This window comes from Streptomyces sp. NPDC058653, from assembly GCF_042716895.1.
GTDB lineage: Bacteria > Actinomycetota > Actinomycetes > Streptomycetales > Streptomycetaceae > Streptomyces.
The window spans coordinates 169,708-226,174 of sequence record NZ_JBHXRM010000003.1; the positions used below are offsets into that span (position 1 = coordinate 169,708).

General features: G+C 70.1%; 54 protein-coding genes (2 of these 54 running past the window's edge). 34 read left to right on the top strand and 20 right to left on the bottom strand.

Annotation, left to right across the window (positions count from 1 at the left end; translation table 11 throughout):
- Positions 1 to 437 carry the 5' portion of a helix-turn-helix domain-containing protein gene (locus ACFWU9_RS04095; protein WP_384314730.1) on the bottom strand. The gene continues 424 nt to the left of window position 1, outside the view, so only the first 437 of its 861 coding nucleotides appear in the window; its start codon is at positions 435 to 437; its stop codon lies off the left edge, out of view.
- A 169-nt stretch (positions 438 to 606) separates the two neighbouring features.
- On the opposite strand from ACFWU9_RS04095, the gene ACFWU9_RS04100 reads away from it, so the two are divergent.
- Positions 607 to 954, top strand: coding sequence for a DoxX family protein (locus ACFWU9_RS04100; protein ID WP_384314732.1), 348 nt, complete (start codon positions 607 to 609; stop codon positions 952 to 954).
- 53 nt (positions 955 to 1,007) lie between these two features.
- Here the strand turns inward: ACFWU9_RS04100 and ACFWU9_RS04105 are convergent, their stop codons facing one another.
- Positions 1,008 to 2,666, bottom strand: a complete 1,659-nt coding sequence (locus tag ACFWU9_RS04105; protein WP_384314734.1) for an amidohydrolase family protein — start codon at positions 2,664 to 2,666, stop codon at positions 1,008 to 1,010.
- 12 nt (positions 2,667 to 2,678) lie between these two features.
- Positions 2,679 to 3,968 (bottom strand): amino acid deaminase, encoded by a 1,290-nt coding sequence (locus ACFWU9_RS04110; RefSeq protein WP_384314736.1) that lies wholly within the window; start codon positions 3,966 to 3,968, stop codon positions 2,679 to 2,681.
- A gap of 141 nt (positions 3,969 to 4,109) precedes the next feature.
- Between ACFWU9_RS04110 and ACFWU9_RS04115 the strand changes: the two genes are divergently transcribed.
- The 5 genes from ACFWU9_RS04115 to ACFWU9_RS04135 all read left to right on the top strand — a co-directional run bounded on the left by ACFWU9_RS04115 (position 4,110) and on the right by ACFWU9_RS04135 (position 9,432).
- The gene (locus tag ACFWU9_RS04115; protein ID WP_384314738.1) at positions 4,110 to 5,192 is read left to right on the top strand and encodes a sugar kinase; all 1,083 of its coding nucleotides are present in this window, start codon (positions 4,110 to 4,112) and stop codon (positions 5,190 to 5,192) included.
- Positions 5,189 to 5,977 carry an IclR family transcriptional regulator gene (locus tag ACFWU9_RS04120; RefSeq protein WP_384314740.1) on the top strand — a complete coding sequence of 263 codons (789 nt, stop codon included), beginning with the start codon at positions 5,189 to 5,191 and terminating at the stop codon, positions 5,975 to 5,977. Before ACFWU9_RS04115 ends, ACFWU9_RS04120 begins: the two co-directional genes overlap by 4 nt.
- A complete protein-coding gene (locus ACFWU9_RS04125) occupies positions 5,974 to 6,393 on the top strand; it encodes a RidA family protein (protein WP_384314741.1) in 420 nt (139 codons plus the stop codon). The genes ACFWU9_RS04120 and ACFWU9_RS04125 overlap by 4 nt, the downstream gene beginning before the upstream one ends.
- A gap of 126 nt (positions 6,394 to 6,519) precedes the next feature.
- Entirely contained in the window at positions 6,520 to 7,998 is a 1,479-nt protein-coding gene (locus ACFWU9_RS04130; protein ID WP_384314743.1) for a GntP family permease, read from the top strand.
- Between the two features lie 123 nt (positions 7,999 to 8,121).
- Positions 8,122 to 9,432, top strand: coding sequence for an Nramp family divalent metal transporter (locus ACFWU9_RS04135; protein ID WP_384314745.1), 1,311 nt, complete (start codon positions 8,122 to 8,124; stop codon positions 9,430 to 9,432).
- Positions 9,433 to 9,518: 86 nt separating this feature from the next.
- On the opposite strand, the gene ACFWU9_RS04140 is transcribed toward ACFWU9_RS04135, so the two are convergent.
- From ACFWU9_RS04140 to ACFWU9_RS04165, 6 genes are all read right to left on the bottom strand, one after another.
- Complete coding sequence (locus tag ACFWU9_RS04140) at positions 9,519 to 10,619, bottom strand: chitinase (protein ID WP_384314746.1); 1,101 nt, start codon at positions 10,617 to 10,619, stop codon at positions 9,519 to 9,521.
- 139 nt (positions 10,620 to 10,758) lie between these two features.
- The gene (locus ACFWU9_RS04145; protein WP_384314748.1) at positions 10,759 to 12,516 is read right to left on the bottom strand and encodes a chitinase; all 1,758 of its coding nucleotides are present in this window, start codon (positions 12,514 to 12,516) and stop codon (positions 10,759 to 10,761) included.
- A 107-nt stretch (positions 12,517 to 12,623) separates the two neighbouring features.
- On the bottom strand, positions 12,624 to 13,067 hold the full coding sequence (locus tag ACFWU9_RS04150; RefSeq protein WP_384314750.1) for a hypothetical protein: 444 nt from the start codon (positions 13,065 to 13,067) through the stop codon (positions 12,624 to 12,626).
- Positions 13,068 to 13,132: 65 nt separating this feature from the next.
- Entirely contained in the window at positions 13,133 to 13,516 is a 384-nt protein-coding gene (locus ACFWU9_RS04155; protein ID WP_384314752.1) for a DUF3592 domain-containing protein, read from the bottom strand.
- Between the two features lie 49 nt (positions 13,517 to 13,565).
- On the bottom strand, positions 13,566 to 14,222 hold the full coding sequence (locus tag ACFWU9_RS04160; protein WP_384314753.1) for a hypothetical protein: 657 nt from the start codon (positions 14,220 to 14,222) through the stop codon (positions 13,566 to 13,568).
- A 25-nt stretch (positions 14,223 to 14,247) separates the two neighbouring features.
- Positions 14,248 to 15,780, bottom strand: a complete 1,533-nt coding sequence (locus ACFWU9_RS04165) for a hypothetical protein (RefSeq protein WP_384314755.1) — start codon at positions 15,778 to 15,780, stop codon at positions 14,248 to 14,250.
- 430 nt (positions 15,781 to 16,210) lie between these two features.
- Here ACFWU9_RS04165 and ACFWU9_RS04170 point away from each other — a divergent pair, with 430 nt between their 5' ends.
- The 18 genes from ACFWU9_RS04170 (at position 16,211) to ACFWU9_RS04255 (ending at position 32,213) form a co-directional block, all read left to right on the top strand.
- A complete protein-coding gene (locus ACFWU9_RS04170) occupies positions 16,211 to 17,089 on the top strand; it encodes a hypothetical protein (protein WP_384314757.1) in 879 nt (292 codons plus the stop codon).
- Between the two features lie 130 nt (positions 17,090 to 17,219).
- On the top strand, positions 17,220 to 17,930 hold the full coding sequence (gene cpaB / locus ACFWU9_RS04175; protein WP_384314759.1) for a Flp pilus assembly protein CpaB: 711 nt from the start codon (positions 17,220 to 17,222) through the stop codon (positions 17,928 to 17,930).
- A 7-nt stretch (positions 17,931 to 17,937) separates the two neighbouring features.
- Positions 17,938 to 19,188 carry a CpaE family protein gene (locus tag ACFWU9_RS04180; protein WP_384314761.1) on the top strand — a complete coding sequence of 417 codons (1,251 nt, stop codon included), beginning with the start codon at positions 17,938 to 17,940 and terminating at the stop codon, positions 19,186 to 19,188.
- A 69-nt stretch (positions 19,189 to 19,257) separates the two neighbouring features.
- Positions 19,258 to 19,677: a TadE/TadG family type IV pilus assembly protein gene (locus ACFWU9_RS04185; RefSeq protein WP_384314763.1), complete on the top strand. Its 420-nt coding sequence runs from the start codon at positions 19,258 to 19,260 to the stop codon at positions 19,675 to 19,677.
- 1 nt (position 19,678) lies between these two features.
- Positions 19,679 to 20,065, top strand: coding sequence for a TadE family protein (locus tag ACFWU9_RS04190; protein WP_384314765.1), 387 nt, complete (start codon positions 19,679 to 19,681; stop codon positions 20,063 to 20,065).
- A gap of 73 nt (positions 20,066 to 20,138) precedes the next feature.
- Positions 20,139 to 21,479 (top strand): CpaF family protein, encoded by a 1,341-nt coding sequence (locus ACFWU9_RS04195; RefSeq protein WP_384314767.1) that lies wholly within the window; start codon positions 20,139 to 20,141, stop codon positions 21,477 to 21,479.
- 69 nt (positions 21,480 to 21,548) lie between these two features.
- Entirely contained in the window at positions 21,549 to 22,490 is a 942-nt protein-coding gene (locus ACFWU9_RS04200) for a type II secretion system F family protein (RefSeq protein WP_384314768.1), read from the top strand.
- Positions 22,491 to 22,510: 20 nt separating this feature from the next.
- The gene (locus tag ACFWU9_RS04205) at positions 22,511 to 23,401 is read left to right on the top strand and encodes a DUF5936 domain-containing protein (RefSeq protein ID WP_384314770.1); all 891 of its coding nucleotides are present in this window, start codon (positions 22,511 to 22,513) and stop codon (positions 23,399 to 23,401) included.
- Positions 23,402 to 23,462: 61 nt separating this feature from the next.
- The gene (locus tag ACFWU9_RS04210; protein ID WP_384314772.1) at positions 23,463 to 24,794 is read left to right on the top strand and encodes a sensor histidine kinase; all 1,332 of its coding nucleotides are present in this window, start codon (positions 23,463 to 23,465) and stop codon (positions 24,792 to 24,794) included.
- A gap of 88 nt (positions 24,795 to 24,882) precedes the next feature.
- Positions 24,883 to 25,989 (top strand): response regulator, encoded by a 1,107-nt coding sequence (locus ACFWU9_RS04215; protein ID WP_384314774.1) that lies wholly within the window; start codon positions 24,883 to 24,885, stop codon positions 25,987 to 25,989.
- A 227-nt stretch (positions 25,990 to 26,216) separates the two neighbouring features.
- A complete protein-coding gene (locus ACFWU9_RS04220) occupies positions 26,217 to 26,456 on the top strand; it encodes a hypothetical protein (RefSeq protein WP_384314776.1) in 240 nt (79 codons plus the stop codon).
- Complete coding sequence (locus ACFWU9_RS04225) at positions 26,453 to 27,130, top strand: pilus assembly protein TadG-related protein (RefSeq protein WP_384314777.1); 678 nt, start codon at positions 26,453 to 26,455, stop codon at positions 27,128 to 27,130. Before ACFWU9_RS04220 ends, ACFWU9_RS04225 begins: the two co-directional genes overlap by 4 nt.
- Before the next feature lie 30 nt (positions 27,131 to 27,160).
- A complete protein-coding gene (locus ACFWU9_RS04230; protein ID WP_384314779.1) occupies positions 27,161 to 27,751 on the top strand; it encodes a hypothetical protein in 591 nt (196 codons plus the stop codon).
- A complete protein-coding gene (locus ACFWU9_RS04235; RefSeq protein ID WP_384314781.1) occupies positions 27,751 to 28,422 on the top strand; it encodes an OmpA family protein in 672 nt (223 codons plus the stop codon). Before ACFWU9_RS04230 ends, ACFWU9_RS04235 begins: the two co-directional genes overlap by 1 nt.
- 283 nt (positions 28,423 to 28,705) lie before the next feature.
- Complete coding sequence (locus tag ACFWU9_RS04240) at positions 28,706 to 28,945, top strand: hypothetical protein (protein WP_384314783.1); 240 nt, start codon at positions 28,706 to 28,708, stop codon at positions 28,943 to 28,945.
- Between the two features lie 341 nt (positions 28,946 to 29,286).
- Positions 29,287 to 30,705, top strand: a complete 1,419-nt coding sequence (locus tag ACFWU9_RS04245) for a polymorphic toxin-type HINT domain-containing protein (RefSeq protein ID WP_384314785.1) — start codon at positions 29,287 to 29,289, stop codon at positions 30,703 to 30,705.
- Positions 30,702 to 31,271, top strand: coding sequence for a hypothetical protein (locus ACFWU9_RS04250; RefSeq protein WP_384314787.1), 570 nt, complete (start codon positions 30,702 to 30,704; stop codon positions 31,269 to 31,271). The genes ACFWU9_RS04245 and ACFWU9_RS04250 overlap by 4 nt, the downstream gene beginning before the upstream one ends.
- A 129-nt stretch (positions 31,272 to 31,400) precedes the next feature.
- The gene (locus tag ACFWU9_RS04255) at positions 31,401 to 32,213 is read left to right on the top strand and encodes a hypothetical protein (protein WP_384314789.1); all 813 of its coding nucleotides are present in this window, start codon (positions 31,401 to 31,403) and stop codon (positions 32,211 to 32,213) included.
- 40 nt (positions 32,214 to 32,253) lie between these two features.
- Here ACFWU9_RS04255 and ACFWU9_RS04260 read toward each other — a convergent pair whose 3' ends face one another.
- Positions 32,254 to 32,625, bottom strand: coding sequence for a DUF192 domain-containing protein (locus ACFWU9_RS04260; protein WP_384314791.1), 372 nt, complete (start codon positions 32,623 to 32,625; stop codon positions 32,254 to 32,256).
- Between the two features lie 126 nt (positions 32,626 to 32,751).
- Between ACFWU9_RS04260 and ACFWU9_RS04265 the strand changes: the two genes are divergently transcribed.
- Positions 32,752 to 33,702, top strand: coding sequence for a prepilin peptidase (locus ACFWU9_RS04265; RefSeq protein WP_384314793.1), 951 nt, complete (start codon positions 32,752 to 32,754; stop codon positions 33,700 to 33,702).
- 39 nt (positions 33,703 to 33,741) lie between these two features.
- On the opposite strand, the gene ACFWU9_RS04270 is transcribed toward ACFWU9_RS04265, so the two are convergent.
- Positions 33,742 to 34,224 carry a hypothetical protein gene (locus tag ACFWU9_RS04270; RefSeq protein ID WP_384314795.1) on the bottom strand — a complete coding sequence of 161 codons (483 nt, stop codon included), beginning with the start codon at positions 34,222 to 34,224 and terminating at the stop codon, positions 33,742 to 33,744.
- Positions 34,225 to 34,423: 199 nt separating this feature from the next.
- On the opposite strand from ACFWU9_RS04270, the gene ACFWU9_RS04275 reads away from it, so the two are divergent.
- Complete coding sequence (locus tag ACFWU9_RS04275; protein ID WP_384314796.1) at positions 34,424 to 35,230, top strand: class I SAM-dependent methyltransferase; 807 nt, start codon at positions 34,424 to 34,426, stop codon at positions 35,228 to 35,230.
- A 17-nt stretch (positions 35,231 to 35,247) separates the two neighbouring features.
- On the opposite strand, the gene ACFWU9_RS04280 is transcribed toward ACFWU9_RS04275, so the two are convergent.
- Positions 35,248 to 36,459, bottom strand: a complete 1,212-nt coding sequence (locus tag ACFWU9_RS04280) for a winged helix DNA-binding domain-containing protein (protein WP_384314798.1) — start codon at positions 36,457 to 36,459, stop codon at positions 35,248 to 35,250.
- Between the two features lie 133 nt (positions 36,460 to 36,592).
- On the opposite strand from ACFWU9_RS04280, the gene ACFWU9_RS04285 reads away from it, so the two are divergent.
- A complete protein-coding gene (locus ACFWU9_RS04285; protein ID WP_384314800.1) occupies positions 36,593 to 36,964 on the top strand; it encodes a winged helix-turn-helix transcriptional regulator in 372 nt (123 codons plus the stop codon).
- A 395-nt stretch (positions 36,965 to 37,359) separates the two neighbouring features.
- On the opposite strand, the gene mgrA is transcribed toward ACFWU9_RS04285, so the two are convergent.
- Entirely contained in the window at positions 37,360 to 38,397 is a 1,038-nt protein-coding gene (gene mgrA / locus ACFWU9_RS04290; RefSeq protein WP_384314802.1) for an L-glyceraldehyde 3-phosphate reductase, read from the bottom strand.
- Between the two features lie 184 nt (positions 38,398 to 38,581).
- Here mgrA and ACFWU9_RS04295 point away from each other — a divergent pair, with 184 nt between their 5' ends.
- From ACFWU9_RS04295 to ACFWU9_RS04315, 5 genes are all read left to right on the top strand, one after another.
- Entirely contained in the window at positions 38,582 to 39,346 is a 765-nt protein-coding gene (locus ACFWU9_RS04295; RefSeq protein ID WP_384314804.1) for an isoprenyl transferase, read from the top strand.
- Positions 39,347 to 39,757: 411 nt separating this feature from the next.
- Positions 39,758 to 41,074, top strand: a complete 1,317-nt coding sequence (locus tag ACFWU9_RS04300) for a PhoH family protein (protein WP_384314806.1) — start codon at positions 39,758 to 39,760, stop codon at positions 41,072 to 41,074.
- A gap of 390 nt (positions 41,075 to 41,464) precedes the next feature.
- Positions 41,465 to 42,166, top strand: coding sequence for a transglycosylase SLT domain-containing protein (locus ACFWU9_RS04305; RefSeq protein WP_384314808.1), 702 nt, complete (start codon positions 41,465 to 41,467; stop codon positions 42,164 to 42,166).
- A 139-nt stretch (positions 42,167 to 42,305) separates the two neighbouring features.
- Positions 42,306 to 43,691, top strand: coding sequence for an AI-2E family transporter (locus tag ACFWU9_RS04310; RefSeq protein WP_384314810.1), 1,386 nt, complete (start codon positions 42,306 to 42,308; stop codon positions 43,689 to 43,691).
- Positions 43,688 to 44,518 carry a hypothetical protein gene (locus ACFWU9_RS04315; protein WP_384314812.1) on the top strand — a complete coding sequence of 277 codons (831 nt, stop codon included), beginning with the start codon at positions 43,688 to 43,690 and terminating at the stop codon, positions 44,516 to 44,518. The genes ACFWU9_RS04310 and ACFWU9_RS04315 overlap by 4 nt, the downstream gene beginning before the upstream one ends.
- Before the next feature lie 12 nt (positions 44,519 to 44,530).
- Here ACFWU9_RS04315 and ACFWU9_RS04320 read toward each other — a convergent pair whose 3' ends face one another.
- Genes ACFWU9_RS04320 through ACFWU9_RS04330 form a run of 3 tightly spaced genes read right to left on the bottom strand, consistent with a single transcriptional unit; the run spans position 44,531 to position 46,335 of the window.
- Positions 44,531 to 45,076 carry a carboxymuconolactone decarboxylase family protein gene (locus ACFWU9_RS04320; protein ID WP_384314813.1) on the bottom strand — a complete coding sequence of 182 codons (546 nt, stop codon included), beginning with the start codon at positions 45,074 to 45,076 and terminating at the stop codon, positions 44,531 to 44,533.
- A 21-nt stretch (positions 45,077 to 45,097) separates the two neighbouring features.
- Positions 45,098 to 45,403 (bottom strand): hypothetical protein, encoded by a 306-nt coding sequence (locus ACFWU9_RS04325; protein WP_384314815.1) that lies wholly within the window; start codon positions 45,401 to 45,403, stop codon positions 45,098 to 45,100.
- Positions 45,400 to 46,335: an SPFH domain-containing protein gene (locus tag ACFWU9_RS04330; protein WP_384314817.1), complete on the bottom strand. Its 936-nt coding sequence runs from the start codon at positions 46,333 to 46,335 to the stop codon at positions 45,400 to 45,402. Before ACFWU9_RS04330 ends, ACFWU9_RS04325 begins: the two co-directional genes overlap by 4 nt.
- Before the next feature lie 265 nt (positions 46,336 to 46,600).
- Here ACFWU9_RS04330 and ACFWU9_RS04335 point away from each other — a divergent pair, with 265 nt between their 5' ends.
- Positions 46,601 to 48,877: a transglycosylase domain-containing protein gene (locus ACFWU9_RS04335; RefSeq protein ID WP_384314819.1), complete on the top strand. Its 2,277-nt coding sequence runs from the start codon at positions 46,601 to 46,603 to the stop codon at positions 48,875 to 48,877.
- Positions 48,878 to 48,949: 72 nt separating this feature from the next.
- On the opposite strand, the gene ACFWU9_RS04340 is transcribed toward ACFWU9_RS04335, so the two are convergent.
- The 4 genes from ACFWU9_RS04340 to ACFWU9_RS04355 form a co-directional block, all read right to left on the bottom strand.
- Complete coding sequence (locus ACFWU9_RS04340; RefSeq protein ID WP_384314919.1) at positions 48,950 to 50,401, bottom strand: catalase; 1,452 nt, start codon at positions 50,399 to 50,401, stop codon at positions 48,950 to 48,952.
- Positions 50,402 to 50,627: 226 nt separating this feature from the next.
- Positions 50,628 to 52,562 (bottom strand): SpoIIE family protein phosphatase, encoded by a 1,935-nt coding sequence (locus ACFWU9_RS04345; protein WP_384314821.1) that lies wholly within the window; start codon positions 52,560 to 52,562, stop codon positions 50,628 to 50,630.
- Between the two features lie 498 nt (positions 52,563 to 53,060).
- The gene (locus tag ACFWU9_RS04350) at positions 53,061 to 53,735 is read right to left on the bottom strand and encodes a DUF402 domain-containing protein (RefSeq protein ID WP_384314823.1); all 675 of its coding nucleotides are present in this window, start codon (positions 53,733 to 53,735) and stop codon (positions 53,061 to 53,063) included.
- 116 nt (positions 53,736 to 53,851) lie between these two features.
- Entirely contained in the window at positions 53,852 to 55,282 is a 1,431-nt protein-coding gene (locus ACFWU9_RS04355) for a class II fumarate hydratase (RefSeq protein ID WP_384314824.1), read from the bottom strand.
- 106 nt (positions 55,283 to 55,388) lie between these two features.
- Between ACFWU9_RS04355 and ACFWU9_RS04360 the strand changes: the two genes are divergently transcribed.
- On the top strand, positions 55,389 to 56,467 hold the 5' portion of the coding sequence (locus ACFWU9_RS04360; RefSeq protein ID WP_384314825.1) for a ricin-type beta-trefoil lectin domain protein. 472 nt of this gene lie beyond the right edge of the window; only the first 1,079 of its 1,551 coding nucleotides appear in the window; the start codon lies at positions 55,389 to 55,391; its stop codon lies off the right edge, out of view.

Genomic DNA, 56,467 nt, shown 5'->3' on the forward strand with positions numbered 1-56,467 from the left:
CCGAAGAGCCGCTCGTAACCGGCGGTGCGGGCCACCACCTCGCCCAGCCGGTTCAGCAGCGCGGCCGGCGCGGGCTCCAGCAGGTCGAGCAGGGCCCGCAGCGAGGGCCGCACCTCGCGGTCCGGCGGACGGACCGTGCCGAGGCAGAGCTTGCGGGTGCCCATCGTCACCTTAACGACCTGCAACAGCTCGCCGCGCGCCTCGACGGACAGCCGCAGCGCGTCCGCGAGCGCCGCCAGGATCTCCGGGGAGGGATGGCGGTCCCGGCCCTGCTCCAGCCGGGCCAGGTACTCGACGCTGATCCCGGCGAGCATCGCCAGTTCGGACCGGCGCAGGCCGGGCGTACGCCGCCGGCTGCCGGCGGTCAGCCCCACGTCGGCGGGGGTCACACTCTCGCGTCGCGCCCGCAGGAAACGCCCAAGCTCACTGTCGCTCACCCGGGCAATGTACGCCCGCGCGCGCGGCGGATCGTAGCCCTGGCACTACCAGCCTCGGCCCGGCCTTCCTCCCGGCGGCCGGCGCGCACAGGGTGGGGCCCGACACCGGACACGACACCGCGGCCGTTGTCCGGCACGCCCACCCCGTACGTCCTCCGAGAGGCCCTCCGTGTTCATCGCCCATGCCGTCGTCGGCATCCTGCTCGCCGTCGCGCTCAGCGCCTCGGCAGTCGCCATGGCGACCCGCAACGCCACGATCGCCGCCAACATGACGAAGCTCGGCGTACCGGACTCCTGGCTCCCGCGGCTCGCCTCGCTCAAGGCGGCGGGCGCCGTGGGGCTGGTCGTCGGTCTCTGGATCCCGTTCATCGGAGCGGCGGCGGCGATCGGCGTCGTCCTGTACTTCCTCGGCGCGGTCTACTACCACGTCAAGGCGAAGGACTACGTGATCGCGCCGCCGGCGGTCTTCGTCGTCCTGGCCGTCGCCGCGCTCATCACCCGGCTCGCCACCGCGTAGCCGGACGGGGCCCGCGCCTCACTCGCCACCGCGTGGCCGGCCCGGCCCGCGCCTCAGGCCGTACGCCGTACCGATCGCCCGGCCAGGACGTCCGTACGCCGTACCGATCGCCCGGCCAGGACGTCCGTACGCCGTCCGTCCTCGATCACGGAGCGGCCGTCGATCAGTACGTGCGGGATGCCCACCGGAAGGACGCGCGGCTCGGCGAAGGTCGAGCCCGCCGCCACCGTCTCCGGGTCGAAGAGCACCAGGTCCGCGCGGTGACCCTCGCGGACCAGGCCGCGGTCCCGCAGGCGCAGTCGGGCGGCCGGGCGCGAGGTCAGGTGGGCCACGCACTCCTCCAGCGACAGGACGCCCAACTCCCGTACGTACCGGCCGAGATACCGCGGGAACGTGCCGTAGGCGCGCGGGTGCGGCTTCGCGCCCTGGAGGATGCCGTCACTGCCGCCCGTGTGCACCCGGTGGCGCATGATCTCCCGCACGTTCTCCTCGTGCCCGACGTGCTGGAGGATCGTCGAGCCGAGCCGGTCGTCGATGAGCAGCCTGCGGGCGGTCAGCCAGCCGCTCTCGCCGCGCAGCCGCGCCGTCTCGGCGATCGTCCGGCCGACATGCGCGGTGAGGGCCGGGTCGGACACCCCGGAGATCTCGATGGTGTCCCACTCGATGGGCACGCCGTGGCAGCCGTCCGCGCCGATCTCCTCCATGTGGTGGCGGATCCTCTCCGCCGTCGACGCGTCCCGCAGCCGCTCCAGGATCGCGTCCTGGCCGCCCGCGCTCGCCCAACTGGGCAGCATCGCCACGAGCGTCGTACAGCCCGGGGTGTAGGGATAGGTGTCGAGGGAGATGTCGGCCCCCTCGTCCAGCGCCTTGTCCAGCAGGGCGATCAGATCGGGGGCCCTGCCCTTGTTCACACCGAAGTTCATGGTGGCGTGGGCGAGATGGAGCGCGCAGCCGGCGCCGCGCGAGAGGTCCACCATCTCCTCGTACGCGCGCAGGGCGCCCGCCCCGTAACTGCGGTGGTGCGGGCAGTAGTAGCCGTCGTAGCGGGCCACCACCCGGCACAGCTCGGTGAGTTCGGCGTCGTCCGCGTACATGCCCGGGGTGTACGTCAGCCCCGACGACATGCCGACCGCGCCCTGCTCCAGGGACTCGGCCACCAGCCGCCGCATATGGTCCAGCTCGGCCGGGGTCGCGGGGCGGTCGTCCTGGCCGACCGCGTACATCCGGACCGTGCCCTGCGGCACGAGATAGGCCGCGTTGACCGCGATGCCGTGGCCGTCGAAGCCGTGGTCGAGCCGGTCCAGGTACTCGCCGACCGAGCGCCAGTCGAAGTCGACCGAGGTGTCCCCGGGCGCGCCGCCGTTCCAGCCGGTGATCGCCCTGCGGACCTCGGTGAGCGTGGCGTCGTCGACGGGGGCGTACGACAGCCCGTCCTGACCGATCACCTCAAGGGTGACGCCCTGCGCGGCCTTGGCCGAGTGGTCGGGGTCGCGCAGCAGCGCGAGGTCGCTGTGCGCGTGCATGTCGATGAAGCCGGGGGCGAGGGCGAGGCCCCCGGCGTCCAGGACCCGCGCGCCGGAGAGCCGGGGCGCGGCGCCGGGGGCGGCCCGCCGGATCTCGGCGATCCGGCCGTCGGTGACCCCGACGTCCGCCCGGTAGGAGTCCTGGCCCGTGCCGTCGACGACGGTCGCGTCCCGTATGACGAGGTCCATGGCGAGCGGCTCCTAGAAGAACGTACGGATGAGGTCGGTGACCGTGCCGTCCGCGTCGGCCAGCGGGATCAGCTGCCACTTGTCGAACGACGTGCACGGGTGGGAGAGGCCGAAGCCCACCCAGTCGCCGACCTCGATCACCGCGTCGGGAGAGGTGTGCAGCTTGCCGTGCTGGTCGGACAGACCGGTGACCGTGATGCCGCGCGCGGGACGGATCTCGCCGGTGCGCGCCGAGCGCACCACCTGCGCCTCCGGCAGGTCGAGGTCGTACGCCGCGTCCCGCTTGCCCGCGTTGACGAACGCCTGCTCGGGCGACGGGCGGGAGATCACCTGGGCCCAGAGCCGGAAGGCCGGCTGGAGCGCGCCCTCGGCCGGGATCCGGTTGAACGGGGTCAGCCGCTTGTAGTGGCCGTCGTCGTGCGAGACGTACGCGCCGGAGCGCAGCAGTTTCAGTACGGGCCGCGAGAGCGTCGGGATCTCGGCGAAGACATCGGCGACCGCGTCGAACCACGCGCTGCCGCCCGCGCTGACCACCACCTCGTCGACGGTCCCCGAGAACCGGCCCGCCGCGTCGAACTCGGCGGCCAGCGCCGTCAGCCGGCGCAGCCAGGCGCGCACGGTGTCGTTGTCGGCGTGCGGCACCTCGCCCTCGTAACCGGCGACGCCCACCAGCCGCAGCGTGCCGGTGGCGGCCACGGCGTCGGCGACCAGAGCGCACTCCGCCTCCTTGCGGACGCCGGTCCGCGCGCCCTCGCCCGCGCCCAGCTCCACGACGACGTCCACGGGGCGTGAGCCGCCCGCCGCGCGCAGCGCCTCGTCCATCAGCTCCACGCCGCGCACGGAGTCGACGTAGCAGATGAAGCGGAAGCCCGGGTCGCCGTCCAGCTCCGCCGAGAGCCAGCGCAGCGCGACCGCGTCGACGACCTCGTTGGCGAGGAAGATCCGCTGGATGCCGAACGCCCGGTACACACGCACCTGGTGGGGGAGCGCGGCGGTGATCCCCCAGGCGCCGTAGTCGAGTTGGCGCGCGAAGAGCTGGGGGGACATGGACGTCTTGCCGTGCGGGGCGAACGCGAGGCCGTGGCGCTCGGAGTACGTCTCCAGCAGCGCGAGGTTATGGGTGAGGGACTCGGCGGAGAGGGCGAGCACCGGGGTGGTGAAGCCGCCGGTGAAGAGGTTGCGGTGCTCGGCCGCCAGCTCGGCGACCGTGAGGCCGTCGGCGTCGGGCGGCAGTCCCTTGAAGCGGTGGTCGACACGTTCGTCCCTCAGGTGTTCCTCGCTGAGTCGTCCGCCGACCGCCATAGGGCTCTCCTCCACCGATCTCGTTGCAACATGTGCAACGCCCATTGCGTATAACGCTTGACGCTGTCTAACATCCGAGCCGTCGCCGGGTCAATGATGAGCCCCGGCGGCCCCGGCCGACAGATGAACGAGGAGCCCCGAGTGCCCGCACCGGTAGCAGCGGACCCGATCAGGCCCGGTGGGCCCGAGGCCACCGAGGTCGTCTGCCTCGGCGAGTCCATGGTCACCTTCCTGCCCTCGCGCCCCGGCCGCCTCGCGGACGTCCCCGCCTTCACCCGCACGATCGGCGGCGCCGAGTCCAACGTCGCCTGCGCGCTCGCCGCCGCGGGACACCGGGTGAAGTGGATCAGCCGCGTCGGCCGGGACGGCTTCGGCGACCATCTCGTGGAGGCGATCGGCGCGTACGGCGTCGACACCTCCGGCGTACGCCGCGACGCCGACGGCCGCCCGACCGGCATCTACTTCCGTACGGCCACCGACCGTTCCACCACCGCCCACGAGGTCGCCTACTACCGGGCGGGGTCGGCCGCGTCCGCCATGTCCCCGGCGACCATGGACCGCGGGGACCTCTGGTCCGGCCGTGTCCTGCATCTGTCCGGCATCACCGCCGCGCTCTCCGACGACTGCCTCGCCCTGATGCGCGAGCTGGCCGAGCCCCGGGCGGGCCGCCCGCTGCTCTCCTTCGACGTCAACCACCGGCCAGCGCTCTGGCGCGACGGCTCGGGTCCGCGCGCGCTGCTCGACCTCGCGCGCGGCGCCGACCTCGTCTTCGTCGGCGACGACGAGGCGGCGCAGCTCTGGGACCTGCGCGGCCCGGCCGCGATACGGGCGGCACTGCCCGAACCGGCGGTGCTGGTGGTGAAGGCGGGCGCGGACGGCGCGACCGCCTTCGTACGGGACGGGGAGAGCGACACCGTCACCTCCGTACCCGCGCTGGCCGTCGACGTCGTGGCACCCGTCGGCGCGGGCGACGCCTTCGCCGCCGGCTTCCTCTCCGCGACCCTGCGGGAGCTGCCGACCGGGGCCCGGCTGCGCCACGGCCATCTGATGGCCGCCGCCGTACTCACCGACGCGGGCGACGTCTGCGTCCCGCCCGCCCGCGCGCACGCCGACCGCCTCGCCGCACTGGACGACGCCGGATGGGGGACCCTGCGCCTCGGCCCCGGCTGGACCGCCCCGGGTGCCGACAGCGCCACCGGCCGGGAAGCGGTGGGCACCTCATGAGCCGGACCGTCGACCGCGCGCTGAGCATCCTGCCGCTCCTCGCCCAGGGCCCGGCCGATCTCGGACAGGTCGCCGAGCGGCTCGACGTGCACAAGTCCACCGCCCTGCGGCTGCTGCGCACCCTGCACGAGCACGGGCTCGTCTACCGCCAGCAGGACCAGCGCTACCGCCTGGGCGCCCGGCTCTTCGCCCTCGCGCAGGAGGCCGTCGAGAGCCTGGACGTACGCGAGATCGCCCACCCGCACCTGGTGGCGCTGGGCGAACAGTGCGGCCACACCGTCCATCTGGCCGTCATAGAGGACAGCGAGGTCCTCTACATCGACAAGGTCGAGAGCCGCTACCCCGTCAGGATGTACTCCCGGATCGGCAAACCGGTCGCCGTCACCGTGGCCGCCGTCGCCAAGCTGCTCATCGCCGACCTGTCCGAAGCCGAGCGCCGCGCACTCGCCGAGCGGCTCGACTTCCCCATGTACACCCCCCGTTCGACACCGAACGCCGCCGCCTTCCTCAAGGAGCTGGCGACCGTACGCGAACAGGGGTGGGCCACCGACCTCGGTGGCCACGAGGAGTCCATCAACTGCATCGGGGCCCCCGTCCGCGGTGCGGACGGCCGGGTCGTCGCCGCCATGTCGGTCTCCGCGCCGAACGTGGTCGTGACCTCCGACGAACTCCTCGCCCTGCTCCCGCTGTTGCGCCGTACCGCCGACGCGATCAGCCGCGAGTACTCCGGAAACGCGCACCATCCGGTACCCGCGCCCCCCGCTCTCCAGAAAGAGATCCCATGAGCGACCAGACCGCGAAGACCGCAGTCGTCCCCGCCACGCACGCCGCGCCGCCGGCCAAGTTCTCCCACGGCGTCCGCAAGGGCAACATCCTCCAGGTGGCCGGGCAGGTCGGCTTCCTGCCGGCCGTCCCGGGCGAGGCCCCGACCGTGGCCGGACCGACACTGCGCGAGCAGACCCTCCAGACCCTCGCCAACGTCAAGTCGGTCCTGGAGGCGGGCGACGCGAGCTGGGACGACGTGATGATGCTGCGCGTCTACCTCACGGACGTCGCGCACTTCGCCGAGATGAACGAGATCTACAACACCTACTTCGAGGAGCAGAACCTCAAGGACGCGCCGGCCGCCCGTACCACCGTGTACGTCGGTCTGCCCGCCGGACTGCTCATCGAGATCGACGCGCTGGCCGTACTGGGCTGACCCAGCCCCCGTACTTCCGCCGTCCCCCCGCCCCACCGCACGGCAGGGCGCCCGTTCCCCGGAACCCCACGGGCGCCCTGCCGCGATCCCCCCTGCTCTGATGCACGGAACAAGAGGTCCCCCCTCATGCTGCTCACCGCCGACGCACCCCCCGCCCCCGAGGCTCCGCCGCACACCGGTGGACTGCTCCTTCTCATAGACGGGACGGCCGGTCTGCTGACCGTCGCCGTCCTCGGCATCGTCCTTCTCCTCGTCCTGATCATCAAGGTCAGGCTCCAGCCGTTCGTCGCCCTCCTCGGTGTCTCCATAGCCGTCGGCCTCGCCGCCGGACTCTCCGTGACCGAACTCTTCGGCACGGTCCAGAAATCGGCCGCCGTCTCGATGATCGAGTCGGGCATGGGCGGCATCCTCGGCCATGTCGCGATCATCATCGGCCTCGGCACGATGCTCGGCGCGATCCTCGAAGTGTCGGGCGGCGCCGAGGTGTTGAGCACCCGGCTGCTCAACCTCTTCGGCGAGAAGCGCGCCCCGCTCGCCATGGGCGTCACCGGTGTCGTCTTCGGTATCCCCGTCTTCTTCGACGTCGGCATCTTCGTCCTCGCGCCGATCGTGTACGCGGCGGCCAGGCGCTCCGGCAAATCGATCGTGCTGTACGCGATGCCCCTGCTCGCCGGTCTCTCCATGACCCACGCGTTCCTGCCCCCGCACCCGGGCCCCGTCGCCGCCGCCGGTCTCTTCGACGTCGACCTCGGCTGGGTCATCCTGATGGGCGCCGTCGTCGGAGTCCCGGCGGTGCTCGCCGCCTGGGTCTACGCGGCGTGGATCGGAAAGCGCCTCTTCGTCGACGTACCGCAGGACATGGTCGAGGCCGCGGCCGAGGCCAAGGAGGCCGTCGCCGCCGAGCAGCGGGCCTCGGGCGTCGCCCCGCCCGAGAAGCCGGTCGCGCTGGCCACCGTGCTCGCGATCATCGGGACCCCGCTGCTCCTGATCCTGCTGGCGACGTTCTCCTCCATCGCGCTCGACCCGAGCACGCTCCGCTCGGTCGTCGAGTTCTTCGGCCACCCCTTCGTGGCGCTGACGATCGCGCTGTTCCTCGCGTACTACCTGCTCGGCATCCGGCGCGGCTGGTCGCGTCGGTCGCTGGAGACCGTCTCGACCGCGTCCCTCAAGCCGGTCGGCAACATCCTGCTGGTGGTCGGCGCGGGCGGGGTCTTCGGAGCCGTGCTGAAGGGCAGCGGCATCGCCGACGCGCTCGCCGACACCTTCAACGACGTCGGTCTGCCGGTCATCGTGCTGGCGTGGCTGATCTCGGTCGTGCTGCGTGTCGCCCAGGGCTCGGCGACGGTCGCGATCGTCACCACGGCGGGCATCGTCGTACCGCTGGTGGAGGGCCAGTCGATGTCGCAGGCGCATCTCGCGCTGATCATCATGGCGATCTCGGCGGGTTCGATCTTCGCCTCGCACGTCAACGACGGCGGCTTCTGGATGGTGGCCAAGTACTTCGGCATCTCCGAGCGCGACACCCTCAAGTCGTGGACGGTGCTGGAGACGGTCCTCTCGGTGGCCGGATTCGTCGTCGCCGCCCTGCTCAGCCTGGTCATCTAGGTACGGAACCACCTGTTCCGGGCGGCCGGAGGGGAACCGAGACCGACCGCCCTCTTGCGCGATCTTCCACCCCCCGCTTTGGTGACCCAAGTCACTTACGGGGACGAGTGTGGAGGTCGACGCATGGCAGAAATCACCGACAGGGGTACGGCCGCGGACAAGTCCGGTCCGCGCAAGTCGAGTTGGAGGTACATCGGTCCCGGCATCGTCGTCGCGGCGACCGGTGTCGGCGCCGGTGACCTGGTCGCGACCCTCATCGCGGGCAGCAAGTTCGGCTACACGCTGCTCTGGGCGGCCGTCATCGGCTGCGTCGTCAAGATCTCGCTCGCCGAGGCGGCCGGCCGCTGGCATCTCGCCACCGGCCGCACCCTCTTCGAGGGCTGGCGCAGCCTCGGCCAGTGGACCACCGTCTACTTCGCGGTGTACGTGGTCGTCTGGGGCTTCGTCTACGGCGCGACCGCCATGTCGTCGAGCGCCCTGCCGATCGTCGCGCTCTTCCCGGACGGTCCCGGCCTGAAGACCTGGGCGATCGTCTTCGGTCTCCTCGGGCTGTTCTTCGTCTGGTTCAACCGCTATCTGGTCTTCGAGAAGTTCATGACCGTCGTCATCGGCATGAAGTTCCTGGTCGTGGTGTACGTCGCGATACGCGTCGCGCCCGACCTCGGGGCGGCCTTCGCCGGGCTCGCCCCGGTCCTCCCCGACGGCTCGCTGCTGTACACGCTCGGCCTGATCGGCGGTGTCGGCGGCACGATCACGATGGCCGCGTACGGCTACTGGGTCAACGCCAAGGGCTGGACCAACACCAACTGGATGAAGGTGATGCGGATCGACAACCGCGTCGCCTACGTCACCACCGGCGTCTTCGTCGTCGCCATGCTGATCATCGGCGCCGAGCTGCTGCACTCCTCGCACATCGCGCTCACCACCGGCGACCGCGGTCTCATCGACCTCGGCAAGATCCTGGAGGACCGCTTCGGCGCGGTGACGGCCAAGCTCTTCCTGATCGGCTTCTTCGCCACGTCGTTCGGCGCGCTGGTCGGGGTGTGGCACGGCGTGAGCCTGATGTTCGCGGACTTCGTGGAGCGCTTCCAGCGCGAGCGGAGGACCGGCACGGCGGTCGGCGAGGGGACGGTCGAGGAGGTCGCGTCGGGTGCGCGCGAGCGGTCGGTGCCCTTCCGGGCGTATCTGCTCTGGCTGACCTTCCCGCCGATCGGACTGCTCTTCCTGGACCAGCCGTTCGGTCTGGTCGTCGTCTACGGCGTGCTGGGCGCGTTCTTCATGCCGTTCCTGGCGCTGACGCTGCTGTGGCTGCTCAACTCCTCGCGTACGCCCGCCGAGTGGCGCAACGGCATCGTGAGCAACGTGATGCTGGCGGCGGGCGGGCTGCTGTTCGTCGTCCTGTGCGTGCAGCAGGTGCGGGACCTGCCCTGGTGAGCCGCGGGTGAGAACACACGGTGGCGCCGTCGGGGTCCGACGGCGCCACCGGTCTGTGGGGGGTGGTTCGGGGGTGCGGGGTGGGGTTACGGGAGGCCGTGGACGTGCGGGCCGACCGCCTTGGACCAGGCGTTGCCGGCCGTCGCGTCCCAGTTGGTGGACCAGGTCATCGCGCCGCGCAGGCCCGGGTAGGTTGTGGACGGCTTGAAGTTCCCGCAGCCGGTGCCCTTGGTCAGACAGTCCAGGGCGTTGTTGACGACGCCCGGGTCGACATAGCCGCCGCCCGCCGCGCTCGGCGAGGCCGGCAGGCCGAGCCCGACCTGGGAGGGGTCGAGTCCGCCTTCGAGCTGGACGCAGGCGAGGGCGGTGAGGAAGTCGACCGTGCCCTGTGAGTAGACCTGGCCGTCGCAGCCGAGCATCGAACCGCTGTTGTAGTACTGCATGTTGACGACGGTCAGGATGTCCTTCACGGCCAGCGCCGTCTTGAAGTACTCGTTGGACGTCGACTGCATGTCGATCGTCTGCGGCGCCATCGTCAGGACGAAGCCGGAGCCGGCCCGACCGGCGATCGACTTCAACGCCTGGGTCATGTACGTGGAGTTGAGGCCGTTCTCCAGGTCGATGTCGACACCGTCGAAGCCGTACTCGTCCATCAGCGCGGACACCGAGTCGGCGAAGGCGTTCGCCGAGGCCTCGTCGTTGACCGAGACGGTCCCCTTCTCGCCGCCGATGGAGATGACGACCGACTTGCCCGCCGCCTGCTTGGCGGCGACGTCCGCCTTGAACTGCTCGTCGGTGTAGCCGCCGAGGCCCGCCGAGTCGAGGGTGAAGTCGACCTGTCCCGGCGTGCCGGTGGCGTCCGCGAACGCGACGGCGATGATGTCGTACTCGTCCTGGACCTCGGCCAGCGTCTGGACGGTCGCTCCGTTGTCGAAGTTCTGCCAGTACCCGGTCACGGCGTGCGCGGGTACGGCGGCGGGGGCGGCGACAGCGGTCGGCGCGGGCTCGTCGGCGGCGTTGGCCGCGGGTACGGCCAGCCCGGCGACGGCGAGAACGCCTGCCACGGCAAGGGTCTTGAGCGTGCGGGGTCGCGCTTTCCTGGGCACTGCATGGCCTCCGTGGGGGGAGATGTGGGGGGCGGTACGGAACGGTGGCCACCGTTGGACGTACAAACTGGTCCAGACCATTGGCCTTGTCAAGGGTCTCGACGGGATGGGCCGTATCCGGCCCGGAGGCCGGCCGGCGGGGCGTCGTGCCGGTGCCCCGCAGCAGCGCCGCCGGGGGAGCGGCGGCGCTGCTGGTCTGTCCGGGACTCCGCAGCTCCTGCTAGGGCAGGGCGTGGACGTGCGGGCCCACCGCGTTCGACCAGGCGTTGCCGGCCGTCGCGTCCCAGTTGGTGGACCAGGTCATCGCGCCGCGCAGAGAGGGGTAGGTCTTGGACGGCTTGAAGTTCCCGCAGTTGGTGCCGCGCGTCAAGCAGTTGAGCGCGTTGTTCACGATGGTCGGGGAGACGTAACCGCTGCCGGCGCCACGGGACGAGGCCGGGACACCGAGCCCGACCTGGGAGGCGTCGAGTCCGCCTTCGAGCTGGATGCAGGCGAGGGCGGTGAGGAAGTCGACGGAGCCCTGTGAGTAGACCTGGCCGTCGCAGCCGAGCATCGAGCCGCTGTTGTAGTACTGCATGTTGACGACGGTCAGGATGTCCTTCACGGCGAGCGCGGTCTTGAAGTACTCCGTGCCGGTGTTCTGCATGTCGATGGTCTGCGGCGCCATGGTGAGAACGAGCTTGGAGCCCGCCTTGGCCGACAGCTGGCGCAGCGCCTTCGTCAGATAGGTGGAGTTGATGCCGTGTTCGAGGTCGATGTCGACACCGCTGAAGCCGTACTCCTGCATCAGGGTGTAGGCGCTGTTGGCGAACGCGGTCGCGGAGGCGTCACTGTTGATCGTGACGTTGCCCTTCTCGCCGCCCACCGAGATGATCACGGACTTGCCGGCGGCCTTCTTCGCGGCGACGTCGGACTTGAACTCGGCGACTCCCGAGTAGCCGACGGCCGGGTCGAGGTTGAAGACGATCTGGCCGGGCGTGGTCGTCGAGTCGGCGAACGAGACGGCGATGATGTCGTACTGCGACTGGACGTCCCGGAGCTTCTGGACGGCCGCGCCGTTGTTGAAGTTCTGCCAGTACCCGGTCAGCGCGTGCCTCGGCACGGCGGGCCCGCCCGGGTCGCCGCCGCCGGGTGAGGTCCGGCCGCTGACGGCGGCCGACTTCGCGGACTCACCGACCGCGTTGGTCGCGGAGACCTGGAACTGGTACGAGGTGGCCGCCGCGAGCCCGGTCACGGTCGCGGACGTGCCGGTCGCCGACTGGACCTTCGCGCCGTCGCGGTAGATGTTGTACCCGGTCGCGCCGGAGACCGCGTTCCAGCTCAGCGCCACCGAGGACGAGGTCACGGCTCCGACGCCGAGCCCGGCGGGGGTGGCCGGCGCCTGCGGGTCGGGGTCCGGGTCGCTGCCCCCGCCGCCGTCGGGCCCGAAGACGGACACGTCGTCGACGAGGTAGGGGCTCTGCCCGTACCAGCCGTGCGTGTAGACGGTGACCGCGCGCGTCGACGCGCCGGTCCTGAAGGTCGTGGTGAGCTGCTTCCAGCCGCTCTCGCCGGGCGTCCAGGTCGACACGTCGGTGGTCCCGGTGCCGCTGGCCCCGAGGTAGGCGTAGCCGCCCTGCACCCAGGCGCTCAGCGTGTACGTCGAGTTGGGCTGCACGGCCACGGACTGCGAGCACCGGGCGTTGTCCTGCCCGGCGGGCGTCCCGCGCAGCGCGGCGGCCCCGGTCCGTACGGGAGAGCCCACGACGGCCCCGCTCCCGTTGGAACACGACCAGTTGGCGAGGCCGGACTCGAAGCCGGCGTTCTTGGCGACGTTGATGTCGGCGGCCTGGGCGACACCGGCCATCCCGCCCACACTCAGGGCCCCGGCGGCCAGCACGGCCACCACCCCGCCCAGCAGGTTCCGGGCCCGGCCACGCGGATGACGCGGCAGACCGCCGGATCCGGGTCTGCGTCCGCCGTCGGGTACACGTTCCACTTGATGCCTCCGCTGGGGGTGTCGGTATGGAGGAGCGAATCAGGAACGGTGGCCACCGCTGGCCGTTAAAATGGTCCAGACCATTCGAGTTGTCAATACCTCCGACGTCAGTCGTCCTGGAGCCGTTCCGCCGCGTAGCCCGACACCACACCCACCACCAGCACCGCGTTCGACATGAGGATGCCCTCGGCCTCCAGGTCCTGCCACTGCAGGAGCATGTTCAGCGCCTGCGCGGCGAGGGCCACCGTGAAGACCGCGACCGCGTGCTGCGGCCTGGAGTCGCGGAAGGGTTCGCGGTGGACCCGGCCCGCCGCCCAGGTGGCCAGGGCTATGCAGACCGCGTTGGGGAGGTGGATCAGCATCAGTCTGCCGTTGAAGGTCTCCAGGTTCTCCGAGGTGGCCAGATGGTCGTTGACCAGCGTGGTCTGCAAGTACTCCGTCAGGAGCAGGACCACGATGCCGGCCGCCCAGGCGCGTGCGAGCGCGAACACCGCCGCTCCGCGTCCCTCGTCCCGGGGGGCGGACGCCCCCGGGTAGCCGTACCTCGTCATCGCCAACCGCCTCCGTCAGTGCTCGTGTTCCTGGGTCCGGAGGCGGGAACCTGAATCCCGCCCGCTCAGACCACCGTGAAAAGAAGAACCGCCGCGAAACCGGCAGCCGCCATCCCGCAGCCCGCCACCAGCACCCCGTACTGGAGCACCGGCGACCAGTTGCCGCGGCCCGCCACCGTCGCGGTGCGTTCCGGGGCCGCCGGGTCGTACGCCACCGTGACCGGGTCGCCGACCCGCACCGAGCGGCCCGCCAGATCCTCGAACTCGATCCGGCGCCCGTCGGCGGTGCGGAACGCGAAGAAATGCTGCCGCGCGTCCGAACGGTTGTAGGGCTCCTGCTCGATCCGTACGCAGGTGCCCTCCGCCCGAATTCCTTTTCGCAGTGCCCGATTCACGCCCGAAAGGCGACGCGCGTAGTGCGTGGCCAACCAGCCGAAAAGCAGAATCATGCCGCCGAGGAAAAGGTAATCGCCGCCCGGAACATTCATTGTGGACCGCCTACTTGACCGTGATCGAGTCGATGATCTTCTTGAGATCGCCCTTGCCGAGCTTTCCCTTGACCGCGTCGATCCGTACGGCGTACGTCCTGTCGTCGGCGTCGAGGCCCGCGACGATCACCCCGGCGACCCGCGTACCCGCCTTCGGGTCGAGCGCCCCGCCCGGGGTCCCCGCCCCGGAGCCCTCGGCGGAGTCCTTCTGGGTGAATTCGAAGGTGACCCGCCGGGCCTCCTCGTCGCCGTCGGGACCGGCGACCCGGATCTCCTCCTGCTTCCCGAGCGTGGAGCCGAGGGCGACCCCCGCCTCCGCGCCGATCGCCGCCTCCTCCACCGAGTCGGCGTCCGTGAAGTCGAGCTGCACCGTGATCATTCCGATGGTGCCGCTCTCGTCGGAGAGCGTCGCCGCGGCGGCGTTGTACTTGCTGCGCTCACCGGCGCCCTGCACCTCGAAGGCGGGCGGGTGCGCCACCGTGACGGCCGGGGTCCTGAGCGTGCCCCACCCCTCCGGCACCTCGCCGGCGCCGGCCTTCGAGCCGCACCCCGCCGCGAGCAGGAGCGTCGCGAGCGCCGCCGAGGCGGACGCGGACGCGTAGGCCCTGCGCCCGGCCGCCGCGGACGCCCTCAGTCTCTTTGTCGTCTTCTCGTTCGTGCCGGTCATGGCGAGTGTGCTCCTGTCCCCGAGATCAGTTCGCACAGTAGCTGTACGGGACATAACTGCGGTTGTCGCCCTGTGGCGCACCCAGGAACTGCGCGTCGTCGAGGCTCTCCTCCTTCTTCTCGGTGGAGACCGAGAAGCCGAAGCTCAGACCCAGGTTCAGCTCGAACCCGTACTCCGCGGCCTCCGTCTGGCCCGTGTACGTGTTCCTGCTGGAGAGGCCCTCGTCGAAGAGGAGCCGGCCGAACGGGTCGTCCGCGCCGGGCCGCTTCGTCGGCGCGTGGTCGTCAAACATGTAGGCGAACGGTGCCCCGTTGTCGCCCGAGCCGTCGAGCCACTTCTGGGCGATCTCACGCTGGGCGGCACCCTCGGCACCCGGCTTGAGGACGATCGAGTTGGTGACGACCTCGATCCCGGTCTCGTTCCCGGTGCCCTTGGCGCTGCCGCTGCCGCCGCGCTTGTCGCCGTCCTTCTTGCCGTTGTCGCCGCCGACCGTGACACCGTCCTTCGTGGCGCCCTTCTCGACGGTGCGGGTCATGTCGATACGCAGCAGCTCACCGGTCGTCTTGTCGTGGCTGACGGTGATCGTGCCGGTCTGGGTGTTGGTCGCGCTCGACTCGCCGCTGATGGGCCCGGCCTCGTAGCCGACCTTGCCCGTGTACTCGATGGCGGCGCTGTAGGTGTACGACTTGATGTTCCGGTAGTTGTTGTCGGTCCACGTCACCTCGGGCGAGAACTTGAAGCTGCCGCCGAGCGAGGCGCCGAGCTTCTTCTCGTCGCCCGCCGAGATCTTCAGACCACCGGCGGCGCTGGCCTCCAGGCCCACCTTGCCGTAGCTGATGTGCCGGTTGCCGAGCTTCTCGTCGATGCGCTTTCGGAGCTGCTCCTCCTCGTACATCGGACCGCTCTTGAAGAGGTACGCGATGCTGTTGCCGAGCCCGCCACCACGCGAGTTGGCGTGCCGGTTGGCCAGCTCGTACGTCTTCAGGTCCTCGATGTCGTCCCGGAACTTCGCCGCCTCCTCCTCGCTGTCGAAGACCCAGGTGTCCCCGTTGGTCACCTTGATCCCGGCACCGAGCTCCACCTTGTCCGAGCCGAACTTCCCGACCTTGGCCCCCGGTTTCCAGTCCTTCTTGGCGGCGACGGACGCGGCGTCGGTGAAGGTCATCATCACCTGCTGGTCCTTGTCGTCGACCTTGCCGTCCTTGTTCACATCGGTCTTGGACTGGAAGGTCTGCTGCTGGAAGCCGTACTCCTCGCCCCACTCGATGAACAGCAACTTGCCCTTCGCGCCGGCCTTGTCGCTGATCGAGGAGATCTGGCAGAGCGGGGGCTCGTAGTCCGCGTCGGTCTTGGGCGCCGACTGGCTCTTCTTCCCGTCGCCCGGCGTGCAGGGCCCGAACGTCACCAGGCACTTCAGCTGCTCGGCGATGGTCCCGTCGACGCCCGTGCCCACCATCGCCCCCGCGACGGCGGCGACGACCACGACCATGCCCACGTACTCGGTGGCAGAGGTGCCGCGGTCGCCACGTGGTCGCCCTCGTCCCTGTTCCCGTCTCATCCGACCGTCCCCCTCGGTGGCCGCACACCTGTCCGTGTACGGAATCGAGTGGGAGCGTACGGAGGGCTCCGTACCCGTGGCGTGGGTCCGTGGACCCAACCCGGACCCAAAGCGCCCCAGTTACCTGGTCGGCGCCGTTCGGGTCCGCTAGTTTCGAGATCAAATGAAACATGGGTTAACGCCTGACTGCTTCGCCCGATTTTGGTGGCGCGTACCGTGTGAGGGCCGTACCACTGGCATCGGTGAGGTGTTCTCTGTGCCATGAGTCGTGGATAAAGTGCTGAGCAGCGGTCAAGTCCGACGGAGTTCGAGCCGGACCGCCGAAGCGTCATTACCGGACCAGGACCACCGAACACCGAGCAGCAGTCCGCAGCAGGAGAGAGAACTGCGGCCGCCGGAACTCCGACGGCCGAGCTGAACGGGGAACCAGGTGTCAACCGCCATAGCCGTCACCAGTCACGACCTGGTGCTGCCACCCACCGACCAGCAGACGCCCCCCGCGGCCCTGTTGCAGGCGCCCGACGCCCAGCCCCTGGAGGCCGCGCTCGCGGACATGCAGGTCCTGGTGGAGCAGCACGGTTATGTGGTCGCCGTCTACCCCGCCTCCATCCCGCTGGCGCACGAACAGCGGCTGCACACCGTGCGGTCCGTCCTGGAGAGCGACCGGATCTCCTTCCTGAAACTGGACCTCCCGCCGCTCGGGCTCGCCGTACTCGTACGGCAGCTGCGGCAGTTGTCCATCTGCGACTTCAGCGCCGGCGTCGTCGCGTCGGCCGCCCGGCTCCTCTCGCACTACATCCACGCGGGCGCGCTGCTCAACTCGGTCACCAAGCTGGACCGCGTCCCCGTCAGTCTCAAGTCGCACGCCAAGTCCTGGGTGCCGGGCTCGCAGTTCGGTGTCCTCGCCAACCCCGACCCCCAGTTGATCAAGATCGGCAACGGTGAACTCACCGGACCCGAATTCGGTACACAACTCCTGGTGGCGAAGGGGCAATTGCAGTCGGACTGGGTGACAGCGACACTCGCACCCGCCTGGCGGGTACAGGGAGTGCAGGAGATGTCACTCCTCGCGGATTCCCCACGGTGGTGGGGGACGTCCAAGATGATCGAATTCGCCGCGTTCCTGCCGGACATCTCCGTTCTCTACCAGCTCGTCTCATCCGTACGTCGAGAGGTGTGTTCCTGGTGCGGTCTCGAACTGATCGGTGATCGTTGCGGATTCTGTTCGGCTCCGCTGTCCGTGGCGGAGAACCAAAGAGACGGTTCAGGTGTCCTGAACCAAGGAGCGTCAACGCGCCACGGGTCCTAAACCCGCCTGCCAGGCGGTCCGCAGGCGACCGGAGGCAGGCGGCTCCCGGTAGGTACGGCAACCGCTCACCCCTGTCCCTGTCCGCCCAGCCAGTCCCCGTCCCACGTCTTCGAACGAGGTTGTCCCGCTCATGAATTCACGGCAACGCCGCGGCATCATTCTTCTTCTCCTCTCGGTCCTCTGCGCCTTCGGCGCCTTCGCCGGTGTGCTCTCGGTGATCAGCGACGTGAATTCGAAGGTCGGGCCCGAAGTTCCCGCGTACCGGCTGAAGGCGGACGTCGCGCCGTACACGGCCCTCGAAGAGGGGCAGTTCGAGAAGATAGAGATGCCCAAGCGCTGGCTGTCCGACAACGCGGTCACCGACCTCTCGGTCGTCACCGGCAAGATCGCGGTCACCCAGCTCAAGAAGGGATCGCTGCTCCAGGACGACATGATGGTCAAGCGCCCCGCCCTCGCCAACGACGAGCAGGAGATCGCGATCATGATCGACGCCGCGACCGGCGTCGCGGGCAAGATCAACGCGGGCGACCTCGTCAACATCTTCGCCACGTTCGCCGCCGAGAACCAGGACTCCAGCGCCCAGTCGCGGATCATCGTGCCCAACGCGAAGGTCATCGACGTCGGTTCGCTGACGCCGCTGGAGCCCAAGGAGGACGACCGGGGCAGCAGCGGGCCGAGGGCGGCCGTGCCGATCACCTTCGCCCTCAAGACCAAGGACGCCCAGCGCGTCGCCTACGCGGAGTCCTTCGCACAGCACGTACGCCTCGCCCTGCTTCCCGACGACAGCCCCACCACGCTGCGCCCCGGGGAGAGCACCTACACCCTCGAAGGGGACAAGTGAGGGACGAATGACGACCAGAATTCTCCCGGTCGTCGGTGACGCCGACGCCGCCCGATCCATCACCAGCCTGCTCAGCCAGCTCCCGGACGCGGAGCCGGCGGGGCCGGTCGGTGACTCGACCTCGCTGATCGACACCCTGGCCAGGCTGGCCGCGGAGTCCATCGACGAACTGCCGGAAGTGGTTCTGGTACATGAGCGGATCGGTCCTGTTCCGGCCCTTGAGCTGATTCGGGAGGTGGCCCTCCGTTTCCCGGCGGTCGGGGTCATTCTGGTCACCGCCGACGTGAGCCCCGGCCTCTTCTCGGCCGCCATGGACTCCGGCGCGCGAGGACTGGTGGGTCTCCCCCTCTCGTACGAGGAACTCGCCCAGCGCGTTCAGGCCGCCGCGGCCTGGTCCGTGGGCGTGCGGCGCCATCTCGGCCACGGCGGCGACGTGTTCACCGGTCCCGGTGGCACCGTCGTCACCGTCAGCGGGGCCAAGGGCGGCGTCGGCACGACCGTCGCCGCCGTCCAGCTCGCCCTCGCCGCCCGGGCGTCGGGCATGACGGTGGCGCTCGCCGACCTGGACCTCCAGGCCGGTGACGTCGCCTCCTACCTGGACGTGCAGTTCCGCCGCTCGATCGTGGACCTCGCCACCATCCAGGACATCTCGCCCCGTGTGCTCCAGGACGCGGTCTTCACCCACCACACCGGCATCGGGCTGCTGCTCGCGCCGGGGGAGGGGGAGCGGGGCGAGGAGATAAACGACCGTTCCGTACGCCAGATCGTCAGCGCGCTCCGCAACCGCTACGAGGTCGTGGTCGTCGACTGCGGCACGCAGACGACGAGCGCCAACGCGGCGGCGATCGAGATGGCCGACACCACCCTGCTGCTGACCACACCGGACGTCGTCGCGGTACGGGCGGCCAAGCGCATGGTCAAGCTCTGGGACCGGCTCCAGATCCGCAAGGCGGAGGAGACCACGATCGTGGTCAACCGCTACATGCGGAACACCGAGATCCAGCCGCCGCTCATCGAGAAGATCACCAGCACCAAGGTGTCCCGGATGGTCATCCCGGCGAACTTCAAGGAGCTGCACGCGGTGGTCGACGCGGGCAGGATGCAGGACCTGGACGCCAAGTCCACGGTGAAGCAGGCGCTGTGGGGCCTCGCCGGCGAGCTGGGACTGGTCAAAACCCCCGAAGGCGCGGAGAAACAGGGGAAGTTCAAGGGAGACCGGGGCTCCGTCGGCGTCCGGCGCGGACGATCGAAGCCGTGACGGCACGGCGGCGGCGGGGGCGGCGGGGATGACCAGAGGGACGACACGACCGAGGGGGCACGTTGAACCATGAGCAATCCACAGATACGGGCAGCTGAGCGCGGCGGGGCGGCGGTGGGATCGCGCCGGCCGCGGGGCGACCGCGGCCAGGCCGCCGTCGAGTTCACCGCCATGGTGCCGATCATCCTGATCACCGCCGTCATGCTCTGGCAGGCCGCGCTGGTCGGCTACACCTTCTCGCTCGCGGGCAACGCGGCCGACGAGGCGGTACGGGCCGCGACCGTGGCGGAGGCGTACGAGATGGAGGCGGCCTGCGAGGAGGCCGGCGAGAGGCGTCTGCCGGACGCCTGGGAGTCCGACATCAACTGCTACCAGGACGGGGAGCTCATCGAGGCTGAGGTCAACCTCGACGTGCCGCTGCTCTTCCCCGGCTCCCTCAGTGTCCCGATCGAGATTCCGGGCCGGTCGGCCGCGGTGAAGGAGAGCTGAGATGCCGAAGCGATTCCGCCTTCGCGGCGCCGGCGCCGGCGCCGAGTCCCGGCAGAAGGGCCAGGCCGCCATCGAGTTCGCCGGCCTCGTCACCCTCCTGATCTTCGTCGGCCTCGCCGCCGTCCAGCTCGGCCTCGTCGCGTACGCCGCGCAGCAGGCCGGCACCGCCTCCCGCGCTGCGGCCCGCGCCGCCACCACGCTCGACATCGACTACGAGCAGGTCGGCAGGGACTCCATGAGCGACTGGCTGGCCGAGGACGCCGACTTCGTCCAGGAGCAGTCCTTCAACGACGAGGTCTCGATCACCGCCCGCGTCCCCGTCCCGGCGATACTGCCGGTCTTCGACTTCGGGGACGCGGAGAGGACCGCCACCATGCCACTCGACTGACGGCCGGAACGGCGTACCGAACACCCCCCGCACCACCCGAGCATCACACCGGCATCATCTGGGAGTTGAGGACATGAGCCTGAGGGCGCGCATCAACAGCCCTGAGCCTGCGAACGGGCTCAGCGAGGAGAGCCTGCTCGTCGGCGTCTACCGGGCCAAGCTCCTCGAAGAGATCGACCTCGCGGAGATGTCCTCGCTGGCCGCCGCCGAGCGCAGGGCCAGGCTCGAACGGGTCCTCGGCCACATCATCAGCCGCGAGGGCCCCGTCCTCTCCTCCGGCGAGCGCTCCCAGCTCATCCGCCGCGTCGTCGACGAGGCCCTCGGCCTCGGCATCCTGGAGCCCCTGCTCGAGGACGCCTCCATCAGCGAGATCATGGTCAACGGCCATGAGCAGGTCTTCGTGGAGCGCAGCGGCCGGCTGGAGATGCTGCCGATGCGGTTCACCTCCAACGAACAGCTGATGCAGACCATCGAGCGCATCGTCTCCACCGTCAACCGGCGTGTGGACGAGGCCAATCCGATGGTCGACGCGCGACTGCCCTCCGGCGAGCGTGTCAACGTCATCATCCCGCCGCTGTCGCTGAGCGGGCCCATCCTCACGATCCGGCGCTTCCCCCGGGCCTTCACCCTCCAGGAGATGATCAGCCTCGGCTCGCTCGACGACCAGATGATGATCCTGCTGTCGGGTCTGGTCCGCGCGAAGTTCAACGTGATCGTCTCCGGCGCCACCGGCACCGGCAAGACCACGCTCCTCAACGCCCTGTCCGGGCTCATCCCGGACGGCGAGCGCATCGTCACCATCGAGGACTCCGCCGAACTCCAGCTCCAGCAGCAGCACGTGATCACGCTGGAGACCCGCCCCGCCAACGTCGAGGGCAAGGGCCAGGTCACCATCCGCGACCTCGTACGCAACTCCCTGCGTATGCGCCCCGACCGCATCATCGTCGGTGAGGTCCGTGGCGGTGAGACCCTCGACATGCTCCAGGCGATGTCCACCGGTCACGACGGCTCACTCGCCACCGTCCACGCCAACAGCGCCGAGGACGCGCTGATGCGACTCCAGACCCTGGCGTCCATGTCGGAGGTCGAGATCCCCTTCGTGGCGATCAAGGACCAGATCAACAGCGCCGTCGACGTGATCGTCCAGCTGACCAGGCACGCCGACGGCTCCCGCCGGGTCACCGAGATCGCCGTCGTCGACTCCCACGGCCGTGAGGAGTACCGGATCGTCTCCGTCTGCCGCTATCTCGCCCAGCCCATGGCGGCCGACGGGCGGATCCACGGCCACTTCGAGTACTACCCCCTGCCCCGCCGGATCGCGGAACGCCTCTACATGAGGAGCGAACCGCTCCCTCCCGCCTTCGGCGTCGCCGAGTCCGAGGAGCAGCTCGCGCTCCGCAAGGCCGCCGCCTGACAGCGGGCCGGACCACCGGCCCCCGAACCCGCCCCTGCCCGCCGCTCACCCAGAAGGTCCCCGCACGACATGGATAATCTTCCGCTCCTGACGATAGGCATCACGCTGCTGACGTGCGTGCTCGGCGTCATCGGCGTGCACGTCTACTCGGCGGGCAAGGCCCAACGACAGGTGCTCGTCGACCGGATGTCCCAGACGGGCCAGCTGGCGACGGTCGGCGGCCGGCGACGGCGGTTCATCGGGCTCGACCGCAGGCTGCGCAGCACCGACATCGGCAGGCGCATCGAGCGCAAGATCGCGGTCACCGGCCTCGATCTGACACCGGGTGAGTACTTCATCTACGTGATCGCCGGACTGCTCGGTCTCTACTTCGTCGTCGGCGCCATCTTCGCGCCGTTCTTCGGTGTGCTGGCCGCGCTCGTCGGTGTGTGGGGCGGCAACGCGTTCCTGAACTGGCAGCGGGTCAAGCGGACCGAGGCCTTCATCAACCAGCTGCCCGAGCTGACCCGCGTACTCGCCAACGCCACCCAGGCCGGACTCGCGATGCGTACGGCCCTGGTCATGGCGGCCGAGGAGCTGGACAACCCGGCCGGTGAGGAACTGCGCAAGGTGGCCGACCAACTGGCCGTCGGACACTCCCTGGACGACGCGCTCGGCGAGCTCGCCGAACGGCTGCCCTCCCGTGAACTCGTCGTCCTCGTCACCACGCTGATCCTCTCCAGCCGTGCCGGTGGCCAGGTCGTCAGCTCGCTGCGCAACCTCACCGAGACGCTGGAGGAGCGCAAGGAGACCCGGCGAGAGGTCAAGACGATGCTCTCCCAGATCCAGGTCACCGCGCTCGCCGTCCCGATGCTCGGCCTCGGCTTCCTGCTGATGATCAACGCCACCACCCCCGGCGCGCTCGACAAGATGACCGGCTCGACGCTGGGACAGGTCGGCACCGTGATCGCGTTCGGTCTCTACGGCGTCGGCTTCTTCTTCATCCGCCGCATGTCCCGCATCCAGGTCTGAGAAAGGAGGGCACGCACCTCATGGAACTTCTGCTCTCGGCCCTCATGGGGCTCGCCGTCTACGGCGTCTTCCACGGCGTACGGCTCTACCGCGCCGACGCCAAACTCCCCAGCGACCTGGCGATCGCCCTGGAGGTCGGCGCCTCCAGGACCACCGCCGTCGGCTCCGGCATCGACCGGATGGGCATGCGCTACGCCCCGTCCGTGCTGCGCATGATGGGACCCAAGCGCGTCGACGCGCTGCGCCGCCGCCTCGACATGGCCGGCAACCCCGGCGGAATGACCGTCGACCGGTACGCCGCCCGCCGTGCCGTCTACGGCGCTCTCGGCACCATGGCCGGGCTCTCCCTGGTCCTGCGCGGCCAGACGGTCATCGCGCTCGTCGCCTTCGCCTACGGCATGCTCTGGACGGACGTCATCATCCGCAGCGCCATCCGCAGGCGCCGCGCGGACATCGAACGCACCCTGCCCGACTTCCTCGACGTCCTCGCGGTCGTGGTCTCCGCCGGCCTCGGCTTCCGCCAGGCCCTGGAGCGCGTCGCGGAGAAGTACAAGGGACCGTGGTCCGACGAACTGCGCATCACCCTGCGCCAGATGGACATGGGCGTCGGCCGCCGCGAGGCGTTCGACCAGCTGCGCAAGCGCAACGCGTCCGACCAGGTGTCGATGTTCGTCACCGCGCTCCAGCAGGGCGAGGAGCTGGGCGCGCCGATCGTCGACACCCTCATCCAGATCGCCAACGACATGCGCCGCACCGACGCGCAGAACGCCCGGCGGAGCGCCGCACAAGCGGTACCGAAGACCACCCTGGTCGTGACCATGGTGATGCTTCCGGCGACCATGATTCTTATTGTGCTCAGCTTCTACTACGGTTCCGGCGTGGACTTCGGAGAGATTCTCTCCGGGTCCTGAGGCAGCGGCAGTTGAACGTGTCCACCCGATACCCACACACCCGAACGGGAGGTGACCCCCGATGGCCCCACGGTCCACGACTCTGACCGGCGGAATCCCCAGCGCGATCCCCGGTTCGGCGACCACGCCGAACCACATCCCCTCGCTGCCGATCCAGGTCAACGCGCTCCAGGCGCTGTGCCGTCAGACCTTCGGCTTCCGGATGGCGATGATCGTCCTGGCCGCGCCGTTCGCCCTCGACCGCACGGCGGAGGGATTCGCCACCTGGCTCGTGGGCCTCTCGGTGCTCGTCACCTTCATGCTGTCGTACTTCCTGCTGCGGGACTGGGAGCGCTTCGGGCCGATCCTGCTGCGCCACCCGTCGCTGCTCGCCATCGACATGCTCTTCGGCGCGCTGCTGCTGGTCACCGCCTCCCCGGCGTCGACCCTCGCGTACGTCACCATCTGTACGCCGCTGCTCGCCGGACTGGTCTACGGCTGGCGGGGCGCCGCGCTCTTCGCGGTCCTCCAGTCCCTGATCGTGGGCGGTGCCTACGCGGTCAACACGGACGTGGAGGTGGCCTTCAACGCCCTTCTCCTGCCCGGCCTGTGCATCGTCGCCGGTGCGATCGGCAGCACGCTGCGCAACCTGATGCTCGGCTTCGGCACCGCCAGCCAGGCGCTCACCGAGGCCCGTGCCCGGCTCGCCGTCACCGGCGCGGTCGAGGAGGAACGGGCCCGGCTCGCCCGTGAGATGCACGACTCCGTGGCCAAGACCCTGCACGGTCTCGCGATGGCCGCCGACGGTCTCGCCAGCACGGCCGACCGGATGGACCCGCTCACCGTCAAGCACCAGGCTGAGCTTGTCGCGCGCTCGGCCCGCCGCGCCGCCGCCGAGTCCCGCGAACTCCTCTCCGACCTGCGCCGGGAGTCCGGTCTGGACGGCGGAGTCGACGTGGTCGCCGAACTCCGCTCGCGTACGGACGACTTCAGCCGGCGCCACGGCCTCAAGGCGTCCTTCCGGCAGCTCGGCGACTCGGCGATGCCGGCCATTCCGCACGCCGTGGCCCGGCACGCGCTGACCATCGCCACGGAGGCCATGGAGAACGCGCAGCGGCACGCGCACCCCAGCTATGTCGACGTGTCGGCGGGGGTGGTGCGCGACGTGCTGCGCATCAGCGTCTACGACGACGGGAAGGGCCTGCCGGAGGGCACCTCGCTCGAAGACCTCAGGCGGGCCGGCCACTTCGGTCTCGTCGGCATGGTGGAGCGCGCCGCGTCGATCGGCGCCCGGATCCGGATCGGCAGGGGCCGGGCGGCGAAGGGCACGGAAGTACGGCTGGAACTCTCGCTCAACGCTCTGGGCCCGCCGCGCGACGGGCTGCCGCAGCAACCCGCACCGATGCTCAACTGAGGCGGGAGCACGACCCGTACCGACCGCAACGACGATCCGCACCGCCAACCCAACCACCGTTCCCACCCATGGAGAGGAGGCCGCAGCCATGCCGGACGACATCTCACGGAGTTCCGGGCAGCACTGGACGCAGCAGTCGCACGTCTCGCAGCACTCGTCCTCGCACGCCACACCGCTCAGCTCGGAGCACACCGCCGGAGTCCCCACGTCAGCACCGCCGGCGGCATCCGAAGGATTCCCCGCCCTGCCAGGGCCGATGCCCACGGCGCCCCCGCTGCGTGTCGTGGTCGCGGACGACAACCCGGTCGTACGGGCGGGGCTGACGGTCCTGCTGTCCGGCCGCGACGACATCGAGGTGGCCGCCGAGGCCGCGGACGGCCGCCAGGCGTACGAACAGACCGTTCAGCACCGCCCGGACGTCGTCCTGCTGGACGTCCGTATGCCGGGTGTCGACGGGATCTCCGCCCTGCCGCATCTGGTGCGGCTCGCGCCGGTTCTGATGATGACGTACAGCCGTGAGAGCGAGATCGTCCACGAGGCGCTGCGGCTGGGCGCGGGCGGCTATCTCGTCCACGGTGAGTTCACGGCCGACCAACTGGTCGCCGCCGTACGGGACATCAAGCAGGGCAGGGCGCACTTCAGCCACTCGGCGTCCAGCGCGCTGCTGGCGAGTGTGCGGGGTGCCGGCGGCGCGGACCCGGGCTCCGGAGCGCTTCCCGAGGGGCTCGGCACCGCGTTCACCGGTCCCGGCTACCAGCCCGCCCAGCCGGGTCATTCATCTGCGAACGCACACGCCGGGCAGGGCCACCCGCCGTACGTTTCTCCCTCAAACCGGCAAGTACCACCCGGTGATCGGGAGTTGAACCCGCAACAATTTGCTCCGGGGTCTTCGCTTTCGCAAGCGAATGTGGCACATTCTTCTCAGGGGCAGTCGATGCCGGGGATGCCCGGCGGGGCCGGGGTGGCCAGTTCGCCCGAGGGCCTCTACTCGGAGCTGAGCCAGCGGGAGGTGGAGATCATGGACCTGATCGCGTCAGGAATGACCAATCAGCAGATCGCCTCCGCCTGCTTCATCAGCCAGAAGACCGTCAAGAACCACATCAATCGAATCTTCGCCAAACTGAACGCCGGCAGCCGGGGCGAGGCCATCGCGTTCTGGCACGGGGCACGAGGGGGGTCGGCCGGTCGTGGCTGAGCGTGCTGAGGGCCCGGGGGGCCGTGGCAGCGAGAAGGGGGCCCAGTCGACGCGTTGGGCCTGGGCCCAGCGTTGGGTCCAGGGGCCTACGTCGACGGGTGATGTGTCAACGTATGTTTCTCATGTCGTCGGCGGGACCGGTCACGAGGAAGCCGGGACCGGGGGCGGCAGCAGGGACTCGTACGAGCCGGCCGGTAGTCGGCCGGCCGGCACACAAGGGGAATCTCATGTCGAACGTCGTGCTGAAGGCGACCACCAACGCCAGGTTGTACGTCGGTACTTGGGCGAACACGGCGGTCACGGCGATGAAGCGTCGGAGCGACAAGGGCCAGGGTGCGGTCGAGTACGTGGGTGTCATCGTTCTGGTGGCGCTGATCATCGCCGCGATCATCGGGACGGACGTGGCGGACGACATCGCCAACGGCCTCTCGGACAAGGTCGACGAGATCCTCAGCGGCGAGGGATGACCAACAGTCGTGAGTCTGGGCAGGCCGCACCCATCTACATCACGATGGTGGCGGCCCTGCTCTTTCTCGCGCTCGCGTTCTTCGCGGTAGGCCAGGCCGGCGCCACGCGCAACGACGCCCAGTCGGCCGCCGACGCGGCGGCGCTGGCGGCGGCCCAGGAGTCACGGGACCAGTTCCGGCTCGACCTCCTGGGGAATCTCCTTCAGCCCGGATATCTGGACGACATCTTCAACGGCAATCCCCTGGGCACCTTCAACGGCTGCGCCGTGGGTCAGCGCTTCGCGGAGGAGAACGACGCGGAGCTGGACCACGGCGTCCCCGGACAAGCCGCGTGCGACTGGACGAGTGACGGCAGGTGGGGCTTCACCGTTCACGTCATCACCCAGGACACGATGGGTGAAAGCGTGCTGGGGAGCGGCGCCGACAAGAAGGCCAAGGCGCACGCCACGGCGATCGTCGAACCTCGGTGCAGCTTCGAACCGGCGGAAGAGGACGAGGGCTCCGACGAGGGGTCCGAGGATCCCCCCGGTGAAGGAGACGAGGGAGACGAGGGCGAGGAAGAGCCTGCCTCCCCGGGCGAACTCGTCTGTGATGGTAAGGGTCTGACGATCGACTCAGAGACCGTGCTGCCTGACATGTCTGTCCTGTTCTCCGTCCGACTGGCCGAGGACTGACCGCGAGTGAACGCAAAGGAACATTTACTGATGAATATGCGGCATGGAACGAAGCCTCGCAGGGCGGCGGGATACGCCCTCGCGGCCGTGGCGCTGACGGTGTCCCTGACGGCCTGCGGCGGTGGAGACGACGGGGGGAGCGACGACGCGGGCAAGGCCTCGTCCTCCGCGCCGGCCGGCGACAAGTCGGAGGACGACGGCGGGAACACGGTCCCCGACACCAGCCAGACCCTGGCGACCGTCAACGGCAGCGACGGATTCCAGATCCTCATCCACACCGCCGCACGTGACGACGGCGGCTTCCTCACCGTCACCGGCACGATCAAGAACACCTCGGACAAGAACCAGGGCGCTCCCATCGAGTGGAACGGCAAGGAGAGCCAGATCCAGCGGACCGGCCGTTCGCTGGCGGGCTTCACCCTGGTCGACAAGGCCGAGAAGAAGCGCTACTACGTGCTGCGCGACACCGACGGCAATCCGCTGACCAGCACCGGCATCAGCCGGATCTCGGGCGGCGAGAGCGAGACGTTCTTCGCCCAGTTCCCGGCGCCTCCGGACAGCACGTCGGAGGTCGACCTCCAGATGCCCCTGATGCCCACCACGACGATTGCGATCTCCTGATGGGTGCCAAGACGCCGCGCGGACAGAGGCTGTCCGTCGGCCGGCCCGCGGCGACCGTCGTCGCGGCGGCGGTCCTGTTCGCCGGGGTGCAGCTCACGGCGGCCGGCGGTGCGTCGGCCGACGAGACACCGAGCACCCCGCCGGGCACGGAGTCGACCCTGCCGCCGCCCGAGGTCGACGGGAACAGCTCCGGCCTCAAGCTCCGTGACGGTGCGACCCTCGCGCCCGCGAAGGTGCTGCCCATCATCTCCGTCGTGGAGTCCGAGGGCGGTGAGGAGCGGCGCGAGGACACCAACGAGAGCGTGAAGTTCGCGCTCCAGGCCGAGGTCCTCTTCGGCAAGGACAGCGCGAAGCTCTCCAGCGCGGCGAACGCGCGGATCGCCGACGTCGCGGCGGAGATCGAGAACCAGGGCGCCACGAAGGTCCGGGTCTTCGGCTTCACGGACAACCTCGGCTCGTCCGCCCATGGGGACGTGCTCTCCAAGCAGCGTGCCGAAGCGGTCCACGGCGTACTCGAGGACGAACTGTCCGACGCCGGGATCACGTTCGAGATCCGCGGTTACGGTGAGCAGTTCCCGATCGCCAGCAACTCGGACGAGGAAGGCCGCAAGAAGAACCGCCGCGTGGAGGTCTCCTTCCCGCGCGGCGAGGCCGACACCGCCCAGAACTGATCGCCCCGCACGACACAGCGCCCGCCCCGGACGTCCGGCACCAAGGATGTCCGGGGCGGCGCCGTCTCTCGTTCCGGGGGCCCGGGTGATGGCGGGCCGGGCCCATGTTCCGGGTTGGGCCTGGGGTTGGGTCTTGGGGCCCATGCCGGGGATGGGGCGGCGGCCGTATGTTTCTCATGTCGCCAGCGAGACCGGCCAGGAGGAAGCCGGAAGCGCGGGGGGCACCACAGTCTCGTACGAGTCGGCCGGGAGACGGCCGGCCGGCATACAAGGGGGAGTTCTCATGTCGAACGTCACGCTGAAGGCCGCCACCAACGCCAAGCTCTACGTCGGCACGTGGGCCAACACGGCGGTCGCCGCGATGAAGCGCCGGAGCGACAAGGGTCAGGGCGCCGTCGAGTACGTGGGCGTCATCGTCCTCGTCGCCCTGATCATCGCCGCCATCGTCGGCACCGGTGTCGCGGAGGACATCGCCACCGGTCTGTCGGACAAGGTCGCGGAGATCCTCGGCGGCGAAGGCTAGACCCGGACCCCCCACTCCATGAGCGAGTCAGGGCAGGCTCGTCACCATTCCCCGCCAGGGTGGTGACGAGCCTGCCCCTCTCGCATGCCCGGAACCGGGCGCCGGCTGCGCCGGATGCCCTGATATGAGCCCCTTGTTGGGCCCTGGGACCCATGACCCGGCCTGGGTCGCGCCGTAGCCTCGCCGCTATGTTGCCAACGGGGGTAGTACGTCGGGTTCGTCAGATCCGACGTCGGGCGCGGCGGGCTGTGCCGCGCACCGACGCACGGTTGCTGGGCGCTCTGCGCGGGTCGTCCCAGCGGGGGCAGGGGGCGGTTGAGTATGTCGGTCTGATTGTCGTGGTGGCGGCGATCGTTGGGGCGTTGGTGGGTACGGGGGTTGGGCCGGCGCTCGCTGATGGGATCAGTACGCAGGTGTGCCGGATCACCGGTGGTGGTGATTGCGGTGGTGGCGGTGACACGGTCGCCGAGGACGACCAGGGCGGCGAGGGCGGTGAGGAAGTCCCGCCGGGTGGTACGGACGATCCCGCTTCCGACACCGGTAATGACAGCGGCGGCAAGTCCCAGACGGAAATTGACTATGACGCCGCGTTGAAGGAGCTTCAGGACGCTCAGGCGGCGGAGACGAGTGATTCCGACAAGGCGAAGGAAGCGGCGAAGGAGCTCGCGAAGATCCTTGCCGACGAGCTCGGGATCACGGACGCCTTGGACTGCATCACCAAGGGTGATATGGGCGCCTGCACGGAGACTCTGATCAATGTGCTGCTCAGTGTTGTCGGCGGCGCGGTGGGCAAGCTGGCTGCGAAGTACGGGGCGCCGTGGAAGTGGAAGAAGGCTGTTGAGCTGGTCAGGAAGCTCAAGAAGCACGGCGGGGATCTGTACGACGGTCTGAAGGGTCTGATCAAGAACCGTAAACGGGTCGACGAGGCGGAGGACAGACTCGCCGACGCGAAGAAGAAACTCGACCAGGAGAACAAGGACAAACCCAAGGACAAGGACGTACCGGTCGGCTGTACTCCCAAGCACAGCTTCCTGCCGGGAACCTCTGTGCTGCTCGCCGACGGCCGTCGAATGGCGATCGACAAGGTCCGTGTCGGTATGCGTGTGGTCGCCACCGATCCGCAGAACGGTCGTACCGAGGCCCGTACCGTCGAACACACCATCACCACGCACCAGGACAAGGACTTCACCCGCCTGACCGTTGTCACGGGCTCGGGCACGGAGGTCCTGACGGCGACCGACACGCACCCGTTCTGGCTGACGGACAAGGGGCGCTGGGCGGACGCCGGTGACATCGCGGCCGGGGACGACCTGCGTACTCCCGCCGGTACGTCGGTGCAGGTCACGGCCGTCGCCGGGTACACCAAGCGGCAGACCACGCACGACCTCACCGTCAACGGCATCCACACGTACTATGTGCTGGCCGGCGAGACGCCGGTCCTCGTTCACAACACACCGCCCGGCACCTGTTCCATCACCACACCGGCGGACGCCCCGGTGATCAACAGCAAGACGGTGTACAAGTCCAAGGACGGCACGTTCCGGGTGGACATCGAGAATCAGAACCCCGGAAAGCCGGGCGCGGGAATCCATGTGCAGTTCATGGGGCGCGGCGCGGACCCGAAGAAGTACTACTTCGATCCCGCGGACGGGAAGTTCCGTACGGAGACCGGTGAGGTCCTCTCGTCGAAGCTGGCCAAACAGGTTCCGCGCAGCGCGATCGACAAGGCCTACCAGTACTTCGGAATGAGCGCACCATGAGAATGAACGCCTTGATGCGGCCGCTCTGGGAGGCCGGCGAGGTGGACGACCCGGCGGCTCTCCACGAATCCCCCTCCCTTCCCGGGGAATTGCGGGATCTGATCGACCGTGGATGGCGGGTCGGGCCGGCCGGCGCACTGTTGCTCGACGGCTGTTACGGCGACGGATCCGGCTGGCGGAGCGACTGGGCGGAGGGTGAGATCGCCCGGCACGAGTTCGCTGTCAACGATGTCGGCGTTCCCAGCGACGATCTCCCGCCGGCACGCGAGGAGTTTCTCCGCGCGGCGGTCGCGCGGTCGCGGGAATTCGCCGTCGCCGCGCTGAGCGCCGCGCACGGGATGCCGGCGTCCGACTCTCTCGTGGCGGTCGTCTCCGTCGGGGTGGACGACGATTTCCTGATGCACGGGGCGACCGTGAAATTCGGCACCGAACGCGGCGGATTCCCGGAGGCGTACGCGGAGCTGGAGCGATTCCGGTTCGAGGCGATGGCGGTAGTGGCCGTACTCGACGCCCACGGCGGACCCGGACCGGACGGGGGAAGCTCCGGCCGTCCCGGAAGTCCGTGACAGCGGCCCGACAGGCGCAGACAGCGCGGCGGACCAGGGGCCGCCGGTTGGGTCCATGGACCCATGCGAGGCGCCGCGACCCGCTGTTAGCGTTCGGTACCGGCCAGTAGAGAGCGAGATGGGATTCAGATGAGGACGCGCACCGCAGGGACGGCACGGCGGACCGGCACGGTCGCCGCACTGGCCGCGCTCGTGCTCGGGGTCACCACTGCCTGCGGTGGCGACGACGCCGGCACGTCGAAGAAGCCGGAGACCGCCGCCGGTGCCACGACGGAGGCGAAGGACCCGAAGGACCCGGGTCAGGTCTCGGAGCCGCCGCCCCTGGAGGCCCAGCCCAAGACGGTCAACCCGAAGGTGAAGGGCGTCGGCGCCGGTGACGGCAGGGAGCTGACCAAGGCCGAGCTGGACGAGGCCGTGCTGGCGACCGGCGATGTGTCGACGTTCACGTCCGGCCCGATGGACGGTCCTCCGGAGCAGGGCGAGAGCCCCGACAAGCCGGACTGCGCACCCCTGACCGCGATGATCAACGGCAAGCCCGAGCCCGAGGCCTCGGCGGTCATCTACCGCCAGCTCGTCGGAGCCAAGACCGGCCGGCCCGCCATCTCCGAGTTCCTCGCCACCCACGGGACGCAGGGAGCCACCACCCTGTTCAACCGGCTGAGCGAAGCGGTCAAGGACTGCGAGGACGGGTTCAAGGGAAGCGGCGCGGGCAGTACGTCGACCTACTCCGCCGTGAAGCCGCTCGACATCCCGAAGGCGGGCGACGACACCCTCGCGTACCAGGTGACGGGCGAGTTCGAGGGCGACCCGGTGCCGATGGTGTTCCAGATCGTCCGCGTGGGCGGCACGGTCGCCACCTTCTACACCGCGAACTTCGAGGGACCCACGACGCCCGAGATACCGTCGATCCTGCTCGCGACCCAGGCGGTGAAGCTCACGTAGCGGGAACGCGCTCCCCAGGCGTCGGGCGCCGTTCCGCGCGTCAGGCCCCGGACAGGCTCTGCGTGTTCACGCTCAGCCGTACCCCCGGCCGCAGGCCCCACCGTTCCATCGCCCCTGCCTCCGCCTCCAGCACATGACGGGCCCGCAGCCGGGGCAGCGGCATCCGTCCGGGCTTCAGCGTGTGGACATGGACGACCTTCAACTCCTTGTCCAGATACGCCACATCGATGGTGAAGCCCATCCGGAACGTGTGCACGCTGCTGCACGGCGTGATGAGCAGCGCCCCGTCGAGCCCGGTCCGCCCCAGCAGCCCGCGCCGCCGTGTGCTGTACGAGGCGGCGATCTCCAGCGCCACCGGCTCGTCCCGGCCCTCGATCGTCAGACTGCCCATGCCGTTCTGCCATTTCCCCATGGCGCTAGACCATACGACTTGGCCGGACGGCTTCCGGCCGCGGAGCCCGGATCTGGGCCCGGGGCGGCCGAAGAACAGGCCCAGGGACCCATGACCCCTCTCGTGGTTCCCTCTAAGGTCGACCATGTGCACGCCACATTGATCGTTGTCGCCGTCCTCTGGGGCGCAGCCACCGGGCTGCTCCTTCCGCGCGCCGCCTACCGGCTCTCGGTCGAGCCCGAGGAGGCGTACCGCGACAGCTGCGAGGCCGGGCACCCGATCATCGGGCCCGCCAACGGCTGGCTCGGCAGGGCGGGTTGCGCGACCTGCGCGGCAGCGGGCGGTCCGGTCATGGCCCTGGGCGGGACCGGGCGTACGGACTCCGTCGCCACCGCGTCCCCGGGGCGGGCGGAGGCCGGCGAGGCCGCGCTTCCCCGTACGGACGAGCCGGCCACCGCGCCGGGCGCGACCGCGCCGACGGGTGACGCCGCCGACGAGGACGCGGACGAAACCGAGGGCCCCGACAGCGCCCCGCGCCCCGTTCTGCGCGGTGCGCGCTACGTCCCCTCCCTGTACGTCACCGTCATCACCGCCCTGGTCTGCGGCGCGCTCGCCGCCGCGACCGGGCCCCGCCCCGAACTCGCCGTCTGGCTGCTGCTCGCCCCCTTCGCCGTACTGCTCGCGCTCGTCGACCGCAACGTGCACCGGCTGCCCGACCAGCTGACCCTGCCGCTCGCGGTGGCCGCCGCCGTACTGCTCGGGATCGCCGCGCCCCTCCCGGAGGAGGGCGGCTCCTGGCCGACCGCGCTCCTGGGCGGACTCGCCCTCGGCGCCTGCTACTTCGTGCTGTTCGTGATCAACCCGAACGGCATGGGCTTCGGGGACGTCAAACTCGCGCTCTCGCTCGGTGTCGTACTCGGCTGGTACGGCTGGGTGGTGCTGTTCATCGGCGCGTTCGCCGGGTTCCTGCTCGGCTCGGTGTACGGGATCGGGCTGATGGTCCTGCGCCGGGCGAGCCGTAAGTCCGCGATCCCCTTCGGGCCCTTCATGATCAGCGGGGCGCTGCTCGGTCTGCTGCTCGGCGCCCTCGCCGTCTGAACCGGCGGGCTCCGTTCCGCGGGGGGCGCGGAGAGCCGCTCAGTGCCGCACCACGCGGTGCCAGGGGCCGAGGGCGGCGGCAGCGACGCCCGGGTTCCTGGTCAGCCCCTCGGCGACGAGGGAGATGCCGATGCCCAGCAGCCAGATGTCCTTGGCCACCGGTGTTCCCTGCTCGGTGGGGCGCAGACTGTTCTCCCGGCGCATTCCCGGCACCCGCAGATAGAGCCCGAGGGTGCCGCAGGAGAACGCGATGAGCGCACCACCGGCGACCGCGGTGGGGACGACCGGCAGGAGCATCGCGGCGGCGATGGCGATCTCTCCCCGGGAGAGCTGCCGGGTGAACGTCTGGGCGTCGAGCTTGCCGAGGAAGGGATAGGTGATCGTCGCGGGCTGGTGGAGCTGCTCAGCGGTCTCCCGGTCGGCATCGCGTTTCGACAGGCCGGAATTGAAGAAGAACGCGCTGACGGCCAGCCTGACCGGCACTTGCCGCGCCAGGGAACCCCATACCGAACCGGATGCCATGCCGAGCCTCCTGACGATTGACCCCGACTTCCACCATGGCACCGGGCTGGACCATGTCAAATGGGGACCAATCGGTCGGCGGTGCCGTCGCACGGTCCGGCCGCCCGAGGGCCCCGCGGCGGCCCGTACGACCGCTCTCCCCGGGGCCCACGTGAAAATCTGTTCGCGGTCCGCGCGGCGCTCCTGGGAGCATCCCCCCATGCCTCCCACGCCCCGCTCCGGCACGCCCCGCTCCGGCACGCGCCCAGAACGCCGCGGCTTCGACGACCTGATCGCCGAGGCCGACGCCGTCTCCGTCGACGGCTGGGACTTCTCCTGGCTCGACGGGCGGGCGACGGAGGAGCGGCCCCCGTGGGGTTACGCCCGTGCCATGGCCGAGCGGATGGGCCGCGCCACCGCCGCTCTCGACATCCAGACCGGGGGCGGTGAAGTCCTCGCCTCCGTATCGAAGCTGCCGCCGCTGACCGTGGCCACCGAGGGCTGGCCGCCGAATGCGGCCCGCGCCACCGCGCTTCTGCACCCGCGCGGGGTCGCCGTCGTGAGCGACCACGACGAGCCGCCGCTGCCCTTCGCGGACGCGGCGTTCGACCTGGTCGTCAGCCGGCATCCGGTGCGGGCGTGGTGGACGGAGATCGCGCGGGTCCTGCGGCCGGGCGGCACGTACTTCTCCCAGGAGGTCGGCCCGGCGAGCGTCTTCGAACTGGTCGAGTACTTCCTCGGACCGCTGCCGCGGGGCCGTGCCGGGCGCGATCCCGAAGGGGCGAGGGCGGCGGCCGAGGCGGCCGGGCTCGATGTGGTGGATCTGCGGACAGCGGCCCTGCGCACGGAGTTCCACGACATCGGCGCGGTCGTCTACTTCCTGCGGAAGGTGATCTGGATGGTGCCGGACTTCACCGTCGACCGGTACCGGGACCGACTCGCTGCCCTGCACCGCCGTATCGAGACCGAGGGCCCCTTCGTGGCCACGACGACACGCTTCCTGATCGAGGCGGTCAGACCCGCCTGAGCCGGTCGGGCCCCGCGTTACGCGTGCGGCCCGACCGCCACGGTCCCGACCGTGAGGCGCGGGGTGCCCTGAAGGATCTCGCCGGTCCTCTCCACCTGCTCCTCCAGCTCCGCGCGCTGCCCGGCGGTCAGCGGGCGAAGGGGTTCCACGGTGACGTCCAGCCACTTGCCGGAGCGGCGCTGGTGCCACACCCCGGCGACGATCCCGTCGACCAGCACCACGGGGAAGTTCCCGGCCTGCCCGCCCGCGAGCGCCCGCTCGTACGCCGCGCCGGCGAAGAGCCGTTCGCGCGGCTGGGAGGCGATGGTGAAGGCGTCGAAGTAGGGGAGGAGCCGTACGCCACGGGCGGCCGGCCCGGCCGGGAAGCCGGCGTCCCCCGCCACCACCCAGGCCGCCGCGCCCTCGTGGACGACCCGTTCGGTCCGGCCCTCGGCGCCGAGCGTCTCGAACAGCTCCCTGGCCCAAGTCACCGGCACCGTGAGCCACTTGGCGAAGTGCCCCGGGGTCGCGGGGCCGTACGCGTACAGATAGCGCTCCACGAGCCCGGCGAGCGCCTCCGGGCCCCCGAGCGGGGTGAACCCGGGCAGCAGCCGGTGGGGGTTGGTGTACGTGACCTTCCGCCCCCGGTTCGGCCCGAAGCAGAGCGCGCCGCGGTGCGCGGCGGTGTGCGTCATCTGCCGCCAGCGCGGCCACTTCGTCTGGAACGCGTCCATCACCAGGTCCCCCGCCCAGGGCCCGGTGCGCGCCACGATCGCGTCGGTCAGCTCGTCGACGGTGAGGTCGTCCTCGGCCAGCGCGTCGGCGATCGCGGCGACGACCCGGTCCGTCTCCTCCTCGTTCATCCGCACACTCCCGGGCAGGGGGTTGCGCCCGGCCGGCAGCGCGCCGAGCGCCCCGGTCCACAGCGGAAGATCGGCGGACGGCAGCAGATGTACGGTGCCACGCGGCCCGAACGTCTTGACCAGACTGCCGTCCGTCCACAGCGCGTGGCGCACGGACTCGCGTGTCTCACCGCCGTCCAGCCGGAGCGCGACGGAGAGTTCGGCCGCCGACAGGACCTGCGCGTGGGCGCCGACCATCGCGCGGGTGACGGCTGCCGGGCCGCCGCCCGAGGGCGCGACGAGCCCCTGCCGGGCCAGCCGCCGGGCGTTGGCCGCGGCCCAGCTCACGGACACCGACGGGGTCATGGAGCCGGACACGGAGATGAGCTCGGTCTTCTTCGTCGTCATACGACCGACCCTAGAAGCCATCCAGGCCAGATCCTGTCCGCATTGAGGCCCCGGCTCCGGGCCTTCTCGTACACTGCCCCGTGGCGGAGTACTGCCATAAAGGTAAGTACCCGTGTCCGGCGAGGAGTTGGCAGTGACGCGAGGGCCCGGAAAGTACTTCAGCTGCGGTCTCGACGCGGCCGTCGCCGTCGTCGGCGGCAAGTGGAAGCCGATGATCCTGTGGGCGCTGAACGACGGGGGCGTCGTGCGCTTCGGCGAACTGCGGCGCCAGATCGAGGGAGTCAGCGAGAAGGTGCTCATCCAGCAACTGCGCGAGCTGGAGGCGGACTGCGTCGTGGAGCGCGAGGTCTACCGGGAGGTGCCGCCGCGCGTCGAGTACTCCCTCACCGAGCTGGGGCATGCGCTGAACACCGCGCTGGTTCCGCTCGGCCGATGGGGAGACACCCATATGGACGTGATCGTCGCGAACAAGGAGAAGGTGGCCGCGCAGGCGGCCTCCCACTGAACCGCTTTCGGGGCGGACCGAGCCGCTTCGGAGCGGACCGCGCCGCTTCGGAACGGGCCGAACCACGCCCGAACGGGCCCGACCGCGACCCGCCGCACCGCGACCGTCAAGCCGGGGACCCTCCCGGCGCCCCCACCCGCGTACTCCCAACGGGTGGCGACTTCTCGCCAATCGAAGACCCCCGACATGGGCCTCCGCCCCGTTGTCCAGGGGCTTTTAGGTGCCGGACGCAGCAATCCGGCAACTCCGCAGAGTAGCGACCGGCGTGCGTGGCACCCAGCACCACTTACGAAGGGTTATGGTGGAAACCCCCCCTCGGGCCGGTCCGTATCCCCCCCACGGACCGGCCCGTTTTCTCTTGTCCGGGGCCCGTTGGGTTCCGGACAGTCCCGCCTTCAGCTCCGTCCGGCCCAGATGTTGGTGCCCTCGGTGTCCACCGCGAAGCTGTCGATCGCCTTCAGCTCCTCGGGCGTGAGAGCCGCCCCTTCGAGCGCCGCGACGTTCTCCTCCAACTGCTCCGTGCTCGACGCGCCGATCAGGGCCGACGTCATCCGTTCGTCGCGCAGCACCCAGGTGATCGCCAGCTGCGCCAGCGACTGACCGCGCCCGCGCGCGATCTCGTTGAGCCCGTTGAGCCTGCGCACGACCTCGTCCGAGAGCAGGTTCGGGTCGAGCGACTTGCCCTGCGTGGCCCTCGACCCCTCGGGAATCCCCTGGAGGTACTTGTTGGTGAGCAGGCCCTGCGCCAGCGGCACGAAGGATATGCAGCCCATACCGGCCGCCTCCAGCGTGTCGAGCAGACCGTCGTCCTCTATCCAGCGGTTGATCATCGAGTACGAGGGCTGGTGGATGAGCGCGGGCACGCCCATCTCCTTGAGCAGCCGGGCCGCTTCGGCGGTCTGCTCCGCGTTGTACGACGACACACCCACGTAGAGCGCCTTGCCCTGGCGCACCGCGGACGCCAGCGCGCCCATGGTCTCCTCAAGAGGGGTGTGCGGGTCGAAGCGGTGCGAGTAGTAGATGTCGACGTAGTCGAGGCCCATCCGCTTCAGCGAGGCGTCCAGGGACGACGTCAGATACTTACGGGAGCCCCACTCGCCGTACGGGCCCGGATGCATGAGATATCCGGCCTTGGTCGAGATGACCAACTCGTCGCGGTAGGCCGAGAGATCCCGCGCGAAGATCCTGCCGAAGTTCTCCTCCGCCGAACCGGGCGGGGGACCGTAGTTGTTCGCCAGGTCGAAGTGCGTGACACCGAGATCGAAGGCGCGGCGCAGGATCGCGCGCTGCGAGTCGAGGGTCCGGTCGTCACCGAAGTTGTGCCAGAGGCCGAGCGAGAGCGCGGGCAGCTTCAGACCGCTGCGTCCGCTGCGCCGGTACTCCATTGATCCGTACCGGTCGTCGGCTGCGAGGAAAGAGGGGAATTCAGTCACGGGTCCTTCCCTATCACGGACTTGTGACAGACCGGGTTGGGCCGTCGCGCCGCCCGCGCAGTACTGTGACGGCTTCGGGTGCCAGGGGCGGTCCCCTCTTCTCTCGGACCGCCCTCCCCGCGGTGGACATGCTGCCCGCGGCCGCCTGACGGCGGTCCCCGGCAGAAATCGAGAGGTGGACTCAGTGAACTTGCGCGACCTGGTGTACGGGCTCTACGCACGCCGGGTGGAAAGGCGCCTCGATCACACCCAGGTGCTCCCCAAGCACATCGGTGTCGTCCTCGATGGGAACCGCCGCTGGGCCAAGGCCTCCGGCGGCACGACCGAACAGGGCCACAAGGCCGGCGCCAGCAAGATCCAGGAACTGCTCGGCTGGTGCGTCGAGACGGACGTCGAGGTGGTCACCCTGTGGCTGCTCTCCACGGACAACCTCGACCGCCCCGACGAGGAACTGATCCCCCTCCTCGGCATCATCGAGAACGCCGTTCGTGATCTGGCGGCCGACGGCCGCTGGCGCGTCCACCACGTCGGCACCCTGGACCTGCTGCCCTCCCGTACACAGACCGTCCTCAAGGAGGCCGAGCAGGCCACCGACGGGAACGCCGGGATATTGGTCAATGTCGCGGTCGGCTACGGCGGGCGGCAGGAGATCGCCGACGCCGTCCGCTCCCTCCTCCTGGACCATGCCCACAAGGGCACCTCCTTCGAGGACCTCGCGGAGATCGTCGACACCGATCTGATCGCCTCACACCTCTACACCCGCGGCCAGCCGGACCCCGACCTGGTGATCAGGACCAGCGGCGAGCAGCGTCTCTCCGGCTTCATGCTCTGGCAGAGCGCCCATTCGGAGTACTACTTCTGCGAGGTCTTCTGGCCGGCTTTCCGGAAGGTCGACTTTCTCCGGGCCCTCCGTGACTACGCCGCGCGACACCGCCGCTACGGAGTCTGAGGCCCGGCCCCGCAAGCCCTCCGATACCCCTCCCCGGAATCACCCCGTACGCCACACCGAACGCTCGTTCGCGGGCCGGCGTGCCTCCCGTCACCCCAGGTTCACACGCTGTCCGTCATATGCCGTGGCATGGCGGCGGACATTCGAGGGAATACCTCTCCCAGGTCGACGTCCGAGCAGAACCGCCGGCAATGGCGGCGGGCGTCGAATCTCAGCGGTCGGCCCAGCCGTCCGCCCGGGAGGCCCTTTGCACCAGGACGATCGTACGGTGACGCGTACGGGCGCCGTGGAGGGCCGGTCCTCGGCCCGCGCATGTGGGCCCGAGTCCGGTCCGCCGTCCGCCGCCAGGCGGGCGACCACAGCCCGTGACGCCGTCGCATCCCGACCTCGTCCGAGGGGGTACGTCCTTCCGTGGTGACAAGCACAAAGCGCCGCATGCCCGACAGGCGCACCTATGTTCTCGACACCAGCGTCCTGCTGGCCGATCCGAACGCCATGTCCCGCTTCGACGAGCACGAAGTCGTGCTGCCGATCGTGGTGATCACGGAGTTGGAGGCCAAGAGGCACCATCCGGAGCTCGGATACTTCGCCCGGCAGGCCCTGCGCCTGCTCGACGACTTCCGTATCCGGTACGGCCGCCTCGACGCCCCCATCCCGCTGGGCGACCTGGGCGGCACGCTGCGCGTCGAGCTCAACCACTCCGATCCCGGCGTCCTTCCCGCCGGCTTCCGACTGGGGGACAACGACTCGCGGATCCTCGCGGTGGCGCGCAATCTCCAGGCCGAGGGGTACGACGTGACCGTCGTCTCCAAGGACCTGCCGCTGCGCATCAAGGCATCGTCGGTCGGGCTTCTCGCCGAGGAGTACCGCGCCGAGCTGGCCATCACCGACTCCGGCTGGACCGGTATGAGTGAGATGGCGCTCTCGGCCGAGCAGGTCGACCTCCTCTTCACCGAGGAGACCCTGTACGTGCCGGAGCTGGCCGACCTGCCCGTGCACACCGGACTGGTCCTCCAGTCCGACCGCGGCAAGGCGCTCGGCCGTATCACTCCCGAGGGCAACGTGAAGCTCGTCCGCGGCGACCGGGAGGCCTTCGGGATCCACGGCCGCAGCGCCGAACAGCGCATCGCGCTCGACCTGCTCCTGGACCCGGACATCGGCATCATCTCGATGGGCGGCCGGGCGGGCACCGGCAAGTCGGCCCTGGCCCTCTGCGCGGGCCTGGAGGCGGTCCTGGAGCGCCGCCAGCACAAGAAGGTGATGGTCTTCCGGCCGCTGTACGCGGTCGGCGGGCAGGAGCTCGGCTATCTGCCGGGCACCGAGGCCGAGAAGATGAGCCCCTGGGCGCAGGCGGTCTTCGACACCCTGTCGGCCGTCGCGGGCCGTGAGGTCATCGAGGAGGTGCTGGGGCGCGGCATGCTCGAAGTGCTGCCTCTGACGCACATCCGGGGACGTTCGCTGCACGACGCGTTCGTCATCGTCGACGAGGCCCAGTCGCTGGAGCGGAACGTTCTGCTGACCGTTCTCTCCCGTATCGGGGCCAACTCCCGCGTGGTGCTGACCCATGACGTGGCGCAGCGCGACAACCTGCGTGTCGGGAGATATGACGGAGTGGTCGCCGTCGTCGAGAAGCTCAAGGGCCACCCGCTCTTCGCGCACGTCACCCTCAACCGCTCCGAGCGCTCGCCCATCGCCGCGCTCGTGACCGAAATGCTGGAGGAAGGTTAGTTCTCCGCCTGAATGCGGCAGTTGGCGCCGCCCGGAGAGGCCGCAAGAGCCTAGCCGGGCGGCGCCTTGCCGCGCCGCCATTTCCGTGAAACCGGTGTGGCAAACGGGGTGTGAGCTATCCCACGCAACGAAGAATTGCCTCCCGGCGTCGGTGTCCGGCAGAGTCTTGCTTCCGTCAGGCCCCGCATACGACACCCCGCATCTTCAGGGATGCCGCACCACACAACTCAACACGTGACGTCGTATGCCGCCCGCGCTTCATCCGGCGCTTCCGCCATGGAAGTTGCCGACGGGCCCGTGTCTCCCGTGACGTGCGGTACGGAGACCAGTGCCAGGGGCACGATTGCATCCGTGAGGTCACGTACACGGACGCTGCTGGAAGGAAACCGTGTGAGCCGGATCTCGGTCCGGGGATTCGCCGTGGCATCAGCTACAGCGGTCACCACCGTCGGCGCAGTCGTGGGAGTGGCTTCGGGCGCTCCCCAGGCCTCGGACGACAATTTCGAGGCGACCGCAGCTGACACGACACTCCTCGCAGACATCCCCGCGGGCCAGCACGCCCAGGTCCAGACTGTGTCGCTGGCGCAGCAGGCCGACGCGCAGGCCAACGCCGCCGACGTCGCAGCGAAGAAGTCCGCCGAGGAATCGGCTCGTATCCAGGCCGCCAAGGACGCCAAGGCGAAGAAGCAGGCCGCCGAGGAGAAGGCCGAGCAGGAGCGCGAGGCCAAGGAGAAGGAAGAGGAGCGCGCCAGCCGCTCGGAGACGCGGGACTCCTCCGACTTCGTGGTGCAGAGCTCGTACTCCGTCGCCGAAGTCCAGGCGATGGCCCGCCAGATGATCCCTGGCGACCAGTACCAGTGCTTCAGCAACATCGTGGACCACGAGTCCACCTGGAACTACCAGGCGTCCAACCCCTCGTCGGGCGCCTACGGTCTCGTCCAGGCGCTCCCCGGCTCCAAGATGGCCTCCGCCGGCGCCGACTGGCAGACCAACCCGGCCACCCAGATCAAGTGGGGCCTGAACTACATGAACGACCGCTACGGCAGCCCCTGCGGCGCCTGGGAGTTCTGGCAGGCCAACAACTGGTACTAGATCCACCGCCCCACCCCGTACTTCCCGTCGGTTTTCCCGCCGTCGGCGCTCAACCTTGTGAAGCCCCTCACCGTCCTACGGTGAGGGGCTTTGCGCGTGTACCGTCAGGCAGTACGACTCCGGGGAAGAAGGATTCAGCATGTCGAAACTGCCGGGGTGGCTCGGCCGGGTCGGGGCGGAACTGACCTCGCTGGGCGAGCGGTTGGGGGAGCGCCGGACGGAGGCGACGGCGGACGACGTGCCGGGGGGCGGACGGATACCGGAGACGCTTCCGGTGCCGGCGGGCCGGGTGCCCGATTCCCCGGCCAAGCCGGAGCCCTCGGCCGCCATCCCGTGGGGGATGCGGGTCGCCGCCGAGGCCGCCTGGCGGCTGCTCGTACTCGCCGCCATGCTCTGGGTGTTGATGAAGATCATCAGCGCCGTCCAGCTCGTGGTGATGGCCTTCGTCGGGGCGCTGCTCGTCACGGCGCTTCTTCAGCCGACGGTCGCCATGCTCAAGAAGTGGGGCCTGCCGCGCGGTCTCGCCACCGCGGTGACCGCCTTCGCCGGCTTCGTCGTCATGGGGCTCATCGGCTGGTTCGTGGTGTGGCAGGTCGTGGAGAACATCGACGTGCTCTCCGACCGGGTCACGGACGGTATCGAGGAGCTCAAACGCTGGCTGCTCAACAGCCCGTTCCATGTGACCGAGCAGCAGATCAACGATCTCGCCAAGAGTCTCAGCGACGCGATCGGCACCAACACCGAGGAGATCACCTCCGCGGGCATCCAGGGCGTGACCGTCGTGGTCGAGCTGCTGACGGGTATCCTGCTCGCCGTCTTCTCGACCCTCTTCCTGCTCTACGACGGGCGGCGGATCTGGGAGTGGTCGCTCAAGCTGTTTCCCGCGCAGGCCCGTCCGGGCCTGGCCGGCGCCGGGCCGCGCGCCTGGCGCACGCTCACGGCGTATGTGCGGGGCACACTCATAGTCGCGCTGATAGACGCGGTCTTCATCGGCCTCGGCCTCTACTTCCTCGATGTCCCGCTGGCCGTGCCGCTCGCCGTCTTCATCTTCCTCGGCGCCTTCATCCCGCTGGTCGGCGCGGTGATCTCCGGCGCGCTCGCCGTCGTCGTCGCCCTGGTCACCCAGGACGTGTTCACGGCGCTGATGGTGCTGATCGTCGTCCTCGCCGTCCAGCAGATCGAGGGCCATATCCTCCAGCCCTTCATCCTCGGCCGCGCGGTACGGGTGCACCCGCTGGCCGTCGTGCTCGCGGTCGCGACGGGCGGACTCGTCGCCGGTATCGGCGGCGCGGTCGTCGCGGTGCCGCTCGTGGCCGTCACGAACTCCGTCGTCGGCTACCTCCGGGCCTACAACCGGGAGCCCGCCCCGCGCGACGGAGCGGCCCCGCTCGTGGTCCCGGAGCCCGGCGTCGCTCCGACGCCCGTCCCACCCGCACCTGTCCCGGCTCCCGCGGTCCCCGGCCCGGCCCCGGAGGCGCCGGTCTCCGACACTCCGCCCGCCGAGCCCCGGAACGGTCAGGAATGATCTCCGAACCGGAACTGGAGGGCGAGGACCCGCCGCCGGTCCCGGCGCAGAGAGGCGCCGGACGCCCCGGAGTTCCCGGATTCCGCCCGGCGTCCGCGCCGGGCGGTGACGACGGGCCGGCGGACGAGTCCGAGACGATGGGCGCCGACGACCATCCCCTGATACGGGGAGTGCCGCTGCGGCGGCGTCCCTGGGTCTGGGGGCTGGCCGGGGTGCTGCTGACCTCAGCGGTGTGGGCGGGCGCCCTGTGGGCGTACGACAGGGCGGGACCCGACCTGGAGGGCTACGACGTCAGCCGTAACCTCTGCCTCGACGCGGACCTGCCGGCGCTGAGCGCCACCATCGGCGAGAAGCGGGACCCGTTCGCCGCGGTGGGCGAGGACAAGGCGCTCGACCAGTCCGTCTGCACGGTCAACCTCGTACCGAGGACACCGGCCGGGATCCGGCATCGCGGGGGACCGATCGTCCGGGCGTACGCGGAGATCACGTACACGCTGCACAAGAAGACCGATCCGGGGCCGCAGTTCGACGCGTCCCTGATCCATCCGGCCGACCAGGGGGCGGGGGAGCAGACCCTGAAGCTCGTCCCCGACGTGGGGGAGCGGGCCTATCTGGTGAGCCAGGCCGGGGGCGACAACCCGGTGCTGGAGGTCCTCGACGGACAGGCCGTGCTCTCGCTCTCGGTCGGCCAGGTGGTCGACTACGACCGGGACCGACGCGACTCGGACTTCGACCTCGACCAGCAGCAGGTCCTCCATCTGGGCGGGCTCGAACCGGCCATGGTCGAGGACATGCTGGCGCTGATGGAGCGGCTCAAGAGGGAGTGACCGGGCGCCGCCTCAGGACTCGCCGAGACCGTCCAGGACGGCCTCGGCGTCGAGCGTGGTCGCGAGGGCCTGGATCACCGCCGCGATCTTGATGCCCTCCTGGATCGTCCCGCGGTCCTCCTCCAGCCTGCGCAGCGCGCCCTCGTGCGCGTCGAGGCAGAGCCCGCAGCCGTTGATCGCGGAGACCGCGAACGACCAGAACTCGAAGTCGGCTTTGGTGACACCGGGATGGCCGGTGGCCGTCATCCGCAGACCCGTGCGCAGCTCTCCGTACGTGGGATCGGAGAGCAGGTGCCGGGTGCGGTGGAACACGTTGTTCACCGCCATCACGGCGGCGGCCGACCTGGCCGTGGTGTAGGCCTCGGAGGAGAGACGGGCCCGGGCCTCGGGCGCCAGTTCGCGCAGCACGTACGGCGAGCGTGCGGCGATCGCGCAGACCAGCACCGTGCCCCACAGCCGCTGTTCGGAGAGCCCGCCCCGGTCGAGGACCGCGTCGAGATTGCGGCGCAGATCCCTGGCGTACTCGGGAACGGCGGCCTTCAGCGAGTCGAGTGACATCGGGCTCTCCTGGGACAGGATCTACGGTGCGTGGTCGTCGGGTGCGTCGCGGCCGTCGCCGGCGCCGGGAGTCCGCGGGCCGTCTCCGGGGGTCCGCGGGCCGTCGCCGTCCGAGGGCGGCGCCGGAGGCTTCGGGACCTTCGGCGGTCTGCCCCGGCGGGGGATCGGCCTCGCCTCGCGCGGGAGCCTGCCCCCCTCCGCCAGGGCCCGGCGCAGCAGGAACTCGATCTGCGCGTTGGCGCTGCGCAGTTCGTCGGACGCCCACCGTGCCAGGGCGTCGTAGACCGCCGGGTCCAGGCGCAGGAGGACCTGCTTGCGTTCGGTCACTGGTAAAGAGTGCCCGTGTTCACGACCGGCTGCGCGGCCCGGTCACCGCAGAGCACGACCAGAAGGTTGCTGACCATCGCCGCTTTCCGTTCGGAGTCCAGCTCGACGATGTCCTGCTCGGTCAGCCGGGTCAGGGCCGCCTCGACCATGCCGACGGCGCCGTCCACGATCAGCCGGCGTGCCGCCACGACCGCGCCCGCCTGCTGGCGCTGGAGCATCGCCGAGGCGATCTCCGGAGCGTACGCGAGATGGGTGAAGCGGGACTCGATGATGTGCACACCCGCCGCCTCGACCCGGGCGTGCAGCTCGACGGCGAGTTTCTCGGTGATCTCCTCGGCGTTGCCGCGCAGCGAGAGACCGTCCTCCTCGTGGGCGTCGTACGGGTACTCGATCGCGATGTGCCGGACGGCGGCCTCGGTCTGGGTGGAGACGAACTCCAGGAAGTCGTCCACCTCGAAGAGCGCCTGGGCGGTGTCCTCGACGCGCCAGACGACGACCGCCGCCAGCTCGATCGGGTTGCCGTAGGCGTCGTTGACCTTCAGGACGGCCGTCTCGTGGTTCCGCACACGGGTCGAGATCTTCGCGCGTGAGGTCAGCGGGTTCACCCAGCGCAGACCGTCGACCCGGATCGTGCCCCGGTAGCGCCCGAAGAGCTGGACGACGCGGGCCTCGCCCGGCGCCACCATGTTCAGCCCGCACATCGCGACGAACGCGGCGAGCGCGACCAGCACGCCGAGCACGATCAGCGCGACCTTCGCGCCGGTCGAGCCGACGGCGGCGCCGACCACGACGAGGACGACCCCGCCTGTCAGGCCGAGCAGCCCGAGCAGCAGCGCGAGGCCCCCGCCGATGCTCCTGGCCGGGAATTCCGTGACCCGCGGTGCGGGCATCTCGGGCAGATCGTCCACCACTGGAGTGCTGGTCGTAGGCATGTCCGGTCCCCGTTTCTCGTGCTGTCACGCCCTGTCGGCGTGGCTAGCATTGTGATTACACATTAACGCGCTTCGCAACCCTTCACGCCTCTCGTGAGTCGGTTCCTTGAGAGTGGGTGCTGATTGTCACGTCTGATTACGACCGGATCGAGACTCTTTGTCGCAGGGGACGGTGTTAGCTTTCTGAGCTGATTCCGGCAAGTACGACAAGTGGACCAGGACCGGCCAGGCAGGACACGGGACCCGAGAGCGGAGGGACGGAGCGATGGGCCGAGCGGAAGCGCGGGGGGCCCGGCAGCGTGGGGCGCGCCGGGCCAGGAGGGCCGGCGGCATACGTGGCTTCCTCACGCTGAGGAAGCTGCTCGGAACGTTCCTCGGGCTCTGTCTGCTCGGCATGGGCGCGTTCGTCGTGATCTATTTCCTGGTCCCGGTGCCGACCGCCAACGCCCAGGCCGAGATGCAGAGCAACGTCTACAAGTACAGCGACGGGACGGTCCTGGCCCGCACGGGCGAGATCAACCGGGAGATAGTCGGTCTGGAGAAGGTCCCCAAGGATGTCCAGCGGGCCTTCGTCGCCGCCGAGAACAAGTCCTTCTACAAGGACTCCGGAGTCGACATCAAGGGCACCGCCCGCGGCCTGATGAACACCGTCTCGGGCAAGGGCAAGCAGGGTGGCTCGACCATCACCCAGCAGTATGTGAAGAACTACTACCTGAACCAGGACCAGACGGTCACCCGCAAGCTCAAGGAGCTGGTGATCTCGCTCAAGGTCGACCAGCGGATGGACAAGAACGAGATCCTCGCCGGGTACATGAACACCAGTTACTACGGGCGGGGCGCGTACGGCATCCAGGCGGCCGCCCAGGCGTACTACGGCGTGGACGCGACGGAGCTGAACGTCGCGCAGGGCGCGTATCTGGCGGCGCTGCTCCAGGCCCCGAACCAGTACGACTGGGCCCAGGCCACCGAGACCGGCAGGGAGCTCGTCACCGACCGCTGGAACTATGTCCTGGACAACATGGTCGAGGAGAACTGGCTGGGCTCCGGCGAGCGCGGCGGGCTGAAGTTCCCCGTACCGAAGAAGCCCAAGCCCGCACCGGGCGCCGAGGGCCAGGCCGGCTATCTCGTGGAGGCCGCCAACAGCGAGCTGGAGCGGCAGGGCGTCGACAAGGCGGACATCGACGCCGGCGGCTGGACGATCACACTCAGCGTCGACAAGAAGCGGCAGAAGGAACTCGTCGACGCGGTCGACAAGCAGCTGGAGTCCAAGCTCGACCGCGAGAAGAACAAGGTGGACGCCACCGTGCAGGCGGGCGCCACGTCCGTCGACCCGAAGACGGGCGCGGTGGTCGCGCTCTACGGCGGGGTCGGTGCCACCGAGCACTGGATCAACAACGCCACGCGCACCGACTACCAGCCCGCGTCGACCTTCAAGCCCGTGGTGCTCGCCTCGGCCCTGGAGAACAGGTCGAAGACCCAGGACGACGAGACGATCGGGCTCAGAACGGTCTACGACGGCACGAGCAAGCGCCCCGTCGTCGGCAGCGACACGCCCTTCGCGCCGCAGAACGAGGACGACCGGGACTACGGCGACATCACCGTCCAGCAGGCGGCCAACGACTCCGTCAACGCGGTCTTCGCCCAGATGGTCGTCGACGTCGGCCCGGACAAGGTGAAGAAGACCGCGCTCGACCTGGGCATGCGCGACAAGGACTTCCCCGAGCGGCCCGCGATCTCCCTGGGCACGATGGGCGCCTCCACCTGGGACATGGCGGGGGTGTACGCGACGCTCGACAACCACGGCGAGAAGGTCACCCCGTCGATCCTGAAGTCCGCCGAGCACAAGGACCGTGAGGTCGAACTGCCCGAGCGGATCGGCGACCAGTCGATCAGCCGCGAGTCCGCCGACACCGTCACCTCGGCGCTGACCGGCGTCGTGAAGAACGGCTCGGGCCACGAGGCGAGCACCGACGCGTACGAGGCGGCGGGCAAGACCGGTACGTCGGAGAACAACAAGTCGGCGTGGTTCGCCGGCTACACGCCCGAACTGACCACGGTCGTCGCTCTGTTCGGCGAGTCGACCGCCGAGGGCGGCGGTCAGGTGACCCTCACCGGCACGGCCAACTCCGGCCGCGCCAACGGTGGCGGCTTCCCCGCCAAGATCTGGGCCGACTACACGCTGGGCGCGCTGAACGGCGGCTCCGACGCCTCGTTCGACCTCGATGTCGCCGAGCCCGCCTACCGGCCGCCCAAGCCCCCGCCGCCGCCCTCGGAGCCCCCGCCGCCCAGCGAGGAGGCGACCCCGCCGCCGGACGAGCCGGACCCGGACCAGACAGAGAGCGACCCGCCGACGTCCGAGCCCCCGCCGCCGTCCAGCGAGCCCCCCGCCCCGCCGCCCGAGCCGGGCGACGACTCCGGAGGAGGAGGCGGCGGTGAGGAGACAGGCGGCACGGACGGCGGGAACGACAACGGCGGTACGGGCTCCACGGGCGGCACCGACGCGGGCGGCGAAGGCCAGGGCCCACCGGGCTTCACCGGCTGAGCGGGCGCCGTACCGCACACCGGAACGGCCGCCCGGGGGACCGGGCGGCCGTTGGCCGGCGGTGGGGACAGCTCAGCCGCCGTTGACCTTCGCGGCGATCCGGTCGCCGATGGTCTTGTCGATGTTGCGCCAGTACTGGAACGCCCGGTCGAGGACCGGCCGGGTGACGCCCTGGAGCAGATGACCGGAGACGTTCGACACCAGACGGTCGCGCTGCGCGTCGTCGAGCACGTTGCGGACCTGGGTGCCCGCCTGGCCCCAGTCGTCGTCCTCGCGCCGCTTCGTGTACGCCTCGCGGACCATCTCGCCCGCCGCCGCCCAGCCGGCCGGATCGCCGAAGCGCTCGATGTCGGCGGCCGGGCCGCCGTAGGAGTTCGGGGCGTACGGCGCCGAGGCGTTCGACGCGAAGTACCGCATCGGACCGTCCTTGGCGTACGAGTTCACCGGCGAGTGCGGCCGGTTGGGCGGCAGCTGCGCGTAGTTCGGGCCGATCCGGTACCGGTGGGTGTCCGGGTACGAGAACAGCCGGCCGAGCAGCATCTTGTCCGGCGAGGGGCCGATGCCCGGAACCATGTTCGACGGCTCGAAGGCGGCCTGCTCGATATGGATGAAGAAGTTGTCCGGGTTCTTGTTGAGCGTCATCCGGCCGACGTCGATCAGCGGGTAGTCGCCGTGCGGCCACACCTTCGTCAGGTCGAACGGGTTGAAGCGGTAGCCGGCCGCGTCCTCGAACGGCATGACCTGGACCTTCAGGCTCCAGGTCGGCGCGTTCCCCGACTCGATCGCCTCGTGCAGGTCCCGGCGGTGGTGGTCCGCGTCGGAGCCCGCCATCTCGTCGGCGTCCGCCTGGCTGAGGTAGTCGATGCCCTGGTCGGTCTTGAAGTGGTACTTGATCCAGAAGCGTTCACCCGCGCCGTTGACCCACATATAGGTGTGCGAGCCGTAGCCGTTCATGTGGCGGAAGGACTTCGGGATGCCCCGGTCGCCCATCAGCCAGGTCACCTGGTGCGCGGACTCGGGTGACAGGGTCCAGAAGTCCCACTGCATGTCGTTGCTGCGCAGCCCGGTGGCGGGATGGCGCTTCTGCGAGCGGATGAAGTCCTGGAACTTGATCGTGTCACGTACGAAGAAGACCGGCGTGTTGTTGCCCACCAGGTCGTAATTGCCCTGCTCCGTATAGAACTTCAGGGCGAAGCCGCGCGGGTCGCGCCAGGTGTCGGGAGACCCGAACTCACCGGCGACCGTGGAGAAGCGGGCCAGCATCTCGGTGCGCCTGCCCGGCTGGAAGAGGTCGGCCTTGGTGAACTGGCTGACGTCGTTGGTCACTTCGAAGACGCCGTAGGCGCCCGAGCCCTTGGCGTGCACCACCCGCTCCGGGACGCGCTCCCGGTTGAACTGGGCCATCTTCTCGATGAGGTAGTGATCCTGGAGCAGGATCGGGCCGTCGGGCCCGACGGTGAGCGAGTTCTCGTCGCTCTCCACCGGGACACCGGCGTTGTTCGTCGTGTACGCGGCCTTGGGCATCGACTCGGTCACGAGCGTCCTCCCGACGATAGGGGTTCCCGCCGGCCGGAATCGGGCGCAGCGGGATGACAGCGGTCGTAACCGGCCGCCTGCCCCAGTCAAACCCGCCGACACATGGTCGGCAACATTTGTCCCGGTCCGGGAGGGACTCGTACTCGCGTGCCGACGGCCGCGCCCCCGGAGGTGATCCGGGGGCGCGGCCGTCGTGTGCGCAACGGGCCGCCGTCTACGGGCGGGTCGAGATCTCGAACCAGACGACCTTGCCGGTGGAGAGCCGTGTCGCACCCCACCGCCTGGCCAGCCGGTTGACCAGGAACAGTCCCCGGCCGCCCTCGTCCGTGTCACGGGCCCGGCGCTGACGGGGCAGCTGGGGCGAGTCGTCGCCGACCTCGCAGCGCAGCACGTCCGTCCGCAGCAGCCGCAGGGTCACCGGCCGCTCCGCGTACCGGACCGCGTTGGTCACGACCTCGCTGATCAGCAGCTCGACGGAGTCGCTCAGCTCCTCCAGGCCCCAGCGCGACAGGGCCCGTCTGGCGAGCCGTCTGGCCCGCCCCGGCGCCGCGTCCTCCGGCTCCAGGAACCAGTACGCGACATCGCTCGGCGCGATCCCGTCGAAGCGTGCCGCCAGCAGGGCGATGTCGTCGTCGCGGTCACCGGGGCCGAGCACGTCCAGCACGTCGTCGCAGAGCGCCTCCAAAGGAGGCGAGTGGTCGGGACCGGTGAGCTGCGCCGTCGCCGCGAGGCGCTCCCGCAGCTGCTCGATCCCCGTCCACACGTCACGCAGCCGCGACTCCACCAGGCCGTCCGTGTACAGGAGCAGCGTCGCGCCGGCCGGCGCGTCCAGCTCCACCGCCTCGAAGTCCACCCCGCCGACGCCGATCGGGGCACCGGGCGGCACCCGGAGCACCTCGGCCCGGCCGCCCAGATGGAGCAGTATGGGCGGCGGATGACCGGCGTTGGCGATGGTGATGCGGTGCGAGACCGGGTCGTACACCGCGTACATACAGGTGGCCATCCGGTCGGTGCCCAGGCGCTGCGCCTGTTCGTCGAGATGGTGCAGGACCTCCTGCGGCGGCAGGTCGAGACCGGCGAGGGTCTGCGCGGTCGTCCGCAGCTGGCCCATGATGGCCGCCGACGTCATCGAGTGACCCATGACGTCGCCGACGACCAGGGCGACACGGCTGCCCGGCAGCGGGATCGCGTCGTACCAGTCGCCGCCGACCCGCGCGGTCTCGGCCGCGGGCAGATAGCGGGAGGCGAGCCGGACGCCGGTGGGCTGCGGCAGCCCCTCCGGGAGCATCGTGCGCTGGAGTTCGTCCGCGATGTACGCCTCACGGCCGTACAGCACCGCCTTGTCGATGCCCAGCGCGGTGTGCGTGGCGAGCTGCGCGGCCACCAGCAGGTCGTTGGGCTCGAAGGCGGGGCGGTCCGGTCTCCGCAGGAAGACGGCCGCGCCGATGACACGGCGACGGCCGCGCAGCGGGGCCAGGATCGCGCGCCGGCCGCCCGGCACGGTCATCTCGGCGCCGAGCAGCTCGGGCAGCGCCACGCGGGCGGCGGCGGAGTCGCCGAAGACCGGGCGCACACCGCGCAGGACCTCCGAGAGCGCGCCTCCGGACGCCACCTCGCAGAGCTGCGCGGCGGGCATCACATCGGTTTGCGGGTCCAGGACCGACGCGCGGCCGGCCTCGGACTCGGGCAGCTGGATACCCGCGCCGACCGTGCCCGCGCTGTCGGTGTCCTCGTCGGTGAGCCGCAGCCGGTCCGTACGGCGCAGCCTCAGTACGAAGGGCGCGACCGGGCGCTCGTCGCCGACCGGCAGCGGGTCGCGGAGGTAGACGAGGATCGCGTCGGAGAAGGTCGGGACGGTCGCCCGGCACAGTCCGAGCACGATCTCGTCCAGGTCGATGCCGCGCGCGATACGACGGGTGGCGGCCCCCACGAAGCGCAGGCGGTCGCCCTCGCGCCGCGCGGCGCCCACCGGGTCCTGCGGGGGCGCGGCCGAGGGAACGGTGGCCTGCGCAGTCGCGGGCGTGGGAACCGGCGGCACCGACGGCTGCGGTACGGCGGCGGAGGAGACCTCCTGCCGTGGCCGGGTGCGTTCCTGGGACCGGGCAGCCACGGGCTGCCGGCCTTCATGGGAGGTGGGATGCTCCGTCACGCGTGGGATTCCGTCCGTCCGGGCCGGTGGTGCGAGACAACCGATTCGACTGGGTCCTGCCGGACAGGACCCGGCGCTGCCGCCCTTGTCCAGGGGGTCCCGGGTCTGGGACCGCAGGGGCCTTCGCGGCCGGGCATCGGCACCTTGCGCCGGAAACGCCCCTCCAGGGCCCCGAGACCACGGATGCCGACGCGGCAGGCGTCCTGCACGGCTCCACCCCCTCGTCGATGTCCAGCGGCTCGTGTGCTGCTGTCTGCGGCTGTCTGCGGCTCGTTCGTCGTGCGAATCGTTCTCGCGTGCGTCGTACGTCGTGCGGCTCGTCGGTCCAGCCACGTGACCCTGAGTCAGCTCCGCTGCCCCTCAGGCGCGTTGGTCAGGCGCAGCCTTGCGGAGGACGATCCTACGTTTGAACCCTGGGGGCGCATCAAGGGTCTCACGAGGTCGGCGAACCCGCCCCGGTGATCACCAGGTACGTGGGTCCACCTGCACCCTTCTGCCTCATCTGGTCCGGACCTTTGCCGGTTCGGGGGCCCGGTCCCAGCCCTCCGGCAGCTCGGGCACCGACCACCGGGGGTCGGGCCGCCAGTCCTCCCAGCCGGCGGAGAACGGCTCGCCCCACGCCTTGATCATCTCGACCGCCGCGCTCCCCGCCTCCCGCACGCGCAGCGCCTGGCCGGCGTCCAGCAGCCCGACCCGCTGGGCCTCGGCGAACTCGTCCTCGTCCCGCCAGAGCCAGCTGCGGTCCGGGTAGACCGAGATGTCGAGGAAGTGGTCCTCGGAGTCGATGCCGCCCGCCCAACGCAGCCGGGGCTCCTCAAGATTCACGTACCAGCTGCGGAACTGCCAGCCCTGGTCCCAGAACAGCCAGATGGACCACGGCTCGTCGGGACGCGCCAGTTTCAGCACGCCCGTGCCCTCCCAGTGGGCCCGGGCGGTGGTGCGCGGCGCGGTGTACCGGGTGGCGAGAGGTTCGTGGTGCACGGGAGTGCCATCGGCGAGCACCGGCTTGACGCACTCGGTGCCCGGCGCCATCCAGACGGCGAGAAGCTCCTCGGTGTCCTGGACGACGGTCACCGGTCGGCAGATGTGGACGTGCCGAGAGCCGTTGTCCCGGTAGCGCCAGAGAATCCGCTCGCCCCGGTCCCAGTGTCGAATGCCGTCCGCACCTGTCATGCGCAGATCTTAGAGCCGGGGCCCTCCGGGCGCTGTGAGGTGCGCCGGGACGGCTCGATCTTGTCGGTGCCGATCACCGCCCGGGCACAGGCCCGCGCCGGAAGACTCGCCGGATCTCACGGATGTGTCATCCGGAGGACGTCCAGGGCCTCGTCCAGCTGCTCCAGGGTGAGAACGCCGCGCTCCACATAACCGGCGTCCAGCACCACCTCGCGGATCGTCCGCCGCTCCGCCAGCGACCTCTTCGCGACCTTCGCCGCCTCCTCGTAGCCGATGTACTTGTTCAGCGGGGTGACGACGGAGGGGGACGACTCCGCGTACTCCCGGGCGCGCTCCACGTTCGCCGTGATGCCGTCGACGGTGCGGTCGGCCAGCAGCCGGGAGGCGTTCGCCAGCAGCCGTACGGACTCCAGGAGGTTCCTGGCGATCACCGGCAGCATCACGTTCAGCTCGAAGTTCCCCGCGGCCCCCGCCGTGGCGACGGTCGCGTCGTTCCCCATGACCTGGGCGGCCACCATCAGGACGGCCTCCGGGATCACCGGATTGACCTTGCCGGGCATGATCGACGAGCCGGGCTGGAGATCGGGCAGATTGATCTCGGCGAGCCCGGTGCGCGGTCCCGACGACATCCAGCGCAGATCGTTGGAGATCTTCGTGAGCGAGACGGCGACGGTGCGGAGCTGGCCCGACGTCTCCACGAGCCCGTCGCGCGCGCCCTGCGCCTCGAAGTGGTTCCTGGCCTCGGTCAGCGGTAGCCCGGTCGTACGGGCCACCTCGGCGATGACGGCGGCGGAGAAGCCGGGCGGCGTGTTGATGCCGGTGCCGACCGCCGTACCGCCCAGGGGCAGCTCGGCCAGACGGGGGAGGGCCGACTCCAGCCGCTCGATCCCGTACCGGATCGCCGCGGCGTAACCGCCGAACTCCTGGCCCAGCGTGACGGGTGTGGCGTCCATCAGATGCGTACGGCCCGACTTCACGACGTCCGCGAACTCCTCGGCCTTGCGCTCCAGCGAGGCGGCGAGATGGTCGAGGGCCGGGACCAGATCGGCGGTGACGGCGGCCGTCGCGGCGATGTGGATGCTGGAGGGGAACACGTCGTTGGAGCTCTGCGAGGCGTTGACGTGGTCGTTCGGGTGCACCTCGCGGCCCAGGCGCTCGGTGGCGAGGGTGGCGATGACCTCGTTGGCGTTCATGTTGGACGAGGTGCCCGAGCCGGTCTGGAAGACGTCCACCGGGAACTGCTCGTCCCAGCGGCCCTCGGCGACCTCGGCCGCGGCGCCGCGCACCGCCTCGGCCATGTCCCGCTCCAGCACGCCGAGTTCCGCGTTGACGGTGGCGGCGGCGGCCTTGATACGGGCCAGGGCCTCGATATGGGCCCGTTCGATACGCCGGCCGGAGATGGGGAAGTTCTCCACCGCCCGCTGGGTCTGGGCCCGCCACTTCGCGTGTGCGGGGACCCGGACCTCGCCCATGGAGTCGTGTTCCGTGCGGTAGTCGCCGCCGGCCGCCGCGGCTGTCCCGTCGTGCGTGTGCGCGTCGCTCGTCATCGTGGTGGTACCTCCTGCGGAAGTTGAGCAATTGTCCTGTCCGAAGTGTTCCCAAGTCCCCTACCCGCCAGTAAAAACCTCTTTTACCACTGAGATCGGGGAGGCCATGCACCGTACGAGATCCACGTTCCGAAGTGCCGTCGCCACTCTCGCCGCCTGCGCGAGCGTCGTCGGCGGACTCGTCGCGCTGACCCCCGCGGCCCGGGCGTCGGCCCCCGTCGGCGCGCCCGCCGCGGTCCGCGCGTCCACCCCGCTGCCGCCCGCCCTGGAGGAGATCCGCGCGGCGGAGGCCACCCGGCTCTACGGCGACCCCGCGGAGCGCCCGCCCGACCGGCGCAGGACCGCGCTGATCTCGCTCGGCGACAGCGAGATCTCCGGCGAGGGCGTCGGCACCTACGAGCCCGGCACGGACGGGCCGGACAACTGGTGTCACCGTTCACCCGATGCGGCGATCCACCGCACCGGGATCGCCGCCGACGTAACGTACAACGTCTCCTGCTCCGGCGCCTCGACCGTCAACATCCGGGCCGGCGGCACGGCGCAGTACCCCGACGAACTCGTCCAGAGCGACAGCCTCGCCATCAAGGCACGCAACACCCGGATCACGATGGTGGTGCTGGTGGCGGGCGCCAACGACGATCTCCGGTTCGCCCCGGTGATCACCGACTGCGTGCTCCGCTGGTTCACCCTCCAGGGGCCCTGCGCCCCCACGTACCGGCCGGGCTGGCAGGCGCGGGTCGACGCGCTCGTCCCCAAGGTCAAGGCGACCGTGGCCGACCTGCGGGGCGTCATGCGCGACGCGGGTTACGCCGACGGCGACTACAGGCTCGTGGTGATGGGCTACCCGGGTCCCCTCGCCCCCGACCAGGGCGACAACCCGCGCTTCCCCGGCAAGATCCCCGGCGGCTGCACCCTCCACGACGCGGACACCGCCTGGGCCCGGGACGGCGCGGTCCCCCTCTTCCAGAGCGGGATGCGCCGGGCGGCGAAGAACTCCGGCGCGGTGTATCTGGACAACTCGCGGCTCTTCCACGGCCATGAGGTGTGCACGGACGACGACTGGGCACGGGGTCTGTTCATCGACCTCACCAACCCCTTCCCGCCGAACGAGAACTCGGTCCGCCAGTCCTTCCACCCGAACGCGGCCGGACACGCCGCCTTCGCCTCCTGCCTGACCCAGCTCTA

Coding starts and splice junctions, on each gene's coding strand:
- ACFWU9_RS04105 (WP_384314734.1), bottom strand. CDS start 2,666: ATGGACCTCGTCATACGGGACGCGACCGTCGTCGACGGCACGGGCCAG.
- ACFWU9_RS04110 (WP_384314736.1), bottom strand. CDS start 3,968: ATGGCGGTCGGCGGACGACTCAGCGAGGAACACCTGAGGGACGAACGT.
- ACFWU9_RS04120 (WP_384314740.1), top strand. CDS start 5,189: ATGAGCCGGACCGTCGACCGCGCGCTGAGCATCCTGCCGCTCCTCGCC.
- ACFWU9_RS04125 (WP_384314741.1), top strand. CDS start 5,974: ATGAGCGACCAGACCGCGAAGACCGCAGTCGTCCCCGCCACGCACGCC.
- ACFWU9_RS04130 (WP_384314743.1), top strand. CDS start 6,520: ATGCTGCTCACCGCCGACGCACCCCCCGCCCCCGAGGCTCCGCCGCAC.
- ACFWU9_RS04135 (WP_384314745.1), top strand. CDS start 8,122: ATGGCAGAAATCACCGACAGGGGTACGGCCGCGGACAAGTCCGGTCCG.
- ACFWU9_RS04140 (WP_384314746.1), bottom strand. CDS start 10,619: ATGGTCTGGACCAGTTTGTACGTCCAACGGTGGCCACCGTTCCGTACC.
- ACFWU9_RS04150 (WP_384314750.1), bottom strand. CDS start 13,067: ATGACGAGGTACGGCTACCCGGGGGCGTCCGCCCCCCGGGACGAGGGA.
- ACFWU9_RS04155 (WP_384314752.1), bottom strand. CDS start 13,516: ATGATTCTGCTTTTCGGCTGGTTGGCCACGCACTACGCGCGTCGCCTT.
- ACFWU9_RS04160 (WP_384314753.1), bottom strand. CDS start 14,222: ATGACCGGCACGAACGAGAAGACGACAAAGAGACTGAGGGCGTCCGCG.
- ACFWU9_RS04165 (WP_384314755.1), bottom strand. CDS start 15,780: ATGAGACGGGAACAGGGACGAGGGCGACCACGTGGCGACCGCGGCACC.
- cpaB (WP_384314759.1), top strand. CDS start 17,220: ATGAATTCACGGCAACGCCGCGGCATCATTCTTCTTCTCCTCTCGGTC.
- ACFWU9_RS04180 (WP_384314761.1), top strand. CDS start 17,938: ATGACGACCAGAATTCTCCCGGTCGTCGGTGACGCCGACGCCGCCCGA.
- ACFWU9_RS04185 (WP_384314763.1), top strand. CDS start 19,258: ATGAGCAATCCACAGATACGGGCAGCTGAGCGCGGCGGGGCGGCGGTG.
- ACFWU9_RS04190 (WP_384314765.1), top strand. CDS start 19,679: ATGCCGAAGCGATTCCGCCTTCGCGGCGCCGGCGCCGGCGCCGAGTCC.
- ACFWU9_RS04195 (WP_384314767.1), top strand. CDS start 20,139: ATGAGCCTGAGGGCGCGCATCAACAGCCCTGAGCCTGCGAACGGGCTC.
- ACFWU9_RS04200 (WP_384314768.1), top strand. CDS start 21,549: ATGGATAATCTTCCGCTCCTGACGATAGGCATCACGCTGCTGACGTGC.
- ACFWU9_RS04205 (WP_384314770.1), top strand. CDS start 22,511: ATGGAACTTCTGCTCTCGGCCCTCATGGGGCTCGCCGTCTACGGCGTC.
- ACFWU9_RS04210 (WP_384314772.1), top strand. CDS start 23,463: ATGGCCCCACGGTCCACGACTCTGACCGGCGGAATCCCCAGCGCGATC.
- ACFWU9_RS04215 (WP_384314774.1), top strand. CDS start 24,883: ATGCCGGACGACATCTCACGGAGTTCCGGGCAGCACTGGACGCAGCAG.
- ACFWU9_RS04220 (WP_384314776.1), top strand. CDS start 26,217: ATGTCGAACGTCGTGCTGAAGGCGACCACCAACGCCAGGTTGTACGTC.
- ACFWU9_RS04225 (WP_384314777.1), top strand. CDS start 26,453: ATGACCAACAGTCGTGAGTCTGGGCAGGCCGCACCCATCTACATCACG.
- ACFWU9_RS04230 (WP_384314779.1), top strand. CDS start 27,161: ATGAATATGCGGCATGGAACGAAGCCTCGCAGGGCGGCGGGATACGCC.
- ACFWU9_RS04235 (WP_384314781.1), top strand. CDS start 27,751: ATGGGTGCCAAGACGCCGCGCGGACAGAGGCTGTCCGTCGGCCGGCCC.
- ACFWU9_RS04240 (WP_384314783.1), top strand. CDS start 28,706: ATGTCGAACGTCACGCTGAAGGCCGCCACCAACGCCAAGCTCTACGTC.
- ACFWU9_RS04250 (WP_384314787.1), top strand. CDS start 30,702: ATGAGAATGAACGCCTTGATGCGGCCGCTCTGGGAGGCCGGCGAGGTG.
- ACFWU9_RS04255 (WP_384314789.1), top strand. CDS start 31,401: ATGAGGACGCGCACCGCAGGGACGGCACGGCGGACCGGCACGGTCGCC.
- ACFWU9_RS04260 (WP_384314791.1), bottom strand. CDS start 32,625: ATGGGGAAATGGCAGAACGGCATGGGCAGTCTGACGATCGAGGGCCGG.
- ACFWU9_RS04270 (WP_384314795.1), bottom strand. CDS start 34,224: ATGGCATCCGGTTCGGTATGGGGTTCCCTGGCGCGGCAAGTGCCGGTC.
- ACFWU9_RS04275 (WP_384314796.1), top strand. CDS start 34,424: ATGCCTCCCACGCCCCGCTCCGGCACGCCCCGCTCCGGCACGCGCCCA.
- ACFWU9_RS04280 (WP_384314798.1), bottom strand. CDS start 36,459: ATGACGACGAAGAAGACCGAGCTCATCTCCGTGTCCGGCTCCATGACC.
- ACFWU9_RS04310 (WP_384314810.1), top strand. CDS start 42,306: ATGTCGAAACTGCCGGGGTGGCTCGGCCGGGTCGGGGCGGAACTGACC.
- ACFWU9_RS04315 (WP_384314812.1), top strand. CDS start 43,688: ATGATCTCCGAACCGGAACTGGAGGGCGAGGACCCGCCGCCGGTCCCG.
- ACFWU9_RS04320 (WP_384314813.1), bottom strand. CDS start 45,076: ATGTCACTCGACTCGCTGAAGGCCGCCGTTCCCGAGTACGCCAGGGAT.
- ACFWU9_RS04330 (WP_384314817.1), bottom strand. CDS start 46,335: ATGCCTACGACCAGCACTCCAGTGGTGGACGATCTGCCCGAGATGCCC.
- ACFWU9_RS04335 (WP_384314819.1), top strand. CDS start 46,601: ATGGGCCGAGCGGAAGCGCGGGGGGCCCGGCAGCGTGGGGCGCGCCGG.
- ACFWU9_RS04340 (WP_384314919.1), bottom strand. CDS start 50,401: ATGCCCAAGGCCGCGTACACGACGAACAACGCCGGTGTCCCGGTGGAG.
- ACFWU9_RS04350 (WP_384314823.1), bottom strand. CDS start 53,735: ATGACAGGTGCGGACGGCATTCGACACTGGGACCGGGGCGAGCGGATT.
- ACFWU9_RS04355 (WP_384314824.1), bottom strand. CDS start 55,282: ATGACGAGCGACGCGCACACGCACGACGGGACAGCCGCGGCGGCCGGC.